Origin of the sequence: Streptomyces sp. NPDC005494 (assembly GCF_042872025.1) — a bacterium.
In the GTDB taxonomy this organism is placed as follows: Bacteria; Actinomycetota; Actinomycetes; order Streptomycetales; family Streptomycetaceae; genus Streptomyces.
Map to the genome: position 1 here is coordinate 1 of NZ_JBIAJR010000021.1, position 44569 is coordinate 44569.

39 protein-coding genes and 1 riboswitch are annotated in these 44569 nt (G+C 70.8%); of the genes, 11 read left to right on the top strand and 28 right to left on the bottom strand.

What is annotated here, in order from left to right; genetic code table 11:
• The 7 genes from ACFYQ6_RS34350 to ACFYQ6_RS34380 form a co-directional block, all read right to left on the bottom strand.
• Positions 1–4538, bottom strand: a 4538-nt coding sequence (locus ACFYQ6_RS34350) for a beta-ketoacyl synthase N-terminal-like domain-containing protein (protein ID WP_388766750.1), incomplete at its 3' end; no start/stop codon positions are given.
• 488 nt (positions 4539–5026) lie between these two features.
• Entirely contained in the window at positions 5027–6334 is a 1308-nt protein-coding gene (locus ACFYQ6_RS34355) for a methylaspartate mutase (protein ID WP_388766752.1), read from the bottom strand.
• 32 nt (positions 6335–6366) lie between these two features.
• Positions 6367–6879 carry a cobalamin-dependent protein gene (locus ACFYQ6_RS34360; protein WP_361586064.1) on the bottom strand — a complete coding sequence of 171 codons (513 nt, stop codon included), beginning with the start codon at positions 6877–6879 and terminating at the stop codon, positions 6367–6369.
• Positions 6872–8125 (bottom strand): type III PLP-dependent enzyme, encoded by a 1254-nt coding sequence (locus ACFYQ6_RS34365; protein ID WP_361586067.1) that lies wholly within the window; start codon positions 8123–8125, stop codon positions 6872–6874. The genes ACFYQ6_RS34360 and ACFYQ6_RS34365 overlap by 8 nt, the downstream gene beginning before the upstream one ends.
• Positions 8122–9681 carry an AMP-binding protein gene (locus ACFYQ6_RS34370; RefSeq protein WP_361586141.1) on the bottom strand — a complete coding sequence of 520 codons (1560 nt, stop codon included), beginning with the start codon at positions 9679–9681 and terminating at the stop codon, positions 8122–8124. The genes ACFYQ6_RS34365 and ACFYQ6_RS34370 overlap by 4 nt, the downstream gene beginning before the upstream one ends.
• Positions 9682–10463: 782 nt before the next feature.
• Positions 10464–10967 carry a DinB family protein gene (locus ACFYQ6_RS34375; RefSeq protein ID WP_361586070.1) on the bottom strand — a complete coding sequence of 168 codons (504 nt, stop codon included), beginning with the start codon at positions 10965–10967 and terminating at the stop codon, positions 10464–10466.
• A 101-nt stretch (positions 10968–11068) separates the two neighbouring features.
• Positions 11069–11323, bottom strand: coding sequence for a DUF6332 family protein (locus tag ACFYQ6_RS34380; RefSeq protein ID WP_361586073.1), 255 nt, complete (start codon positions 11321–11323; stop codon positions 11069–11071).
• 154 nt (positions 11324–11477) lie between these two features.
• Here ACFYQ6_RS34380 and ACFYQ6_RS34385 point away from each other — a divergent pair, with 154 nt between their 5' ends.
• Positions 11478–11852, top strand: a complete 375-nt coding sequence (locus ACFYQ6_RS34385) for a VOC family protein (RefSeq protein ID WP_361586076.1) — start codon at positions 11478–11480, stop codon at positions 11850–11852.
• Between the two features lie 238 nt (positions 11853–12090).
• Here the strand turns inward: ACFYQ6_RS34385 and ACFYQ6_RS34390 are convergent, their stop codons facing one another.
• The 3 genes from ACFYQ6_RS34390 to ACFYQ6_RS34400 all read right to left on the bottom strand — a co-directional run bounded on the left by ACFYQ6_RS34390 (position 12091) and on the right by ACFYQ6_RS34400 (position 14377).
• Positions 12091–13212, bottom strand: coding sequence for an adenylate/guanylate cyclase domain-containing protein (locus ACFYQ6_RS34390; protein WP_388766756.1), 1122 nt, complete (start codon positions 13210–13212; stop codon positions 12091–12093).
• Positions 13209–13658, bottom strand: a complete 450-nt coding sequence (locus ACFYQ6_RS34395; protein ID WP_361586079.1) for a universal stress protein — start codon at positions 13656–13658, stop codon at positions 13209–13211. The genes ACFYQ6_RS34390 and ACFYQ6_RS34395 overlap by 4 nt, the downstream gene beginning before the upstream one ends.
• A gap of 380 nt (positions 13659–14038) precedes the next feature.
• Entirely contained in the window at positions 14039–14377 is a 339-nt protein-coding gene (locus ACFYQ6_RS34400; protein ID WP_361586082.1) for a hypothetical protein, read from the bottom strand.
• Positions 14378–15201: 824 nt separating this feature from the next.
• On the opposite strand from ACFYQ6_RS34400, the gene ACFYQ6_RS34405 reads away from it, so the two are divergent.
• The 4 genes from ACFYQ6_RS34405 (at position 15202) to ACFYQ6_RS34420 (ending at position 19035) form a co-directional block, all read left to right on the top strand.
• Positions 15202–16263, top strand: coding sequence for an ArsR family transcriptional regulator (locus tag ACFYQ6_RS34405; RefSeq protein WP_361586146.1), 1062 nt, complete (start codon positions 15202–15204; stop codon positions 16261–16263).
• 409 nt (positions 16264–16672) lie between these two features.
• Entirely contained in the window at positions 16673–17941 is a 1269-nt protein-coding gene (locus tag ACFYQ6_RS34410) for an SGNH/GDSL hydrolase family protein (RefSeq protein WP_388766759.1), read from the top strand.
• Positions 17942–18003: 62 nt separating this feature from the next.
• Positions 18004–18459: a Rieske (2Fe-2S) protein gene (locus ACFYQ6_RS34415; RefSeq protein WP_361586088.1), complete on the top strand. Its 456-nt coding sequence runs from the start codon at positions 18004–18006 to the stop codon at positions 18457–18459.
• Between the two features lie 87 nt (positions 18460–18546).
• The gene (locus ACFYQ6_RS34420) at positions 18547–19035 is read left to right on the top strand and encodes a pyridoxamine 5'-phosphate oxidase family protein (protein WP_388766761.1); all 489 of its coding nucleotides are present in this window, start codon (positions 18547–18549) and stop codon (positions 19033–19035) included.
• A 9-nt stretch (positions 19036–19044) separates the two neighbouring features.
• On the opposite strand, the gene ACFYQ6_RS34425 is transcribed toward ACFYQ6_RS34420, so the two are convergent.
• Positions 19045–19974, bottom strand: coding sequence for a LysR family transcriptional regulator (locus ACFYQ6_RS34425; RefSeq protein WP_361586093.1), 930 nt, complete (start codon positions 19972–19974; stop codon positions 19045–19047).
• Positions 19975–20047: 73 nt separating this feature from the next.
• Between ACFYQ6_RS34425 and ACFYQ6_RS34430 the strand changes: the two genes are divergently transcribed.
• Positions 20048–21061 (top strand): DMT family transporter, encoded by a 1014-nt coding sequence (locus ACFYQ6_RS34430; protein WP_361586096.1) that lies wholly within the window; start codon positions 20048–20050, stop codon positions 21059–21061.
• Here the strand turns inward: ACFYQ6_RS34430 and ACFYQ6_RS34435 are convergent.
• Positions 21048–22379: an aminotransferase class I/II-fold pyridoxal phosphate-dependent enzyme gene (locus ACFYQ6_RS34435; protein WP_361586098.1), complete on the bottom strand. Its 1332-nt coding sequence runs from the start codon at positions 22377–22379 to the stop codon at positions 21048–21050. The two genes, ACFYQ6_RS34430 and ACFYQ6_RS34435, sit on opposite strands and share 14 nt — an antisense overlap.
• A gap of 35 nt (positions 22380–22414) precedes the next feature.
• Here ACFYQ6_RS34435 and ACFYQ6_RS34440 point away from each other — a divergent pair, with 35 nt between their 5' ends.
• On the top strand, positions 22415–23113 hold the full coding sequence (locus tag ACFYQ6_RS34440; protein WP_388766780.1) for a pyridoxamine 5'-phosphate oxidase family protein: 699 nt from the start codon (positions 22415–22417) through the stop codon (positions 23111–23113).
• A gap of 28 nt (positions 23114–23141) precedes the next feature.
• Here the strand turns inward: ACFYQ6_RS34440 and ACFYQ6_RS34445 are convergent, their stop codons facing one another.
• The 3 genes from ACFYQ6_RS34445 to ACFYQ6_RS34455 all read right to left on the bottom strand — a co-directional run bounded on the left by ACFYQ6_RS34445 (position 23142) and on the right by ACFYQ6_RS34455 (position 25561).
• Positions 23142–24149 carry a DMT family transporter gene (locus ACFYQ6_RS34445; RefSeq protein ID WP_388766764.1) on the bottom strand — a complete coding sequence of 336 codons (1008 nt, stop codon included), beginning with the start codon at positions 24147–24149 and terminating at the stop codon, positions 23142–23144.
• 66 nt (positions 24150–24215) lie between these two features.
• The gene (locus ACFYQ6_RS34450; protein WP_388766766.1) at positions 24216–24758 is read right to left on the bottom strand and encodes a peptidase; all 543 of its coding nucleotides are present in this window, start codon (positions 24756–24758) and stop codon (positions 24216–24218) included.
• A gap of 200 nt (positions 24759–24958) precedes the next feature.
• Positions 24959–25561 (bottom strand): PadR family transcriptional regulator, encoded by a 603-nt coding sequence (locus ACFYQ6_RS34455; protein WP_361586106.1) that lies wholly within the window; start codon positions 25559–25561, stop codon positions 24959–24961.
• 315 nt (positions 25562–25876) lie between these two features.
• Here ACFYQ6_RS34455 and ACFYQ6_RS34460 point away from each other — a divergent pair, with 315 nt between their 5' ends.
• On the top strand, positions 25877–26698 hold the full coding sequence (locus ACFYQ6_RS34460) for a PhzF family phenazine biosynthesis protein (RefSeq protein WP_361586108.1): 822 nt from the start codon (positions 25877–25879) through the stop codon (positions 26696–26698).
• 27 nt (positions 26699–26725) lie between these two features.
• On the opposite strand, the gene ACFYQ6_RS34465 is transcribed toward ACFYQ6_RS34460, so the two are convergent.
• A complete protein-coding gene (locus tag ACFYQ6_RS34465; protein WP_361586111.1) occupies positions 26726–27505 on the bottom strand; it encodes a type II CAAX endopeptidase family protein in 780 nt (259 codons plus the stop codon).
• Positions 27506–27598: 93 nt separating this feature from the next.
• Positions 27599–29104 (bottom strand): glutamate-cysteine ligase family protein, encoded by a 1506-nt coding sequence (locus ACFYQ6_RS34470; RefSeq protein WP_361586113.1) that lies wholly within the window; start codon positions 29102–29104, stop codon positions 27599–27601.
• Positions 29105–29594: 490 nt separating this feature from the next.
• On the opposite strand from ACFYQ6_RS34470, the gene ACFYQ6_RS34475 reads away from it, so the two are divergent.
• Positions 29595–30200: a hypothetical protein gene (locus ACFYQ6_RS34475; protein ID WP_361586116.1), complete on the top strand. Its 606-nt coding sequence runs from the start codon at positions 29595–29597 to the stop codon at positions 30198–30200.
• Between the two features lie 288 nt (positions 30201–30488).
• Positions 30489–30695 carry a DUF5999 family protein gene (locus tag ACFYQ6_RS34480; protein ID WP_104790521.1) on the top strand — a complete coding sequence of 69 codons (207 nt, stop codon included), beginning with the start codon at positions 30489–30491 and terminating at the stop codon, positions 30693–30695.
• Between the two features lie 70 nt (positions 30696–30765).
• On the opposite strand, the gene gcvP is transcribed toward ACFYQ6_RS34480, so the two are convergent.
• Positions 30766–33651 (bottom strand): aminomethyl-transferring glycine dehydrogenase, encoded by a 2886-nt coding sequence (gene gcvP / locus ACFYQ6_RS34485; protein WP_388766769.1) that lies wholly within the window; start codon positions 33649–33651, stop codon positions 30766–30768.
• 193 nt (positions 33652–33844) lie between these two features.
• Positions 33845–33940, bottom strand: a riboswitch (glycine riboswitch).
• Between the two features lie 133 nt (positions 33941–34073).
• On the opposite strand from gcvP, the gene ACFYQ6_RS34490 reads away from it, so the two are divergent.
• Entirely contained in the window at positions 34074–34445 is a 372-nt protein-coding gene (locus tag ACFYQ6_RS34490) for a PRC-barrel domain-containing protein (RefSeq protein WP_361586121.1), read from the top strand.
• Here the strand turns inward: ACFYQ6_RS34490 and ACFYQ6_RS34495 are convergent.
• The 10 genes from ACFYQ6_RS34495 to ACFYQ6_RS34540 all read right to left on the bottom strand — a co-directional run bounded on the left by ACFYQ6_RS34495 (position 34367) and on the right by ACFYQ6_RS34540 (position 44326).
• Positions 34367–35815: a DNA polymerase IV gene (locus tag ACFYQ6_RS34495; protein ID WP_361586123.1), complete on the bottom strand. Its 1449-nt coding sequence runs from the start codon at positions 35813–35815 to the stop codon at positions 34367–34369. The genes ACFYQ6_RS34490 and ACFYQ6_RS34495 overlap by 79 nt on opposite strands.
• Before the next feature lie 75 nt (positions 35816–35890).
• Positions 35891–36508 (bottom strand): MerR family transcriptional regulator, encoded by a 618-nt coding sequence (locus tag ACFYQ6_RS34500; RefSeq protein ID WP_361586150.1) that lies wholly within the window; start codon positions 36506–36508, stop codon positions 35891–35893.
• 168 nt (positions 36509–36676) lie between these two features.
• On the bottom strand, positions 36677–37150 hold the full coding sequence (locus tag ACFYQ6_RS34505; RefSeq protein WP_006123076.1) for a bifunctional nuclease family protein: 474 nt from the start codon (positions 37148–37150) through the stop codon (positions 36677–36679).
• 53 nt (positions 37151–37203) lie between these two features.
• Entirely contained in the window at positions 37204–37950 is a 747-nt protein-coding gene (locus tag ACFYQ6_RS34510; protein WP_361586125.1) for a MerR family transcriptional regulator, read from the bottom strand.
• Between the two features lie 17 nt (positions 37951–37967).
• Positions 37968–38744, bottom strand: coding sequence for an FHA domain-containing protein (locus ACFYQ6_RS34515; RefSeq protein ID WP_388766772.1), 777 nt, complete (start codon positions 38742–38744; stop codon positions 37968–37970).
• A gap of 190 nt (positions 38745–38934) precedes the next feature.
• Entirely contained in the window at positions 38935–39759 is an 825-nt protein-coding gene (locus ACFYQ6_RS34520; RefSeq protein WP_361586130.1) for a DUF881 domain-containing protein, read from the bottom strand.
• Positions 39760–39764: 5 nt separating this feature from the next.
• Positions 39765–40097 (bottom strand): small basic family protein, encoded by a 333-nt coding sequence (locus ACFYQ6_RS34525; RefSeq protein ID WP_003970459.1) that lies wholly within the window; start codon positions 40095–40097, stop codon positions 39765–39767.
• Positions 40094–40954, bottom strand: coding sequence for a DUF881 domain-containing protein (locus ACFYQ6_RS34530; RefSeq protein ID WP_388766776.1), 861 nt, complete (start codon positions 40952–40954; stop codon positions 40094–40096). The genes ACFYQ6_RS34525 and ACFYQ6_RS34530 overlap by 4 nt, the downstream gene beginning before the upstream one ends.
• 158 nt (positions 40955–41112) lie before the next feature.
• Entirely contained in the window at positions 41113–43608 is a 2496-nt protein-coding gene (locus ACFYQ6_RS34535; RefSeq protein ID WP_361586135.1) for a mannose-1-phosphate guanyltransferase, read from the bottom strand.
• A 109-nt stretch (positions 43609–43717) separates the two neighbouring features.
• On the bottom strand, positions 43718–44326 hold the full coding sequence (locus ACFYQ6_RS34540) for a CDP-alcohol phosphatidyltransferase family protein (protein ID WP_361586138.1): 609 nt from the start codon (positions 44324–44326) through the stop codon (positions 43718–43720).
• Between the last annotated feature and the right edge of the window lie 243 nt (positions 44327–44569).

Sequence of the window (44569 nt, forward strand, 5' to 3'; positions counted from 1 at the left end):
GACAGCACAGCAGCCGACGCACCGGCACCGTCCCAGTCCACCAGAACGAACCGGCCAGGGTTCTCCGCCTCCGCAGCCCGCACCAGACCCCACAGGGGTGCGGTGTCGAGGGCGGGCGGGGTGTCGTCGTCCGTGGCGGCGACGGCGCCCTGGGTGAGCAGCATCAGCCGTGATGCGGCGAACCGCTCGTCGGCGAGGAAGCCCTTGACGGTGCCGAGGAGCTGGACGAGGGCCGTACGCGCGGTAGCCAGCGGGTCGGTGTCAGTGGCCGTGGCCTGCGCACCATGAGTGATCAGGATGACGCCCGGCACCGCCGCGCCGCCGTCGGCCGCCGCGCCGAGCTCGTCAAGTCCAGGGTGGACGGGAACGCCGAGGGTGTCGGCCAGCCCCAGCGGGTCCGCTCCGGCGATCGCCCAGTTCTGTACGTCGAGGGGTGAACCGGCGCTCGTCTCGGCCCAGTTGATGCACTTGAGGGTGTCGGTGCGCTTGGCGGCGGCGAGGCGCGCGGTGTCGACGGCACGCACCAGGTAGCCGTCGACCACGGCCACGGGGGCGCCCGTGGTGTCGGCCAGATGCAGCAGGACGGAGTCGGTGCCGGTGGCGGCTATACGGACCCGCACGGCGGACGCACCGGTGGCGTACAGCGTCACGCCGTGCCAGGCGAAGGGCAGACGGGTGACGTCGTCCGCGGTCCCGTCCCCGGTGAAGTCGGTGGCGTGCAGGGCCGCGTCGAGCAGCGCGGGGTGGAGCGCGAACGCGCCGGCGTCGCCGTGGGCGCCCTCGGGAAGGGCGACCTCGGCGTAGACCTCGCCGTTGTGGCGCCAGGCCGCGCGGAGTCCTTGGAAGGTCGGGCCGTAGCCGTACCCCTTCGTGGCCATGTCCTCGTAGAGACCTGTGAGGTCGACGGGCTCGGCGCCGTTCGGGGGCCACTCGGCGAGACCGAAGCCGGCGCGGTCGGCGGCGGGGGCGCCGAGGGGGGCGAGCAGTCCGTCGGCGTGCTGGGACCACGGCTCGTCGTCGGTGGCGTCCTCGGGCCTCGAGAAGAACGTGATGGCGCGGCGTCCGCTGCCGTCGGGGGCGGCGACCTGGATCTGCAGGGCGACGCCGGTGCCGTCAGCGGGGACGGTGAGCGGGGCGGCGAGGGTCAGTTCCTCGATGGCGTCGCAGCCCACCTGATCACCGGCGCGGACCGCCAGTTCGACGAAGGCCGTACCGGGCAGCAGGACCGTGCCCGCGATGGCGTGGTCGGCGAGCCAGGGGTGGGAGCGCAGCGAGACGCGGCCGGTGAGGATGATGCCGTCCTCGCCCGCGCGGCTGATCACGGCGCCGAGCAGGGGGTGGCGGGCGGCCACCTGACCGAGGCCCGTCGGGTCGCCGGAGTCGGTGATGCCACGGGTGAGCCAGTACCGCCGGCGCTGGAAGGCGTACGTGGGCAGCTCGACGCGCGGTGCGCCGTCCGGCGCGCAGGCGGCGCCCCACTCCACGTCGAAGCCGCGGACGTGGACGGCGCCGAGGGCGGTGAGCAGTTCCCGCTGTTCGTCATGGCCGCGGCGCAGCAGGCAGTGGAAGGCGGGCGCGTCGTCGGCGGACGTGGTGTCGCCGGCGTCGGTCAGTGCCTCCTGCGCCATGGCGGTGAGTACGGCGTCGGGGCCGAGCTCCAGGAAGGTGGTGACTCCGGCGGAGGCGAGGGTGTCGATTCCGTCGGCGAAGCGGACGGCCCTGCGGACGTGGCCCACCCAGTACTCGGGGTCGCAGAGTTCGGCGCTGGTGGCGATCTCGCCCGTGACGTTGGAGACGACCGGCACGAGGGGTGCGCGGTACTCCAGCAGTCGGGCGATCCCCCGGAACTCGTCCAGCATCGGTTCCATGAGGGGCGAGTGGAAGGCGTGGGAGACGCGCAGCCGCTTGGTCTTGGCACCGCCCGCGGCGAGGCGTTCGGCCAGGGCGAGGGTGGCCTGCTCGGCGCCGGAGACGACGACGGAGTTCGGGCCGTTGACGGCGGCGAGGGACACCGTGCCGTCGCCGTCCGCCAGGGCCGCGACGACCGCCGCCTCGGTGGCCTGGACCGCGACCATGGCCCCGCCCGCGGGCAGTTCCTGCATCAGGCGGGCGCGCGCGGCGACCAGGGTCGCGGCGTCCTCCAGGGAGAGGACACCGGCGGCGTGCGCGGCGGACAGCTCGCCCAGGGAGTGACCGGCGAGGTAGTCGGGCCGTACGCCCCATGACTCCAGCAGCCGGAACAGCGCGGTCTCCAGCGCGAAGAGGCCGGTCTGGGCGTACTGGGTCCGGTTCAGCAGGGCGGCGTCCTCGGTGCCCTCCTCGGCGAAGAGGACGTCCCAGAGGGAGTACTCCAGCTGGACGTCGAGATGACCGATGGCCTCGTCCAGGGCTTCGGCGAACACCGGGTACCGCTCGTACAGTTCACGTCCCATGGCGGCACGCTGGCTGCCCTGGCCGGTGAAGAGGAACGCGAGCCGGCCGGTGGCGGGTTCGCCACGCACCACGTCGGGGTGGGCGGTGTTGTCGGCGAGGGCGCGCAGCGCGCTGTCGAGCCCGGCGTGGTCGCCGACGGTGACGACGGCCCTGAGGCTGAGCGCGGCACGCGTGGTCGCCAGGGAGTGGCCGAGGTGCGGCAGCGGGATGCCGGGGTGCGCGTCGAGGTGGGAGCGGAGCAGGTCGGCCTGGGCGCGCAGCGCGGGCTCGCTGTGGGCGGAGAGCGACAGCGGCAGCAGCCCGGGGGCGGTCTCGGGCGCGTCGGTGCCGGGGGCAGGCTCCAGCGCGTCGATGTCGGTGGCGTCGTCGCGGTTGCTGTCGGCGCCTGCGCCGGTGGCGTCGTCGCGGTTGCTGTCGGTGCCGGCGCCGGTGGTTTCAGCGGAGCCGGAGTCGAGAGCCGCAGTGGCCTCCTCGTCGGCGGGTTCCTCGAGGATGACGTGGGCGTTGGTGCCACTGATACCGAAGGCGGAGACGCCTGCGCGGCGGGGGCGGTCGCCGGTGCGCCACTCCACCGGTTCGGTGAGCAGCCGGACGTCGCCGGCTTCCCAGCGGATGTGCGGGGACGGCTCGTCGACGTGGAGTGTCTTGGGGAGCACCTCGTGCCGCATCGCGAGGATCATCTTGATGATGCTCGCCACGCCGCCCGCGGCCTGGGTGTGGCCGAGGTTGGACTTGACCGAGCCCAGCCACAGCGGGCTGCCCTCCTGGCGCCCCTGCCCGTACGTGGCGATGATCGCCTGGGCCTCGATCGGGTCTCCGAGCGTGGTGCCGGTGCCGTGCGCGTCGACGGCGTCGACGTCGGCTGCGGTCAGTCCGGCGGTGGCCAGGGCGTCGCGGATCAGCCGCTGCTGCGACAGGCCGTTCGGCGCGGTGAGGCCGTTGCTGGCGCCGTCCTGGTTGACCGCGGTCGCGCGGACGACGGCGAGTACCTGGTGGCCGTGGCGGCGGGCGTCGGAGAGCCGCTCGACGGCCAGCAGGCCGATGCCTTCGGAGAAGCCGGTGCCGTCGGCGGCGGAGGCGAAGGCCTTGACGCGCCCGTCGGGGGCCAGTCCGCGCTGGCGGCTGAACGCGGTGAACATGCCGGGGCTGCCCATCACGGTGACGCCGCCGACGACGGCGAGGGAGCACTCGTCGCGGCGCAGTGCCTGTGCGGCGAGGTGCAGGGAGACGATGGAGCCGGAGCAGGCGGTGTCGACGGTGATCGCCGGACCTTCGAAACCGAAGGTGTAGGCGACGCGCCCGGACGCAAGGCTGGGGGCGTTTCCGGTCATGAGGTAGCCGTCGAGGCCGTCAGGGGCCTCGTGCACACGGACGCCGTACTCGTGGACCTCGGCTCCGACGAAGACGCCGGTGCGCGTACCGCGCAGGCGGTGCGGGTCGATGCCGGAGCGCTCCAGCACCTCCCAGGTGGTCTCCATCATCAGCCGCTGCTGGGGGTCCATGGCCAGCGCCTCGCGAGGGCTGATCCCGAAGAAGTCCGCGTCGAAGTCGGTGGCGTCGGCGAGGAAGCCGCCGTGCTTGACGTAGCTCTTGCCCTGCGCCTGGGGATCGGGGTCGTACAGCCCGTCGACGTCCCAGCCGCGGTTGCGGGGGAACTCGCCGAGTACCTCTCCGCCCTCCTGGAGCAGCTGCCACAGCAGCTCGGGGCTGGTGACCCCGCCGGGGAACCGGCAGGCGACGCCGATGACGACGATGGGGTCGTCATCGTCCACGGGGCGGGCGGCCGGGTGGTCGACGGCAGCGGCGGTGGCGGGCAGCCCGAGTGCCTCGGTACGCAGGTGCTCGGCGAGGAGCGCGGGGGTGGGGTGGTCGAATCCGACCGTGGGCGGCAGGGCGAGTCCTGTCGCGGTGTTGACCCCGGTGTGGAGCGCGACCAGGCCGAGGGAGTCCAGGCCCTGTTCGCGGAAGGGGCGGCGCGCGTCGACAGCCACCCGCTTCTCGTCCGGTCGCAGCCGCCGGAGCACGGCTACGGCTTCGCGGCAGATCAGGTCGGTCAGCTGTCGCGTCTGCTCGGCGACCGGAAGCGGCTCGAGCCGGCGGACCAATTCGGAATGGTCACCCGCTTCGGCGTGTGACGCATTCGCCTTGTCGGAAGAAGAGGAAAAAGAACCGGGCTCGGTCATCAGCGCACTCCACGGTCATCACTGGTTCGCGCGCGGTCGACGGCGCGCGAATATGCCTACACCCGGCCTTGTTACGGTGTGCCGGCCATTACGGAAATCGTGTCTTGGGATTCGTTCTTCGTCATGGCGGATCTGGATCTGCTGTCGGATCAGTTGTCATCGCTGCCGTGAACGACGGTCCGGTCCGGATATTCCGACCGGATATCGCCAACGTAAGGGGGTGGGGTTGCGGCTGACACCCCTAGTGACCCCGGTTGCCGGTGGTGGCGCCCGGTAATGGGCTTCTTCCGGCGGGGCGGCCCATTGTCGGCGCGACGGAGCCCGACGAAAGTCGCGACCGCCGTCATACGCACGGCCGCATTCCCGCCCCGGGGCGTCCCGGCCGCTCAGCCTGCTGCCCTCCTGAACGGTCACGTGCCGTCGAGGAGAACGGAGGGAACGCCAGGTGAGTCGAAGGTGCTGCGCACGTAGGAGAGGTCGCCGAGCAGCCCCGGCGCCGTGACACGCCCCGTACGCAGACCGGTCACCAGATGCCCCAGCGGCAGGGACCCGATGTCCGCCCAGCGCAGCCGGCCTCCGCTGTCCAGGTAGCTGCGCGTGCGACCGCAGTTGTCGGGGTGCACGCAGTAGGGGATGTCGAGGTAGCCGTGCTGGAAGGCACGCATCAGGGCGGTTCCGATGTCGGTGTGGAGGGACAGCACCGCTTCCACCAGGGCCCGTGCCTCTTGGTACGTCTGGGAGTCGGCCTCCGCCGGAGGGCCGGGGCCGGCAGGGGGCCGCGGGGTGCGCTCCGCCACGTCGGCGGCGTACTCGAGTGCCTGGACGTTCTCGAGGATCGTGGGGATGCGCCGGGCCTCCGCCACGGTCTTCACGATGAGGCGTTCGCAGCCCGTGCTGACGGCGAGTTCGGCGGCCTGGCCGAGCAGCCGCAGCGCGCCGCCGTCGGTCTGCGGATAGACCCCCATGTACGCGTACACGACCACGTGCCAGTCGTCGGTGCGCAGATGCTCCCGGCACAGGCGGCGCAGTGCGGCGACCGCTTCCTGGTCCTGGCCGAGATGGGTCTGCTGGGCATAACTGAGGGAGACGCTGCGCACCCCGTGCTGGACGAAGAACATCGCCTCCAGGAGGCTGAGGGCGACCAGTTGGCTGGGTGGGCAGAGCTGGCCCAGCATGCATCCGCCGAACGTCTCGATGTGCGGTTCGGCGCCGCTGCCGCTGAGTTCGGCGAACAGCTCGCTGCACTCGGTCCACTCCCGGACCGCCTCGGCGAGCGGGGTGCGCCCGTAGGGGAGGCAGTAGGAGACGGGGCCGCCCTCGGTGGCGGTCAGGCCGAGAGCGGCGATGGCGGCGAAGATGTCCCGGGGCAGGGCGGAGCCGTGCCGTACCTGGACGGGGAAGTCAGGGCCCCGGATGCCGTCCAGGACGCGTTCGGTCGTCTCGGCCGGGTGGCTGACCACCGGGTAGCCGTTGAGGTCGAAGCCGGCGCGCAGCGCCTCCTCGACGGCCTGCAGATGTCCGACGCGGGTGTGGCTGTCCAGGGTGATGGTGCCCACGGTGTGGGCGTCGGCACGGCGGGTGGCGAGCAGACCGGCCCGCATGCGGGCCGGGTCGCCGAACCCCATGCGGGGCTGCACCACGAGCCGGCCGCGCGCCCCGTGCGCCCGTACGAAGGCACCGAAGTCGGCGGACTGCCGGCCGGGCTGTCCCGTCGGCACGGGGCGGGAGCGCGTAGGCCGCCGGGCTGGCTTCACGCGGTGATCCGGGGCCAGGGAAGGGCCCGGTTCCCGGCGGTCCGGGCGGAGCTCTCCAGGACCTCGACGAAGGAGCGGAAGGCGATCACCGGGTCGGCGTCGTCGGGGAACACGGCGTCGAAACCGGCCTGCGAGAGCTGCTCGGAGAGCGCGTCGGCCTCGTCGGTGATGCCGAGCTTGCCGCCGATGACGGCGGGGGTCGCGGCGAGTTCGGGCTGCTCGCGCAACCGGCGGATCAGCCGCATCCCCTCCTGGTGGCCGTGGCCGTTGACCGAACTGACGACCAGCAGGTCCGGGGCGGTCTCCAGGCACTCACGCACCAGCAGGTCGTCGGGCACGCACGGGCCCAGGTTGATCACCCGGTAGCCGAGTTCCTCGATGAGCAGCTGAAGGTAGACCAGGTTCCAGGTGTGGGAGTCGGAGGCGACCGTGGTGACCACGACGGTGCCCTTGCCTCCCTGCGCGGGCAGTGTGCGTTCGGCGGGGGCCACCGCCGCCCCGTCAGACATCCGTCGGCTCCTCTGCGCGGCTGCGGCGGACATGCTCGATGCGCGACACCGAGACCACCCCGTCCCGGTCGAGCACGACTTCGGTGGGCGCCGGGCGTCCCAGGAACATCAGCAGGCTGGCGGTCGGCCCGTAGGCGCCCGCGTTGGGCACGGTGACGACGTCGCCCTCGGTGAGGAGCGGTACCTCGACCTGCCGGCCGAGAAGATCACCGGGGGTGCACAGAGGCCCTGCCAGGGTGGCGCGTTCGGTCTCGGCGCCGACGGCGACCTGGACCGTGACCGGCAGCAGCCGGCCGAGCCCCGACATCCCACCGAAGCTGTTGATCCCGGTGTCCAGGATGACGAACTTCTGACCGCGGCTGACCTTCACGTTGCTGACGCCCGCGACCAGCGTGCCGCTGTCGCCGACGAGGTAACGGCCGGACTCGACGGCGACCTTGGGACTGTCCTCGCGCCAGGCGGGGAACGCCTCGTCCAGCGCCTCGGCGAGACCGGCGGCCAGGCCCGGGTAGCGGGCGCGTTCGCCGGCCGTGGCGTACGGCACGGAGAAGCCTCCGCCGATGTCCAGCAGCCGCAGGGGGACGCCCAGTTGCTCCTGGATCTGGGCGGCGGTCGTGATGGTGTGCCGGAACTCCCCGAGCAGCGCCTCCTCGTCGGCCGCGTTGCTCTGGGAGAACAGGTGCAGGCCGACGATGTCGGTTCCCGGCACGTCCCGCAGCTGCTCGGCCAGCTCCGGGACGGTCTCGCTGTCGATGCCGAACTGGGTGGGCTTGCCGGTCATCCGGATGCCCGTGCCGGCCGACCCGGTGGCGCTGTTGATGCGCAGCAGGCAGTCGGCGGTCACACCGGTCTCGAGGGCGGCCTCGCCGATGTGCCGCAGGTCGCCGAGCGACTCGGCGGAGAACAGGCGTACGCCGCTCTCCAGGGCGGTACGCAGTTCCTCGTAGGTCTTGCCGGGCCCGGTGTAGAGGACGTCTCTACCCGCGTAGCCCGCTTCGAGAGCTGCGGCGAGTTCGCCGGTGGAGCTGATCTCGGCGCGGCAGGAGGGGCCGTCGCCCTCGCGCAGGGCGCGTACGAGATCGACGTGCGGGTTCGCCTTGAAGGCGTAGTAGACCTCGAAACCCTCCGGCAGTGACTGGAAGAGATCGTGGCGGGCGGCCCGGACCTTCTCCAGGTCGTAGACGTACAGGGGGGTGCCGTAACGTTTGGCCAGATCCTCCGGATCCGGACCGGTGAGGGCGTTCACTTCTCTCTCCCGTCGAGCAGCCTGGCCAGTTCCTGTCGGGCGTTCTTGCCGTGCTGGGTCAGCGGGAACTCGGTCAGCGCACGGCAGATCGCCGGTACCTTGGCCGGCTCCAGGCGGACCGCGAGTTCCTTGATGACGACCCTGGGGTCGAGTTCGGTCTCCACGAAGAGCGCGAGATCGTGCCGTTCGCCGGGCGGGACCGCGGCAGCGGCCCGGATACCGGGGATGTCCATGGCGGCGGCTTCGATCTCCAGGGTGCTCATGCGGAAGCCCTTGCGCTTGAACATGTCGTCGCGCCGGCCACGGAAGTAGAGGTAGCCGTCGGCGTCGAGGCTGCCGTAGTCGCCGGTGTGCAGCCGCAGCCGGCCGGACTCCGCGTCGCGCCGGAAGGTCCGTGCACTCAGTTCCGGGGCGCCCCAGTAGCCGGGCATCACGTGGCCGCCCTCGGCCACGATCTCGCCGGTCTCGCCGACCGGCACCGGTCGGCCCTGTTCGTCCAGGATCAGGACCCGGGTGCCGGGCAGGGGCAGGCCGACCGCGTCGGGTCGCTCCTGGTCCTCCTCGGGCGGCATCACGGTGATCCGCTTGGCCTCGGTCTGGCCGTACTGACGGACCACCCGTGTGCCGGGGAAGAGGTCCCGCAGCTCGGCGATCACCGAGGACGGCAACGCGGCTCCGGTGTTGGTGAACATCCGGACCGGGGGCACCTGCCCGTCGGCCCTGCGCCCCAGCTTGACGATCATGCTGGCGAGGGAGGGCACGGTGGGGACCACGGTCGCGCCGACCTCGCGCATCCGTCGCAGCAGGAGCAGGTCCTCCGCGCGGTCGGCGAGCACGATCTCGCTGCCGACGGCGCAGCTCATCAGGACCTTGTACAGGCCGTAGTCCCAGGACATCGGGAAGCGGCAGAACACCACGTCGTCCGCGCGGTAGCCGAGGGAGCTCACCAGCGCCCGGGTGGCGAAGGTGACTTGGGCGTGCGGGCAGATCACCGCCTTCGGTGCGGCGGTGCTGCCCGAGGTGTAGATGAGGGCCGCCGGGTCCTCGGACCGCAGCGGGACCGGAGCTGCGCGCTCCCCGCTGTCGCACAGGGCGGCGATCTCCGGCCAGATCTCCTCGAACGTGGTGCGGGTGACCGGGCCGGCGGGGGCGTCGCCCTCGGCGGGGAGGGTGAGTTCGCCCGCTCGGGCGTCGCCGTCGTGATCCGTGACGAACAGGGCCGGACGACAGTTCGCCACCACGGACCGCAGGTGGAACGGCTTCATCGCGGGGTTGAGCGGCACGAAGATGACTCCGCGGCGTGAGGCGCCGTAGAACATCGCCGCGAGTTCCCGGCCGGTGGGCAGCTGGACGACGAGCCGGTCCCCCGCACCGAGACCGCGCCGCTCCAGCCATACGGCCACCGCGTGGCTCGCCTCGTCCAGTTCCGCGTAGCTCCACCGCTCGTCCGCGTCCCGGACAGCCGGAGCGTGAGGGGTGGCTGCTACGGCTTTGTCGAGCAGTTCATGGACGAATTCACCACCGGGGAAACCGGCCGCCTCCCCGGCTCCGCCCATTGCTGGTATCTCGTCCGCACCTTCGATATCCGTGGCAGTGCCCGCCGACCGGCTGCCGCCCACGTGCGCATGGCTGTCCATTTCCAGACCCCGTCTCATAGCCCCGAAAACTGGCGACGGGCAAACCGTAGAGATATTCGAGCCGCGCCCCACACCCCTAGCCGCCCTTAATCACCCCTGGGTGACTGCGACACGAAGAAGCGCGGTGAAGCACCGAATACGAGGGGATCACGTCAGTCGAAAAGCACGTATCCGCACGTGGTGGGCCTGCGGTGCGCGGGGAAGTGCATGGGCCCGGCGCTCCGCCGGGGAGACCCCGACCGGCCGGCACCGGACGTGTGCGCCGACAGCGACCCCGGCCCCTTTCCCCTCCGGACCACTCAGAACCCTTACGAGCACCCACGACGGCTTCGCGCCGCAGCCGATGGCCGAAGCTGACCGACGAGACGCAGTCCACCGCGGGACGTTTCGAGCCTCGGCGCCTGCGATCACCTGACTGCTCGCGGCCCGGCCGACGCGATGTGCTGCTACGAGCGACGTGTCCGGCTCAACGCCCGGGGCACGGCCGAGCAGCCGGCCGACGCCGTCGGGCTCAGGGCAGGCCCACCGGGCGGACAACGCAGTCCGTACGGCGCCGCTCCCCGGGACCTGTGGGTGTCGGACAGGCCGTCGAGCCCGGGGAATGACCCGGTCGAGGGCTCGGCGGAATCCGGAGACCCCCGGGCGCGAGAGAACCGGTACCCGCCCGTGGATCACGGGCCTACGAGCCTACGGAACGCGCGTCACCGTCCGGCGGAGCCGTCGATCTGTTCGCGCAGGATGTCCGCATGCCCGGCGTGCCGGGCGGTCTCCTCGATCATGTGGACCAGCACCCAGCGCATCGACGGAGGCGCGGTCTCGCGAAGCGAGCGAGCGCCAGGGCGGTCCAGGTCGGTGCAGGCCAGAGCGACTTCGTCGGCGCGGGCGATCGCCTCGCGATAGGCGTCGGCCAGATCCGACACGGTGTCATCGGCGTGCACCACACCCTCGTCGTCCCAGCGCTCGTGGCCGGCCCCCTCGTAGGCCCAGACGAACCAGTTGAGCTCCACGGCTGTCAGGTGCTTGATCAGTTGGAGCAGGCTGGTCCCCGAAGGGACGCCGGCCGTACGGACCGCCGGCTCCGGGGCGCCGTCCACCTTCGCGAGGACGGCCTCGCGGAGGTAGTCCAGGAAGGTCAGCAGAGTGGTCTTCTCGTCGGCGTCAAGACCGGGGGGCCGGAGGTCTGCGCGGGGCTCCGAAGTCGTCATGGCGGAAACGTAGATGATCGGTTCCTGCCTCACCAGCCGTTTCCGGTCACCCTGGCACGTCGGTGGCTTCTTCCCAGTCGGCGAGGGGGGACGGGCTGTGTTCAGTGGCCCATGCGGCGCTGCTCGTCGAACCGAAGGAGCACCCACACCAGACGCCACACTCCGGCCACCGCTCCGAGCAGTGCGCCCCCTGCCAACACGCCACCCCGCGCCGGGCCGGAGACGTCAAGGGCCAGGACGAGAGTCCAGGCCACGGCAAAGATCACCCCGGCCAGGACGGCGGCAGTCATCAGGGCGAAGACGATCTCCACCGTCATTGCGTCCTTTTCCGACCGCGACTCACGTCCCATGTCCATGCTGCAAGTCTCACATCGCGGTCAAGGCACGGCGCCTGCGCCCGGCCGCTGCCTCGCACGGGCGCTCGCTCCCCACGGGGCAGGGCTTTCCCAAGCCGGTGCCCTGCCACGCCGTGGGACGCATGGCCGCGGAGCGGCAGGGCACAGTGGAGTCATGACGACCTCGCTCGGAGCTTTTGTCCTCGGCACCCCGGATCCGCCCGCGCTCGCCGACTTCTACCGTGCGCTGCTGGGCTGGCAGGAGGTCGAGCGGTCTCCGGAGTGGGTCCGGTTGCGGGCTCCCGAGCACGAGCGGCCGGGGCTCAGTTTCCAGTTGGAGACGGACCACACTCCCCCGGTGTGGCCGCAAGGGCCGGACACCCAGCAGATGCAGGCGCATCTGGATGTGGAAGTCGACGACCTGGAGGCCGAGACCGCACGCGCATGTGCTCTGGGGGCGACGCTGGAGGCCCACCAGCCGCAGGAGGACGTCCGCGTGCTCCGGGACCCCCACGGCCACCCGTTCTGCCTCTTCCTCCCGGGCGCCTGACGGACCGAACGGACCGACTGCTGCACCGGGCGCCTGACGGGCCGACCGGACCGGCTGCTGCACGGCGGCAGGCAGGCACCACGTGGCAGGCCGTAGGCAGGCACCACGTGGCAGGCCGTAGGCAGCAAGCCGCAAGCGCCCAGGGGCAGCGACAGGCGGAGGACAGCACTGCGCGAGCCGAGCCACGAGCAGCGGCCCGACCACGCGCAGGCCCCCTGCCCGCTGGCCGTACCTTCCGCTACGACGCCACCCCACGGCCCCCACCCGACCGCAGAAGCACCGGTCGCAGTCTGCTGTACCCACGCACCGACACAGGGCGGAGCGCTTTGAGTTGGTACCGGGCCAGCCCTGCCAGTTCGCCCGCGAGCGCCGTGTCGACCAACACCGTGCCCGGGCGGGCCACCGCGGTGAGCCTGGCCGCGATGTTGACCGTGGCCCCGTAGACATCGCCGAAGCGGCTCAGCATGGGGCCGTGGGCGACTCCTGTCCGCACCTGGGGCAAGTCAGGTTCCGCCGAGGCCCGGGCAGTGAGTTCCAGGGCCGTGTCAGCCGCTTCGGGAGCGGACTCGCAGACGAAGAGGACCTCGTCCCCGATCGTCTTCACCACCCGGCCCCCGCCTTCGGCGACCACGTCACCCGTCAGGCTCTCGAACCGGTCGATGATCCGCACCAGTTCGGAGCTGTCCAGACCACGTGTCATCCGGGTGTAGCCGACCATGTCGGTGAAGCCCACCGCGCGCTCCCGTACGTCGGCAGCCTCGCGCGGCGCGACGGGCCCTCTGGCCGCCGCGACGTCTTCCGGCCCTCCGGCACCGTGGGCCGTCCTCTGCCCCGGTGCCGGGCGGGCGTCCTCCTCCTCCCCCTCCGCGAGGACGCGTCCCGCGTTCGCGGCGAGATGCCGGCGCCACACATGCCGTTGCAGCAGTTCCAGCTCCGGCAGCAGAGCCGCGGCCTGTTCCACCAGCGCCTCGCCACCGGTGACGGAGCCGGGCTCGCGGTTGAGCCAGGCCCAGAGGGTGTGCACCTGCCATTCGGCGAGCCGGGACAGATGATGCCCGAGGGCCCGCGCCATCGCCGTCTCGTTCTCCTCGGTGATGAGGCCCGCTGCGACAAGCCGTTCCCCCGCACGCAGTGCGTCGACATCGGCGTCGGTGAAGACCCTCGCGTCGTCGTCCACCACCGGGAACCCGAGCGCGCGCCAGATCTGCACCGTGCGCTCAGGGCTCACCCCGGACCGCTCGCCGATGTCCCGCCTCGTCCAGACACGGTCGCCCCCGAGCAGCACGGCCTCGACGGCTCGCCGCAGTTCCTCGGCACCGGGCGGGCCCGCCACCCCGTCCGCCGGTCCCACCGCACTCACGTGGTGTGCACGATCAGCACGTCGAGACCCGCTCTTCTGGCGATGTCCGCGGGTACGGAGCCGAGAATGCGGCCGGCGAGCGAGCGCAGTCCCCTGTTCCCGACCACCACGAGGTCTGCCGAACATTCCCGGGCGAGCGCCACGAGCGCGGGCACCGGCTCGCCCTCCACCGCGGTCGAGCGTATGGTGCCCGCCCCCTGAGCACGGGCGCGCTCCGCAGCCGTACGCAGAGTCGCCTCCGCGGGCGCCGAGCCCACGACCTGAAACGCTTCCGCGCCTAACTCGTCCTGCGCACGTGCGAGTTCCGGCCCGCGCATCGGTACGTACGCGCAGGCGATGACCAGTTCGGCCCCACAGGCGGCGGCGAGCCTCGCAGCCCCTTCGACCGCGGAGTACGACGACTCCGAGCCGTCCGTGCCGACCATGACCGTCCGGTAGGCAGCCACGACAACCTCCTTACCAGAGAGTAAACTTACCGCAGAGTAAGGTAGATCGGGTGGCACACGGAGGGCAAGGGGGCGTACGGGTCGGCGCGCGTGCGCAGCAGTGTCCGCACCCGCCGCCACCGGACAGCGGCGGGTGCGCACGATCCGGGGGACAGCACCCCATCGGCGCGGCCGAGCGGTTCCGGGCAAACACGCCCAGCAGGCGCGGCCGCACGACCGGGGTCGTCACGCCCAACAGGCACGGCCGCACGATCCGGGGTAATCACGCCCAACAGGCACGGCCGCACGACCGGGGTCATCACGCCCAGCAGCGCGCGGCCGCACGATCCGAGCAATCACGCCCAACGGGCGCGACTCGGCCGGCCCGGAGGGCACCCGCCTCAGGCGGTGGGCCCCTCCTCCCGCTCCGCGTGGTCGAGCTGACGCACCCCGCTCTCCCAGCGCCGGCGGCGCTCCTCCGGCGACTGCTCCCACCAGGGGGTACCCCGCTCACCCAGAGCCACCTTCGCCGTGTGGACCTGATTCCGCGCCCGCCCCTCGGCTTCCGAGTCGGCGGCGCGTCGCGCGGCGGCCACCGCACGACGCCCCGACATGAGGTGATGCCGCAGGCGAGAGGCGACGTCTTCGGGAATCTCGGGATCCGTCGCACGCCACCGTCGGTTGTTGATGACCACGTATCGGCCGTCCGGGGTCCGCTCCGGATCCGCAGGGGGGTTCATCCGGTCGATGCTGCCCGGAGAGCCGGACGGACGGCATCAGGACACGCGGCCGTCCACGGGCCGACGACCGCAGCCACATCTGCACGGCCGGCATCCGTTCGTCCGGCGGGTGGCGAATGAGCTTCCTCATCGAGGTACGCATCGCGGTCGGCTGCTCGCCCCGGGTACCCGGCATTTCCTGGATCAGGAAAGCCGCGCTCGGGCCGAGTTCGTGGCCTCCCGCATTGATGAGAGCACCCTGTCGACCTCGCCCCGGTTCGTGACCGCGGCCCTCGTAAATGAGACCGGCGGGCAGGCCAAAAAGGCGTGGAGGATGCACTCGACCTCGCAGCAATGGCCCGGAACATCGAGTCGATCGACTTTCGGCAAACCGTGCACCCAGCCCGAAGGGAATGCTCACCCTTTTCCCCGCGCCAAGAATTCCACGCCGCCCGCCCAGGGGTTCCCATGCCCGGCCGAAGACCTCCGGGGGCTTGCCGCAGCGGGCGATTCACGTCCTGATGTGTGGACTCCGGAATCAGGGAGACGCGCTGAGCGCAGGTGGACCGCTTCTCGTGGGCGACGGGTGAGGACAGCGGCCCCACAGCTCTCTTCGGGGCGGTCGCGCAGGGGGCGGCCGGGGCCCCACAGGCTCGGCCAGGCCGGTCCGGGAGCTCCGCCCCACCGGCAACCTGCCGCATGCGCGAGCCCAGACCGAACGGAATACCGAAATCAGCGACGCGGAGAAAGACCTGATCCGCCCCCTCCACGATTGCCGACACACCGTGGGCTGGGCCATGCTGTTGCGACTGAGAGAAAAAGCTGAGCTCTACGGGGGAGACGCGATGCTCCGCATTCATTTCAGTGACGCCGACCTGGGCAGAACCAGGCTTGCCGCCGCTCCCGATCCACTGTGGGAGATCGCCGCCAGCCTGCACAGACTGCAGTCGAGGAAAGGCCGGTGGGCCTATGCAGGGTGGTATCGCACGGCGCGGCAGCGGCTGCGCGACAAAGGACTGGAACGACCCGTACGGTCCGTTCTCCTGCCCCTGTATCCCAGGGCGGCGTATTTTCCGGACTTTCTGACTCCGGTCCATGCCAGGGACGGGTTCGAGGCCGGGTTGGAGTCGATCCTGGCCACGCCTCCCCAGCGGGTGCTGGAGGAGATGGCCATCCTCGACCGGACGGTCGGAGCTCCGCCGTGGGCCGGGCAGCTGGCCCGGCTGGACGCGCGCAAGGAGTTCGTGGGCATGCTGCGCGCCTACCACGAGGCCGCCGTCGCCCCCTTCGAGGAACAGGTTCAGGCGCGGATCGAGGCCGAGCGGGCCGTGCGCTGCCGCGGGATCCTCGACGGCGGAGTGGAAGGCATGCTCGCGAGTCTCGGCCCCATGATGCACTGGCGGCCTCCCGTGCTGGAGGCCGCCTATCCGACCCAGGCCGCGGACCGGGACCTGCATCTCAACGGTCGCGGGATCACCCTCGTCCCTTCCTACTTCAACTGGAGCGAGCCGGTCGCTTTCGCGGATCCCGAACTGCCGCCCGTGCTCTGGTACTCACTGCTCCACGAGCCCGACCACCGGACCCTCGCGCAGGATGACGCGATCGGCTTCGCCGCTCCCGGCCGGCCGCTGACCAGCCTGCTCGGCCGCGCCCGGGCCGTCGCCCTGTACGCCGCGTCCTCGGGCGCCACGACCGGCGAGATCGCCCGCGCCGCCGGTGTCTCGGCGTCCTCCGCCAGCAGGCACGCCACCGCACTGCGCGACGCCGGCCTCATCACCAGCGTCCGGAACGGGCCGACGGTCCTGCACACGCTCACGCGCGTGGGGGCGGGCGTGCTCCGTGCGGCCATGCGCACGGCCGACGAGCGCGCCACGGACGCGGCCGGGGGTGGCGGCGCGGACCGATGATCACAGGCCTACCGGCACACAAGGGTGACGGGCCTACCGGCACACAAGGGCGACCGGCTCGCCGGCGTAGGCGACCCGGCCCTCCGGCGTACAAGGGCGACGGGCCTGCCGGTGAGGGCGGGTCGGCCGGCCCCTCGGCAAACGAGCGGGTCGACCGGCCGTCCGGCCGTCCGGCCGTCCGGCAGAGGCGAGTTGACCGGTTTCGGCCGTACGCCGCCGGGCCCCCGCGTCGGCAACGGGGGAACCACGTCCGTACCGGCTGACTCGAACGGCACCTTGTGCACCCGCACCGGGTCCGGTCTCATTCATCACAGCAGACGCACGCGGGCGCACTCACACCACGTGACAACGTTGCCAGAACACATCCGAGGCCCCGCCGCGCCCCCGACACCCTCCAAGGAGTCCCGAGATGCGATTACGCACCTCCGCCGCACGGCTCTGCCTGGCGGCCATGAGTGCCCTCGCCCTGATGCTGGTCAGCGTCCCGCAGCCCGCCGCCGCGCACACCTCCGGCGGAAAGTGGGTCGCCGCCTGGGGCGCCAGCCAGGTGGCCGGAAGCGAGATCCCCGGTAACGACTGCCCCGCCGGAAGCGGCCTGCAGAACCGGACGGTCCGCAACGTCCTGTTCGTCAGCGCCGGCGGCGACCGCGTCCGGGTCCGGCTCGCCAACACCTTCGGTACGCGCCCGCTCAGCGTCGGCCACGTCACCGTCGCACTCCAGGAGTCAGGCGCGTCGGCCGTGCCGGGCACCCTGCGCAGCCTGACGTTCGCCGGCCGGGCCGCCACGACGGTCCCGGCCGGCCAAGACCTCTTCAGCGACCCTCTGCCGATGCGCCTGCGGGCCCTGTCCAGCCTGCTGGTCAGCGTGTACGTGGACGAGGCGACAGGCCCGGTCACGAACCACCCGTTCACCGCCCAGGGCAACTACCTCGCCGAGGGGGACGAGGCCCTCGACGTCTCGGGCACCCGTTACGCGGACACCCCCTGCTGGATGCTGGTGAGTGGCGTCGACGTACGCGGGAGCGCCCGGACGGCCGGCACCGTGGTGACGTTCGGCGACTCCATCACCGACACCGCAAGCACCACGGGCAACGCCAACCAGCGTTATCCGGACCACCTCGCGCGCCGGCTCCAGAGCAGGCACGGCCCGTCGCTCGCCGTCGTCAACGCCGGCCTGGGAGGGAACCGGCTGATCGCGGACCGGGACGGCGAACCGTACTACGGCCCGTCAGGTGTGTCGCGGGTGGAACGCGACGCGCTGGGCCAGAGCGGAGTGCGCGCCGTCATCCTGCAGGAGGGCATCAACGACATCGGCTTCGACGCCCCGGCCGAGGACATCATCGCCGGGTACCGGACGTTCATCGAGAAGGTGCACGCCCAGCACGTCCCGGTGTACGGCGGCACCCTGCTGCCCTTCCGGGGTTCGTTCGTCTGGACCCCGGAACGCCAGGCCACCTGGAACAGGGTCAACGAATGGATCCGGCACTCGGGCGCGTTCGACGGCGTGGTCGACTTCGCGGCAGCCACCGCTTCGGCGGAGGACCCGCACCGGATGGACCCGGCCTACGACAGCGGGGACGGGCTGCATCCTGGTGACGCGGGTACCCGCGCGATGGCCGACGCGGTGGACCTCGACATGCTGCTCGGCCGGGGCGACGGGAAGCCCGTCCGCCTCTGAACGCACGGCCCCGCCGGTCCGTATCCCCACCCGAGGTCGTAGTCGACGAAGGGAAAGCACGTATGAGCGCATCGCAGGAGAGCCAGGTCCACATCCGGCGCCGCACCGTCGTCGCGGCGGTCGGCGCGGTGGGCGTGGCCGCCGCTCTCACCGCGTGCGGCGGCTCGCAGGACCAGGAAGGCTCGGACACCGTGCAGCCCGCCGAGGAGGGTGACGGCGCGAACGGCGGTGGAGGGGTTCTCGCGAAGACGGCCGACATCCCCGAGGGCGGTGGTGTGGTCTTCGCCGACCGGGGCGTCGTGGTGACGCAGCCCACGGCCGGGACGTTCAAGGCGTTCTCGTCGAAGTGCACACACCAGGGCTGCGCGGTGAAGGGGATCGCCGACGGCGTCATCAACTGCCCCTGTCACAACAGTACGTTCGACGCGGCGACCGGTGAGGCGACGGGTGGTCCCGCGACCACGCCGTTGCCGGAGAAGCAGATCCGGGTGGAGGGTGATTCCATCACCCTGGTGTGAGAGCGGGCAGGGCCGGGACCGTTGCGTGATCGCTGAGAAGCCTCCATGATTCCGGGAACCGGCCGAACCGCACGAGAGGGGCGTCCCGTGACCGTTGCCCAGCGCCGTGGCCGTCGGATCATGATGACCGACGCGGAACGGGACGCCTATCTCCAGGTGCAGCGCACCTGCCGGGTGGCCACGGTCTCCCCCGAGGGCCGGCCCCATGTCGGCGCGCTCTGGTTCGTCTGGGACGGCACCTCCCTCTGGCTCTACTCCCTCACCCGAAGCCTGCGCTGGTCACAGCTGCGGCGTGATCCTCGGGTCGCCGTGGTGGTGGACGACGGCGTGGAGTACGGCGAACTGCGGGGCGTGGAGCTGTCGGGCGAGGTCTCCTTCGTGGGCGAGGTTCCGCGCACGGGCGAGAACCTCCCGGAACTCGAAGCGCCGGAGCGTTTGTTCGCGTCGAAGTACTTCGGCCTGGACTCGTTGCCGCACGACGCGCGGCACGGCTGGCTCCGGCTCACCCCCGAGACCGTCACGTCCTGGGACTTCCGCAAGCTGGCCGCACCGAACGGCACGACGCAGCCGGGCTGACAGCCCCGGTCAGCCGGAGGACTCCGGAACGACCGGCTCGTGCAGGGACCTCCCGGCGGCGCGCAGGGCGGCCACGGCCGCCCTGATCGAGGGCCGTCTGTCCGCGTCCGTCCGCCACACCGCGTGCACATGACGCCGCATCCGCTGGCGCACGGGCACCAGCCGGACCCCGTCGGGCACCGGTCCGCGCCCCAGCCGCGGCGCCACGCAGACGCCGAAGCCCGCTGCGATCAGGGCGAGCTGGGTGTGATGCTCGCCGGCGAGGTGCGCGATGCGGGGTTCGATGCCCTTGGACCGCAGAGTGAACATCAGCCAGTCGTAACAGAACTCGCCCTCCGGCCAGGACACCCAGTCGTCGTCGGCGAAGTCCTCCAGGTCCACCTCGGCCCGGCCGGCCAGGGGATGACCGGCAGGCATGGCGATGTCCGGTGCGTCTTCGAGGAGTTCGGCCTTGGCGAGGCCGCCGGGGGTCGGAAGACGTTTGTTGCTCCACTCCAGCACGACGGCGAGGTCGGTGTCGCCGCGCAGCACCGCGCGGATGCCCATCTCCGGCTCCAGCTCCGTGGAGCGCACCTTGAGCTCGGGATGCTCCGCGCGGAGCGTGGTGAGTGCGGCGGGGAACAGCCCTCGGGCGGCCGTCGGAAAGGCCGCGAGCCTGACCTCGCCCACCACCTGGCCCCGCTGCGCCTCGATGTCGGACTGCGCGATCTGCACCTGGGAGAGGATCTTCGCGGCGTGGTCCGCGAGGAGCCGCCCGGCATCGGTGAGGCGGATCCCCCGGCCGTTCCTGGCCAGCAGCTGCTGACCGACCTCGCGTTCCAGTTTGGACATCTGCTGGGAGACGGCCGAGGTCGTGACGTGGAGCCCGTCGGCAGCCGCGCTCACGGAACCGTGCCGGGCCAGGGCATCCAGCGTGCGCAGGCGCTCCAGATTCAACATGTAAGCGATGCTACGCGAATACGTCCATGAATTCTCACTTGTCCTACGCAATGCGAGTCGGCATGGTTGGCTCATGAGCGCCCCCTCCGCACCGGACGTCCTGCGGTCCTCCGACACCTCTCCCCGCCCCCCGGCTCCGCGACGCGCCCTGGACTGGCGCCTGCGCTTCGTCGCGCTGTCACTCATCTGGGGGTTCAGCTTCCTGCTGATCAAGGTGGGCACCCACGGCTACGCCCCCTTCCAGGTGACCTTCGGCCGGCTGCTGTTCGGCACGGCCGTGCTCGCGGTCGCCATGGCGGTGCGCCGCGAGCGGCTGCCGCGCTCCGCCCGGACCTGGGGCCACCTCTTCGTAGCCGCGTTCTTCCTCAACGCCCTGCCGTTCTCGCTCTTCGCGTACGCCGAGCTGACCATCCCGTCCACCCTCGCCGGGATCTGCAACGCGACCTCCCCCTTGTGGGGCATGGCGCTGTCCCTCGTCGCCCTGTCCGAGGACCGGCCCACCCGCCGCCGCGTCGCCGGACTGGGCCTGGGTTTCATCGGCGTACTGACGGTGCTGGGCGCCTGGCAAGGCTTCTCGGGGCTGGACGCGACCGGTACGGCCATGGCGCTGCTCGCCTCACTCAGCTACCCCGTCGGCTGGATCTACGTCCGCCGCACCCTGGCGGGCACCGGCGCCTCCACGCTCGCCCTGACCGGCAGCCAGCTGTTCCTGGGTACGGTCCAACTGGCTCTGGTGCTCCCGGTCTTCACCACCGTGCCGGAGTACCTCCCGCTGCTGCCCACCCTCGCCGTGGTCGCCCTGGGGGCGCTGGGGACCGGGCTGGCCGTCCTTCTCCAGTACGGCCTCGTCGAGGAGGTCGGCCCGACGACCGCGCAGATGGTCACCTACTTCATCCCCGTGATCGCGACAGCTGCCGGGGTGACGCTCCTCGGCGAGCAGCTGAGCTGGAACACCCCGGTCGGCGCCCTGGTGGTCCTCGCGGGCGCCGCGCTCACCCAGAGCCGGTCCGCGCCGACGCCGAAACCGGTCCGCGCCGGGGCCGAAAGCCTCCCGCGTCGGGGCGGCCGGCCCCTCAGCCGTAACTGACCGGCCGGGCGGGCCGCGCCGCCTCCGCCGCCGCGTCCGCCAGGGGACCGATGTCGGCGGCCGACAGCGATGACACGGTCATGCGTACGCCCTGCGGGGATGTCAGCCGGAAGCGCGCCCCCGGGGCCACGGCCCACCCGGCGTGCAGCAGCCTGGCCACCGCCCCGGTCTCGTCGCTCACAGGCACCCACACGTTCATCCCGGTGCGCCCGTACGCCTCGATCCCCCGCTCCGCCAGAGCCCGCACGAGCGCGTCCCGGCGCTCGCCGTAGGACCGGGCCACCGCCTCCGTGTCCACCGCCCCCGACTCCCACAGATGCGCCACGGTCCTCTGCAGCAGCCCACTGACCCAGCCGGGCCCGAGGCGCTGGCGCCCCGTCACCCGGTCCACGGTCAGCGCGTCACCCGTGAGCACGGCCAGCCGCAGATCGGGGCCGTACGCCTTGGAGACGGAGCGCACGAAGGCCCAGTGCTCCGTGACCCCCGCCAGCGGGTGCACCGGGAGGTCGACGATCGCGTGGCCGTGGTCGTCCTCGATCAGCAGCACTCCGGGGTGCGCGGCGAGCACCGAGCGCAACTCCCGCGCCCTGCCGCTCCCCACCGTCGCTCCCGTGGGATTCTGCGCCCGGTCGGTGACCACCAGCGCCCTGGCCCCCGCACCCAGAGCACGCTCCACCGCGTCCGGCAGCGGACCGTCCTCGTCCAGTGCCACCGGAACGGCATGCATCCCGAGCGCCGGCACGAGGTCGAGCAGCGCACCCCATCCCGGGTCCTCGACGGCGACCGCGTCCCCCGGTCGCAGGTGCGCCGTCAGCACGCGTTCGATCGCGTCGAGGGAACCGGAAGTGATCGCGACGCGTCCCGCCGGCACCCCGTCGGCGTCCAGCCCGGCGCGCGCGAGCTCCGCGAGGCGGGGAACCACCGCGGCGTCCCCGTAGAGCCCCGGCGTCCGGGCGTAGCCCTCGGCCGCGACGGCGAGAGCCTCGCCGAGCGCGGGCAGCAGGGAGGGGTCGGGGTTGCCGTCACCGAGATCACGGACACCCGGCGGAGCCTCTACCCGGAGCGAGCCGCGCGACGTACTCGCCGGGCGCGGGCGGACCCTGCTCCCCCGCCGCCCCGCCGTCTCGATGACCCCGCGCTCCCGCAGCGTGCGATATGCGGCGGCCACCGTGTTCGGATTGACTCCGAGGCTCGTCGCCAACTCCCGCATGGGAGGCAGCAGATGCCCCGGGGGGAGGTCGCCCGAGGCGACCCCGCGCTCCACACTCGCGGCAATGTCCGATGCACGCCGCCCGCCGATCCGATACTCTCCTAGCACAAACCACAGTATGCACTAGTGCAATGGAGAACGCAATGCCGGACACCGCCGCCCCCGACAGCGCCGCCCCTTCCGGATCCGCCGCCGCCTACGTACCTACCGAGCGCACGGTTCTGACCCGCTCCAAGGCGCGCGCCTCCTACGACAGGGAGACGGTGCACTCGATACTCGACGAGGCCTACCTCTGCCACCTGGGTTTCATCCGCGACGGCGCGCCCGTCGTCCTGCCCACGCTCTTCGGCAGGGTCGGCGAGAGCCTGTACATCCACGGCTCCACGGGGTCGCGCCCCCTGCGCGCCACCGGCGCCGGGGATCCTGGTCTCGCCGTATGCCTCACGGTGACGCACGTCGACGGCCTGGTACTGGCCAGGTCCGCCTTTCACCACTCGATGAACTACCGCTCCGTGGTGGTCCACGGGACCGCCCGCACGGTGACGGACCCGGCGGAGCGCCGCGTCGCGCTCGACGCCATCGTCGACCAGGTGGTGGCGGGCCGGTCGAAGGACTCGCGTCCGGCCGACGCCAAGGAACTCGCGGCGACGGCAGTGATCCGGCTGGACCTCGACGAGGTCTCCGCCAAGATCCGCACGGGCGGCCCGAACGACGAGCCCGAGGACCTCGCCCTGCCGTACTGGGCGGGCGTCGTCCCCCTGGCTCCCGGGTACGCGGCGCCGGTGCCGTCCGACGACCTGGACCCCGCCGTCGAGGTGCCGGACTACCTCAGCGCGCTCTGACCCGCGGGCGCGGGGCGGCGGTCCCGGGCTACCGGCCGCCGCCCGCCGGCTCGTGTGCCTCCGGCGCCCCGGCCACGGTCACCCCGGGACCGGATGCCACCGGTCCCGATGGCGGCTTGGGCGTGGAGGACTGCGCGATGAAGGCGCCGATCAGCACGAGGCCACCGCCCAGGAGCTGCGGCGCCGACAGGTGCTCACCGAGCAGGACCCAGGCGAGCACGGTCGCGATGACCGCCTCCAGGCAGGCGACGACGCCCGCGACCTGTGGCGACAGCAGACGGACCGAGACCACACCGGTGACGTAGGCGAGCACGGTCGCCAGCAGCACGATCCAGACGAGCAGCATCCACGCGGGGACGCCGTGCCCGTCCATGTCCGCGCGCCCTCCGAGCAGCGCCCAGTCCATGCCCCAGGGCCTGGCGACGACGGTGAGCACTGCGGCACCGACGAGCAGCCCGTACGCGATCACGCCGACGGGATGCGGAGGTTCGCCGCCGGCCGCGCCTCCGTCCCCGGCTCCCTGGTCCGACAGGACGAAGTAGCCCACCTGGCAGCAGGCCGCCCCGAGGGCGAGCAGCAGCCCGAAGGCGTCGAAGCTCAGGCCGGCCCACACCTCGACGACGCACGCGAGGCCACCGACCGCGAGCACCACTCCCACCGCGGCGGCACGAGTGACGGGCCGCCGCTGTACGAAACGGACCCAGCCGAGGACGAGAGCGGGAGCGAGGTACTCGATGAGGAGCGCCACACCCACGGGAATGCGGGAGAGCGAGGCGAAGTAGAAGGCCTGGACGCCTGCCACGGCGAACAGCCCGAAGCCGGCCAGCAGAACGGGCCGTTCCCGCACGAGGCGCCGGTGCCGCCAGGCCACGGGCAACATGACGAGGGCGGCTCCCGCCACACGCAGCCACACCACGTGCAGAGGGGCGAGCCCCGCCTCGATCAGCGGCTTGGCCGCAACTCCTGAACCACCGAATGCGAAGGCCGAGACAAGGGCCAAACCCAGTCCGGCACTTCTCCCCTGAGACGCGTGCATCGGCACATCATGGCAGCAGCCGTCAGCAGCGTCACCCCCGTCACACCTGACCCGGCGTATCCATGATCACCCTCGTGCGTCCGCGACCTCCTGCCGGTGCGTCGCGCGGGCGGCCAGCCGTGCGGTGACGACGCCGGCCCGCTCCAGCACTTCCACGGCCCGGCAGCGCGGATCAGCGACCAGCTCGGCCAGCAGATCGAGGCCGTCGGCACAAGGCTCCCCGCGCCGCACAGCGGCCCGGGCCGCGCACTCCAGAGCCACGGCCGCCGTCGGGGACAGGCCCTCGGCGCCCGGTCCCCGTCCAGCCGGGAGCGCTCCCGCTCCTTCCTGCGTGCCCTGCCAGCGCAGCCCGTATCCGATGCTGCGCTGCACGAGATAGCCGAGCACCCTGGCCAGTTGCGGCCCGCCGTCGAAGGCTTCCCGGGCCTGCGGGTCCGACTCGACCAGGGAGTGGAGGAGATGGGCCGTGTCGACATGACGGTCTCCGTCACGCACCGCACGCCGTCGCGCACCGCTCACCACGGCGGCCATGGCGTCACTCAGCGCCGCACCGGCCCACGGCGGGTGCGGCGAGGCCTGCCCCGTGATTGCTGACGTCCGGATGTGCACATCTCCACCCCATCAGCCCCGGGGAGCGAAAACATCCCCGGTACGGCGCATCCGCCCTCCCGCGAAAGGCGGGCTCGGTGGAGCATCCCCTCATCCTTGCGGATGAGACGCCACCCCCGCGAGGAGCACGGCGTCCACACCGACGAAAGAAGGGCCCCGTGGTTCGGGGCCCTTCTTCGGTACGTCGCGAGCCACACGGCTCACTGCTCGTCGGCGAGGATCAGGTACAGCTTCTTGCGGGCGTCGTTGATGACCGCGAGCGCCTTCTGCCGCTGGTCGGCGGACCCGGTCTTCCACACCTGGCCGTACGCCTCCATCAGGCCGAAGCCGGCCTGCCGGATCTCGTTCACACCTTCCCAGTCGACACCGCGACCGGCTTCCTCCCAGGGAGCCTCGGAGCCGGACTCGGCTTCCGTGCGCCCCGCCTCGGTCAGCGTGAACAGCTTCTTGCCGCCCTCGCTCGCGCTGACGATCAGACCCTCGTCCTCCAGCAGCTGGAGCGTGGGGTACACCGAGCCGGGGCTGGGCCGCCAGGCCCCTCCACTGCGCTCGCCGATCTCCTGGATCATCTCGTACCCGTGCATCGAGCGGTCCTTCAGCAGAGCCAGGATCGACGCGCGCACGTCACCGCGCCGGGCCCTCCCCCTGCCGCCGCCCCGCCCCCGACCGCCTCCGCCGCCGAAGGGCCCACCCCCGAAGGGCGGCCCGAACGGCCCGAAGGCGGCCCTGCCTTCTTCGAATCCGCCCCTGCCGGCACCCCGGCGTCCGGGGCCGTACCCGTGATCGTTTCCATGTGAACGCATGACTGCGCTCCTCTCTTCGTCATCCTGTCGCAACACTTGTCTTTGATCTGTCGCGATGCTTCAACGATATATCGGAAACTATCGCGCAGCAAGCCTCGACCACTCGCCACCAGAAATGGGCGCGCACCGACCAGCACCCGTCCCGGACCTCGTACCGGTGGACTCCGAGGGCGCCCGCATCGACGCCGACACCACCCACGTGCGCGAGACCTCCGGCTGAGGTGCGAACAGCCCACGGCCGGGCCGGAGAAGCCAGGGCCGCCTGTGCGCAATTGGCCTTGGACCCGCGCGGAGCCGTCGGCCTACGGTCGGGCCATGAAGATCCGTATCGTCGACGCGTTCACCGGCCGCCCCTTCACAGGCAACCCCGCCGGAGTCGTGATCCTGGACTCCGGGCCCTTTCCCGAGGCGGACCGCCTCCAGCTGCTCGCCGCCGAGCTGAACCTCTCCGAGACCGCCTACGCCCACCCTCTGCCGCCGGGCGGTGACGCCGACTGGGCGCTGCGCTGGTTCACCCCGGCCACCGAGGTCGACCTCTGCGGGCACGCGACGCTCGCCACCGCCCACGTCCTGCACACCACCGGGGCCACGGGCGCGACGGTGCGCTTCGCCAGCCGCTCCGGCGTCCTGCGCACCACCGTCCACGAGGACGGCAGCCTGACTCTGGACTTCCCGACGGCGCCGCTGACGCCGGTGGCCGCTCCCGCCGGGCTGGCTGAAGCGCTGGGTGCGTCGCCCCTCTCCGTCCACGACACGGGTGAGCAGGTCGGCGACCTGTTGGTGGAGCTGGCCGACGAAGCGGCCGTACGCGCCCTGCGCCCGGACTTCCGCGCTCTCACCGCCTGCTCCCGGCGGGGCGTCATCGCCACGGCGGCGGCCGAGGACCCCGCACGCGGCTACGACTTCGTCTCGCGCGGCTTCTTCCCCGCGGTCGGCATCGACGAGGACCCCGTGACCGGCAGCGCCCACACCGCCCTGGCACCGTTCTGGTCGGCGAGGTTCGGCCGCGACGATCTCACAGGACTTCAGGCATCCGCCCGCTCGGGCCTGGTGCGCACCTCGCTGCGGGGCGGGCGCACGCTGCTGACCGGCAGCGCGGTGACAGTGCTCGACGGTGAACTGCTGACCGGACTCTGAACACGGCGGGCCCGGGCCGCCCCGGACTCAGGGGGTGGGCAGCCAGTCCACCTTCCCCGCCAGCAGCGCGTAACCGACGAAGGCTCCGATGTCGAGCAGGGCGTGCGCGACGACCAGCGGCCCGACCCGCCCCCAGCGCCGGTACAGCAGCACGAAGACGACGCCCATCACCATGTTCCCGATGAAGCCGCCGATCCCCTGGTAGAGGTGGTACGAGCCCCGCAGCACCGAACTCGCGACCAGTGCGGCCATCGGCGTCCACCCCAACTGACCCAGCCGCCGCAGCAGATAGCCGACGACGATGACCTCCTCCACCAGGGAGTTCTGCACCGCCGAGAGGATCAGCACGGGGAACTTCCACCAGACGTCGGGCAACGACTCCGGCACCACCGTCAGGTTGAATCCCCAGGCCCGCGCCACCAGGTAGAACGCCAGCCCCGCGCTGCCGATCCCCGCCGCGACCAGAGTGCCCCGGCCGAGGTCCGGCCAGGGCCTGGTGCGGTCCAGGCCCAGGGTGCGCAGACCGGCCCCTTCCCGGATGAGCAGGTGGGCCACGAGGGCGACCGGCACCAGCGCGGACGCGATGCCGAACATCTGCCAGGCCAGGTCCAGCCACGGCCTCCCGGGAGCGTACGACCCGTTCAGCGTCGCGGCCTGGTCCTTGAGGCCCCCTGGCTTCGTCAGCGACCCGATGAAGCTGATCAGCGCGGACACTCCACTGGCCCCGAGTGAGAGAGCCAGCACGAGCAGCGTCTCGGAGCGGAGAGTCCGCCGGGACACCACCTCGTGAGGAATGGATTCAGCCACGCGCCCCGCCTCCACCTGTACACCTGTCGTCAGCTACGTGTCATAGCTTGCCCGACGGCGTACGGGTGGCGGCACACCGGGCGGCTCCACCTCTCAGGGGGCGGGGAAGCCGACCGGCCAGGTGTGCACCGGTTCGCCCGCCTGCATCAACTCCCCGTACCGCCGGGTGGTGGCCGCCAGGGCCCCCTCCCGTTCCAGACCGGCCTCCAGGGCGCGGTGGTAGGTGTCGACCTGCCAGGAGGCTCCGTTCGTCCTGAGTCGGCAGCGTTCCTCGATGACTCCGAGATAGCGGTCGCGGTCGGACGGCTCGATGTTCCAGGCATCGAGCCCTGCCGACGCGAGCGGCAGCAGTTCGTCCCGTACGAGCTTGACGGCGGGCACCCGCGCCACACCGCCGGCGCGGCCGGGCCGTGGCCAGAGGAGCTCGGCGTCGATTCCGTGCCGGCACGCGGTGTCGAAGTTCTCGGCGGCGGCCTCGAAGGGCAGTTTGCTCCACACCGGCCGCGACTCGTCGGCGAGCGCGCGCACCAGCCCGTAGTAGAAGGCGGCGTTGGCGATCACGTCGACGACCGTGGGCCCGGCAGGCAGGACCCGGTTCTCGACGCGCAGATGGGGCACGCCGTCGGCCAGGCCGTACACCGGCCTGTTCCACCGGTAGACCGTGCCGTTGTGCAGGACGAGCTCGGCCAGGGTGGGCACCCCGCCTTCGTCGAGAACCCGCAGCGGCTCCTCGTCGTCACAGATCGGCAGCAGGGGCGGGTAGTAGCGCAGGTTCTCCTCGAACAGCTCGTACGCCGAGCTGATCCAGCGCTCCCCGAACCAGGTCCTCGGGCGTACCCCCTGGTTCGCGAGTTCGGGCGGACGCACATCCGTGGCCTGCTGGAACAGCGGCGGCCTCGACTCCCGCCAGAGCTCCTTGCCGAACAGGAAGGGCGAGTTGGCGCCGAGGGCGATCTGCACGGACGCGATGGCCTGAGCGGCGTTCCAGACGTCCGAGAACCGGTCCGGGGTCACCTGCAGATGCAACTGCACGGACGTGCAGGCGGATTCAGGGGCAATGGAGGAAGAGGTGGAGACCAATCGCTCCACGCCTTCGATATCGAGGAGGAATTCCTCGCCCCGGGCCGCCGCCATTTGATCGTTGAGGAGGGTGTAGCGATCCACGTCCGACAGGTTCGCCGTCACCAGATCGTCACGCCCCAGGGTCGGCAGGATGCCGATCATCACGATCCCGGAGTCGACCTCCGCGGCCTTGCGGTGGGCATATGCGAGGCCGGTCCGCAACTCCTCGGCGAGCTGATCGAATACTCTGCCGCTCAGCCGGTGGGGAAGAATGTTTACTTCCAGATTGAACATCCCGAGTTCCGTCTGGAAATCCCGGCTGGCGATGCGCTGGAGCACCTCAGCATTCCGCATCCTCGGCATGCCGTCCGAACCCGCGAGATTCAGCTCGATCTCCAGCCCCATGAGATTCCGGGGACGATCGAACCTCCGCTCCGACAGGAGCCTCTCCAGCCCGGTCAGGCACTGGGTGAGCTTCTCGCGGTACGCCTGCCGATCGGACGGGGCAAAGGCACCCGCCACGACCTTCTCGCCCATCGAAGGGTCCCTCCTCGCGTGGGCGGCCCGCGGCCCAGGCCGCTCGTATCACGATCGATAATGCCCCGTCGAGATGATCCGTAACGCCCACACGGGCCCCGGACAGCAAGTAGTCTGGTGTCTGACGCCGGAGGCACATTCCGAAGGCATGGGCATATGCGCTTGCCGCGGTGGGGTTGCGTGGTAGAAACACCGACGGGTTTCAGCCTACCGCCGCAAAGGGAAAATACCTGACGGCAGGGCCACAGGATGGCCCGAAGCCCCAGAAATGCCGCAATTCAAGGGCCCGAATCAGCCTTGCGCGCAATATGCGGGTCGGCTAGCCGAAACATCGTGTGAACATTTGTCGTATAAACTCTGCGAACGAGGCAGAGAGTTGACGCACCGGCCCGTCCGCCCGTCACCGGCCTTCCTCTGGCCCCGCACGCCGACAGCGCCGTCTGCACCCGCCCACGCACCACCGTGTCTCCGAAGTGAGAGGCGACCCACTATGCCGCTGCATGTTTCCCCGGCCCCCGCGCCCGCACTGCGCAGCGTTCTCGCGGCACTCGGTTCTCCCACCGCAGTCCGCGAGGCCCATACGCCCGCACTCAGGTCCGTCCAGGGATCCCTGAGCCCAGAACTCCCGCTTCCCGTCCACGTGCTGGACCGGATCGTGCCCGACGAGGCCGCTCCGCGCACCCGCCTCGCCGGCTGGCGCTTCCTGATCCGCAACGGCGAGCGCGCCGTCGCCGCGGCGGACACCATGCTGACCGCCGACGGGTGGACGTTCTCGCACTTCTTCGAGGGCCCCTACCTCGCCTCCACCGAACTGGCCGTCCGTCAGGCGGAGTCGGCGGCCGTCGACTACCAGCCGCGCCTGCTGTCCATTCCTGAGCTGTACATGCTCACACTGTGGCTGCACCACGACACGGGCGCGGACGCCGGAGGCGGCACGCTCGCGCCGACCGACGTACTGGTGCCTCTGGCTCCCGCCCCGCCGGGCATCACGGCTCACCGCCCGCACCACGTCGCGGATCTGCTCCCCGTCATGACACTGCGTGTCACTCCGGCTCCTCTTCCGGATCTCCCGGGCCTCCTCGGGTCGCCGGCCTGAGAGTCGCCCTTCAGACGCCCCCGCCGAGCTGTACGGCGGGGGCGCCCGTCTGCCCCGTGCGGACTAGTCCGGTCAGGCCACCCCGAACCATCCGAACGGACAGTCCAGTTGGATCGAACCGCCCGGCCGGGTGATGCGTCATGGGAGGAGAACAGCAGCTGCTGCGAAATCCCTGCGGATCGACGCCCGTGGGGCAACACTGGAACGGACCGACTTGATACGGGGGCGGCCATGAACACCTCGTCCAGCCGCAGGACACTCGAATCGACGCAGCGAAAGAACCCACCCATGTGCCAGCACCAGCCACCCTGCCCGACCGCCGACTCCAACGACCGGGAGGCCGCACGCCTGACGGCCCACCACCCGGAACAGGGCTGGAGTCTGCTGTGCAACGGCGTCCTGCTCTTCGAGGACACCGGTGAGCTGCTCCCGGACGGGCAGATCATCGCTCCTCACCGGCCACTGAGGAGCGGTCAGGTGATGAAGGCCGCCTGAGCGCGGCCGACGGAACGAGGGGGCCGGCCCGGAGAGTTCTCCGCACCGGCCCCGACGCGTATCCGTGCCCCTACTGGTCGTACTCCTCCAGCGGCGGGCAGGAACAGACCAGGTTGCGGTCACCGAACGCGCCGTCGATCCGGCGCACCGGCGGCCAGTACTTGTCCGAAGGCGTGACGCCGGCCGGGAAGACCGCCTCCTCGCGGGTGTAGGCGTGGGCCCACTCGCCACCGAGCGCGGCCGCCGTGTGCGGGGCGTTGCGCAGCGGGTTGTCGTCCGCGCTCCAGGTTCCGGCGGCGACCTTGTCGATCTCGCCGCGAATGGCGATCATCGTGTCGCAGAACCGGTCGAGCTCCGCGAGGTCCTCGCTCTCCGTCGGCTCGATCATCAGCGTCCCGGCCACCGGGAACGACATGGTCGGCGAGTGGAAGCCGTAGTCGATCAGCCGCTTGGCGATGTCGTCGATGCTGACACCCGTCGCCTTGGAGATCGGGCGCAGGTCCACGATGCACTCGTGCGCGACCAGACCGGCCGGGCCGTTGTACAGGATCGGGAAGTGCGGTTCCAGGCGCTTGGCGATGTAGTTGGCCGCGAGCACGGCGACCTGCGTCGCACGCTTGAGACCTTCGCCCCCCATCAGGCGTACGTACGCCCACGAGATGGGCAGGATGCCGGCCGAGCCCCACGGCGCGGCCGAGATCGGGCCGACACCGGTCTCCGGTCCCGCGGCGGGCTGGAGCGGGTGGTTGGGAAGGTAGGGCGCCAGGTGCGCGCGCACGCCGACCGGGCCCACACCCGGGCCACCGCCGCCGTGCGGGATGCAGAAGGTCTTGTGCAGGTTGAGGTGGGAGACGTCGCCGCCGAAGTGACCCGGCTTCGCGAGGCCGACGAGGGCGTTGAGGTTGGCGCCGTCCACGTACACCTGGCCGCCCGCGTCGTGCACCTCACCGCAGATGTCGGCGACGTGCTCCTCGAAGACACCGTGCGTGGAGGGGTAGGTGATCATCAGGACGGCGAGCTCGTCGCGGTGCTGCGCGATCTTGGCCCGGAGGTCCTCTATGTCGACCTCCCCGTCCTCGGCGGTCTTCACGACGACGACCTTCATGCCGGCCATCACGGCGCTCGCCGCGTTGGTGCCGTGCGCGGAGGACGGGATCAGGCAGACCGTACGGGCGTGGTCCCCGTTGGCCCGGTGGTAGGCGCGCACGGCCAGAAGACCGGCGAACTCACCCTGCGAGCCCGCGTTGGGCTGGATCGAGACGGCGTCGTAGCCGGTGACCTCGGCGAGGCGCTCCTCCAGCTCCCGGATGAGGGTGAGGAAGCCCTGCGCCTGCTCGGCGGGGGCGAAGGGGTGCAGCGCGCCGAACTCGGGCCAGGTGATCGACTCCATCTCGGCGGTGGCGTTGAGCTTCATGGTGCAGGAGCCGAGCGGGATCATGCCGCGGTCCAGCGCGTAGTCACGGTCGGCGAGCCGGCGCAGGTAGCGCAGCATCGCCGTCTCGGAGCGGTGCTGGTGGAAGACCGGGTGGGTGAGGACGGCGTCGGTCCGCAGCAGCCCGTCGGGCAGCGCGTCGGCCGTCCCGGCGTCCAGCGCCTCGATGTCACCGTCGGCGCCGAAAGCGGCCCAGACGGCGGCGACACACGCGCGGGTCGTGGTCTCGTCGCAGGCCACGGAGACGTGGTCGGCGTCGACCAGCCGGAGGTTGACCCCGCGCTCCCGCGCCCCGGCGACCACGTCGGCCGCGCCGCCCGGCACGCGGACGGTGAGGGTGTCGAAGTAGGCGCCGTGCACGACGTCGAGACCCGAGGAGCGCAGCCCTTCGGCCAGGATGGCGGCGAAGCGGTGCGTGCGCCGTGCGATGGTCCGCAGCCCGTCCGGCCCGTGGTAGACGGCGTACATCCCGGCCATGACGGCGAGCAGCACCTGGGCGGTGCAGATGTTGCTGGTGGCCTTCTCGCGCCGGATGTGCTGCTCGCGGGTCTGCAGTGCCAGGCGGTAGGCCTTGTTGCCGTCCGCGTCGACGGAGACGCCGACGAGGCGGCCGGGCAGGCTGCGGGCGAACTTCTCGCGCACCGCCATGAAACCGGCGTGCGGTCCGCCGAAGCCCATCGGGACGCCGAAGCGCTGCGTGGTGCCCACGGCGATGTCCGCGCCCAGCTCGCCGGGCGAGGTGAGCAGCGTCAGGGCCAGGAGGTCGGCGGCGACGGACACGATCGCGCCCAGTTCGTGCGCCTGCTCGATGACGGGCTTGATGTCGCGGACCGCGCCCGAGGCGCCGGGGTACTGGAGCAGCACGCCGAAGACTCCGCGCTCGGCGACCTCGGCCGGGATGCCGTCGGTGAGATCGGCGACGACGACCTCGACCCCGGTCGGCTCGGCGCGGGTCTCGATCACGGCTACGGTCTGCGGCAGCGTGTCGGCGTCGACCAGGAAGACACCGTTCTTCACCTTGCCGACACGCCGTGCCAGGGCCATGGCCTCGGCCGCTGCCGTGCCCTCGTCGAGAAGCGAGGCTCCCGAGGTCGGCAGACCGGTGAGGTCGGCGACCATGGTCTGGAAGTTCAGGAGTGCCTCGAGCCGCCCCTGGGAGATCTCGGGCTGGTACGGGGTGTAGGCCGTGTACCAGGCGGGGTTCTCCATGACGTTGCGCAGGATCACCGGCGGCGTGAACGTGCCGTAGTAGCCGAGCCCGATCATCGGGGTCAGCACCTGGTTACGGTCGGCGAGGCTGCGCAGCTCGGCCAGGACCTCCGCCTCGGTCCGCGCCTCCGGGAGGTTCAGCGCCTCGGCGCTCCTGATCACGTCGGGCACGGCGGCGGCGGTCAGCTCGTCGAGGGAGCCGTAACCGACCTGGGCGAGCATCTTCGCCTGAGCCTCGGCATCGGGCCCGATGTGGCGCTGCTCGAAGGGGATGCCCTGCTCCAGCTGGGAGAGCGGAGTGCGACGGGGGGTCATGATGGAGGCCTCCTGGTCTGCCACGACCTGCGAGGGGCGCCACGGCGTGGCTGCCCGTACGGCCTCCCCATCTGTCATCTCGACCTGAGAGCTTCACCGGCGCGCCCTGGGGCGTGCCGGCTTTCACCGTCGGTGAGGGCGGCGCCCGCCACGGCGCGTGCCGCACGGATTCCGCCCTGCTTTCCAGAGTGACCTCGTCCGTGCGGTACGGGGGCCTGAGAGATTCCGGGGAGGAGTTGCTCCTTCGGCGCCTCCGGATCGCTCCGGAGGACTCTCCCGCACGGGGTCAGCAGCCGGTTCCAGACTACCAGCGGGGCAGGAGAGGGCCGTCTCGAGTGGCCGATGCCCCGGATCTGGCCTTTCGTAGAGCCTGTGGAGCGCTTGCGACCACCCTGATGCAGTTGTGACCAGTGGGAGGCACCGTGCAGACCGACATCGATCCGCGCAGCCTGATCGGCCGCAAGGCCTTCGACCGTCAAGGTGCCAAGATCGGGACGGTGGACGAGGTGTATCTCGACGACGCCACCGGAGTACCGGAGTGGGCCGCCGTGCGCACCGGTCTCTTCACCAGGGACGCGTTCGTCCCGCTGGAGCCGAGCGAGTTCGTCGACGGCGCGCTGCTGATTCCCTTCGACCGGGCCCTGATCAAGGACGCGCCCGACTTCGGGGTCGGCCGCCACCTCTCGCCCGAACAGGAACTGCAGCTCTACCGCCATTACGGGCTGGACTCCGCCCCGTCGGCCGGGCCGGTCCCGGACCGGGACTTCGGCAGGCTGGCCGGCCAGGAGGAGTAGTCCGGCGCCTCCCGCACCAGGGGCAGGGGATCCACCGGCTCCAGCTGCGGATCGTCGATGCGGAACGTCCGCACGCGGCCGGGCGGCGACCACGGTTCCTCGAACCGCACCGTCACCCGTCCCACGCCGCTGCCCTGGACCCATCCGTGGCCGTGGATCTCGTGCCGGACGTCGTGTCCGGCGGACCAGCGCCGGACAGCAGGCTCTTCGGCGCTCTCCTTGACCGTCTCCGCCGCCGGGACGGGCCGCGCGTCGGGGGTGGCATCGGCCGCTGCTTCCTCGGCGATGTGCTCCGCCTCCGCGGCCTGGGCGAAGAGGTCCTCCTGCGTGAAGTCCGCCAGTCCCGTGACGCCGACCCCGAGCAGCCGCACTCCCCCGGTGGTGTCGACGCCCTCCAGAAGCCTCGCGGCGGCCTCCTTGACGACCGTGGGGTCGTCCGTGGGGCCTCGCAGGGTCTCGGACCGTGTGAGCGTGGAGAAGTCGTAGCGGCGCACCTTGAGGACGACGGTGCGCCCCGAGCGCCCCGCGCCCCTCAGTCGTCCCACGCACCGCTCCGCCAGCCGCTCCACCTCGTTCCTGACGCGCACACGGTCGTGCAGGTCCACGTCGAAGGTGTCCTCGACCGAGACGGACTTGGCGTCCCGTTCCGCGACGACGGGCCGGTCGTCGTGGCCCTGAGCCATCCGGTGCAAGGCCACGCCGTGCGCCTTGCCCAGCAGGCGCACGAGCTCCGCCTCGCCCGCCTGTGCGAGGTCGTCGACCACGGTCATGCCGGCGCGGCGGAGGTGGTCGCCGGTGGCGGGCCCTACCCCGGGGAGCGTGCGCACGGACATGGGTGCGAGGAGCTCCCGCTCGGTTCCCGGTTCGATGAGCAGCAGGCCGTCCGGCTTCGCCTCCTCCGAGGCGATCTTGGCCAGCATCTTGGACCCGGCGAGCCCGACGGAGCCGCTGAGCCCGGTGACGGCCCTGATCACGGTGCGCAGTTGCTGGCCGATGGCACGGGCGGACGCGGAGTCGTCCGCCACCCCGCCTGCCTCCAGGTCCACGAACGCCTCGTCCAGGCTGAGGGGCTCGACGAGCGGTGACAGCCTCCCGAGCAGCTCCATCACCTGGTCGCTGACCGACCGGTAGAGGGCGAACCGCGGGACGAGGTAGGCAGCGTTGGGCGCGAGCCGCCGCGCCTGCGCCATCGGCATCGCCGAGTGGACGCCGAGACGGCGGGCCTCGTACGAGGCGGTGGCGACGACCCCGCGCATCCCCAGGCCGCCGACCACCACCGGCTTACCGCGCAGGCTGGGCTTCGCCGCCTGCTCGGCAGAGGCGTAGAAGGCATCCATGTCCAGATGCAGAATCGTGGGCGCGGCTCTCACACGGACAGATGCTGCCCTACGCCACTGACAACCGCTCCGCCCGACGCGTGCGCCGGGCCGGAGGGGCTGGGCCGCTCAGCCCGCGCGGTTGCGGCGCCGTGCCAGTTCGTCGGCGGGATTGTGCCCGACGAGCGTCTCGCCGGTGTCGATCCGCTCTCCGTGGAGCTGTGAGAGCGCGGCATCCACGTCCCGCCAGACGACGCCCACGGCGATACCGAAGACGCCTTGGCCCCCCTGGAGAAGACTCACGACCTCGTCGGGCGAGGAGCACTCGTAGACCGTGGCTCCGTCACTCATCAGGGTCATGCGCTCGAGATCGGTGAATCCGCGGGCCCTGAGGTGCTGGACTGTGGTGCGGATGTTCTGAAGAGCGACCCCCGTGTCGAGGAACCGCTTCACGATCTTGAGGAGGACCACGTCCCGGAAACTGTAGAGACGTTGCGTCCCCGACCCGTACGCCGGGCGCACGCTCGGCTCGACCAGCCCCGTCCGCGCCCAGTAGTCGAGCTGCCGGTAGGTGATACCGGCCGCAGCGCATGCTGTCGGCCCCCGATAGCCGATGTCAGCCGCCGCTGCCGTACCGTCCGCTGCCACCACCGCCGGCTGAACCGGCTGTCTGATGGTGTGGTCGGCCGCACTGCCATGCTGCCGGTAAGGCCCACCCGCAGCCGTACCGTCGCCGCTGCTTCTCACGCCGACCTCCGTCCTTGACCTGCCACCTCGAAGGTAGGCAGTCACCAGGGGTGCGTCAACGATCGCCACACTCGGCACGCCGAGTGATAATCACCCTGAGGGTGGTTTCCCGTGACCGGTTTACGGGAACGGCTTGCCGGATGCGCTGACGCCACCCCTGCGGGGCGGTCACTGGCTATTGGTACCGAAGTCCTCCGGCGAGATCTGGTCGAGGAATTCGCGGAACTTCTCCACCTCGTCCTCCTGCTCGTCCGGAATGGCGATGCCTGCGTCGTCGAGCACCCCGTCACTGCCGTAGATCGGCGTGCCGGTGCGCAGGGCGAGCGCTATGGCGTCGGACGGACGCGCGCTCACCTCGACCCCGCTGGCAAAGACCAGCTCCGCGTAGAAGACCCCTTCTCTGAGGTCCGTGATGCGGACCTCGGTGAGCTCCTGGCCGACGGCCTCGAGCACATCCTTGAAGAGATCATGGGTCAGCGGCCTGGCCGGAGCCATGCCCTGCTGGGCGAAGGCGATCGCGGTCGCTTCCCCAGGGCCGATCCAGATAGGGAGGTACCGGTCGCCTCCCACTTCACGCAGGAGCACGATCGGTTGGTTGGAGGGCATTTCCACCCGGACACCCACAACGTCGAGCTCGTTCACACAGCAACCCTAGGACGTGCCCACCATGTTTGGATAGTCGGGCACCCCCGAGGTCAGTGGAAGGTCACCTTCAGAGCACTCTGCACGAGCGCCGCGTGCAGGCGCACGGAGAGCTCGGCAAGCTCCCTGGCCGTGGCCTCCGCATGGGCTCTGGTCTGCGGATTCCTGTGCCGGCGCAGGGGCGCGACCACCTGCTCGACCAGCCCCGCCTCGCGCTCGGCAGCGGCTTTGACGGCCCGCAGATGCCTGGGTTCCAGTCCGAAACGGCCGAGGTCCGCGACCAGCCGCGCCACGGTCACCGCCTCGGCGTCGTAGCTCCCGCCCGAAGCGGGCACGAGGAGCCCGTACGACTCCCACTCCTCGAGCTGCTCCTCCGTGACGTCGGCGGCGGCGAGGAGCTCCTGGCGGCCGATACGGGCCGCTGTGGCGCCCCCGCCCTGCGCCTGGTCCCAGCGGCCGTCGGCGAGCTCGCCCTGCGCACCGTCGGACGGCAGCGCGGCCTGCTCGCCTCGGGCCAGGGCCTCGAGGTGCTCACGGATGACCTTGAGGGGCAGGTAGTGGTCCCGCTGCATGCGCAGGACCTGCGCCAGCCGCTCGACGTCGGCCGTACTGAACTTCCGGTAGCCCGAAGGCGTGCGCTGGGGCTCGATGAGCCCCTCCGTCTCCAGGAAGCGGATCTTGGAGATGGTGACTTCGGGAAACTCGTCGCGCAGCTGGATGAGCACCGTGCCGATGCTCATCGGGCGTTCGCCCGCGGCGGCGGTGCCGTGGCCGGCACCGCCTGTCGGTGTTCGCAGCATGGACCTTCCCTGAGGGGTCACACGCCCCGCTGGCTCGCGTAGAAGACCAGTCGGTACTTGCCGATCTGGACTTCGTCGCCGTTGGACAGCGCGACGGAATCGATGCGCTCGCGGTTGACGTAGGTGCCGTTGAGGCTGCCGACGTCGCCCACGGTGAAACTACCGTCCGGACTCCTGCGGAACTCCACATGACGCCGCGACACGGTCACGTCGTCGAGGAAGATGTCGCTCTGCGGGTGGCGTCCGGCCGTCGTGAGGTCACCGTCCAGCAGGAACCGGCTGCCGGAGTTCGGGCCCCGGCGCACGACCAGCAGCGCCGAACCGGCGGGCAGGGCGTCGACCGCGGCCTGGGCCTCCGGGGAGAGCGAGGGGAGGACGTTCTGCCCTGTCACCTCGGCCTCGTAGGCCTCGATGCCGGAGATGGAGATGGTCGAGGTGGTCTCCGAGGCACGCTCGGGAATTCCGCCCCTCAGCGGCGCACCGCAGTTGGAACAGAAACGACTGGCCTCGGCATTGTGATGCCCGCACCTGCTGCAGACCGGCATGGACGAGCCCTCCGGAGCGGGGGCGAACCCTCCACCCGTACTTGAGGTTGATGGTTCCCCGAAACCTATGCGTCCGGCACCGGCAGGGTCAACAGACGACGCGCCGGACCCCGGCACCTCATCGCGGAAGAGCGGGCGCTCCGTGCCCTGCTCCTCTGCGCCCTGACCCTGACGCGGGGCTCGGTGGCGGGCAGCGCTGTTGCTGTCCTCGCGAGCACTCTTTCCGAACAACTTCGCAAACAACTTCACGGGCGTTTCCCCTTGACCGAAATAGACCCGCCCGTGGGGCAGGACGAACCCTGAATGAACACACCTGCCGACCCGGACATCTTCACAACGTCCGTATCCACCCGACAGTTTCCACCACGCGTCACCGATCCGTTGCGCCGACCCCCCGCAAGCTCGAACCGGTGTCCTCCGAGCGCTGCGCGCTCCTGCCTCACTGGGTCGACGACCGAGCGTAGTCAGGCTGCTCCGCCGGTCGCAAGGCGTCCACGACGATGTCCTCGGCACGCGTCACCTCCGCCGTGGCCTGCTCCTTCTCCAGCGTCTGCACCACGCCGCCGGGGATGTTCAGAGCCGGCTCGAGGTCCTGCGGCTTGCCGATGACCTCGAACTCGTACGGAGCCTGGATCTTCTTGCCGTCCACCCTCAACTCTCCCCCGTCTCCGGAGAAGTACGTGTCGGCCACGACCCGCACCCCGTTGATCTGGATCGCCTCGGCACCGGCGGCCCGCAGCTCCTGGATGGTGTCGAGGAGCATGTCCGCCTCGACGGCACCGGTCGGGTCGCTGATGGTCAGCGTGATCCCCGGGCCGTGCGCCGCGACGGTACCGGCCAGGATACCGAGCTGGCGTTCCTTCTCGAGCGTCTGCTTCCGGGCCTCCTCCGCCTGGTCCGAGCTGTTCTCCAGCTCCGTGCGCTGGTCGTCGAGGCGCTGCTTCTCGTCCTCGAGGCGCTCGGTGCGGTTGTCGAGCTCGTCGAGGATGCGGACGAGGTCCTCCTGGCGGGCGCCGCGCAGGGCACTGTTGTCGCTGTTCGACCTGACCTGGATGGCCAGCCCGAGGCCCAGGACGAACAGCAGGAGCGCCACGATGAGTTGGGCTCTGCTCACCCTCGGCGGCCAGAGCCCCGCCCGCAGCCGCTGCCTGCCCGTGACTCCCGCGGAAGGGGGCGGAGCAGGGGCAGGCGGAGGCGGGGTGGGTGCCTCGGCCGGGAGCGCGCCGGCCGGTCCTTCCTTGCGCGGGTTCTGTTCGTTGTTCATCGGCCTCAAGCCCGGAAGACGTGCCGGCGGATCGCCGCGGCGTTGGAGAAGATCCGGATGCCGAGCACGACCACCACGCCGGTGGAGAGCTGGGCACCGACCCCGAGTTTGTCGCCGAGGAAGACGATCAGTGCCGCCACGACGACGTTGGAGAGGAAGGACACCACGAAGACCTTGTCCACGAAGATCCCGTCGAGCATGGCCCGGAGGCCACCGAAGACGGCGTCGAGCGCGGCGACGACGGCGATCGGCAGGTAGGGCTCGACCACCGCCGGCACTTCGGGCCGGACCAACAGTCCGACCACGACTCCCACGACGAGGCCCAGTACGGCGATCACGATGTGCCCTTCCCTGTGTCTGCCGCACCACTGTCCGTGTCCGCGGCCTGAGGCTCTGCTGTACGTACGATCAGGCTGGGGGCGGCCGGCAGGCGCACCTTCTCCTGTTCGGAGATGCTGGTGCGGATGTCGAAGCTCTCATGCAGCGCCTGGAGATACTGACCGTCCGCGCTGTCCCGGAACGCGGCGGCGAGCTGCTTCCCGTCCCCCACCGCGAGCACCGTGTATGGCGGCACGAGCGGCCTGTTGTCGACCAGTATGGCGTCGCCCGCCGCGCGGATGGCCGAGAGGGCCGTCAGCCGCTGCCCGTTGATGGCGATCGCCTCGGCACCGGACTGCCAGAGGCCGTTGACCACGCGCTGCATGTCCCGGTCCCGTACCCGCCCGGTGTCCGCGAAGCCGGTGGACTCACGGGGGCCTCCGCCGCCCTGGTCGGTGTTCTCGGCGTCGTCCACGACCAGCTTGATGCCGGGCCCCTCCACGGGAGTTGCGCCGGACAGCAGCGCCACCAGCCCGCCCTGATCGCCTCCGTGCCGTTCGAGGGCCTTGCGCTGGCGTTCGTTCACGTCCTTGCGCAGTTTTTCGACATCCGCTTCGAGCGTGTCCGCCGTGGCGGTCTCGGCGTTCACCCGATCGATGAGCTCTTCGCGTTCCTTGGCCACGACCGGCGCGGCGACCTGTGCCTCGGCGGCGCCGAGGGTCACCACGAACGCGGCCAGCACGAGACCCGCGGCCAGACCGAGCTTGGCCCTGAGCGTGCGTGGCATGCCCGCACTGCCCTCGGACCTGCGACGGGCCGAGGCCTCGGCGTACCCCTCGTCGAGGCTGTGTTCCATCACGGTGGTCAGCAGCGACATGGACGCGTCGGGGCGAGGACGCGGCGGGGCGCTACTCCGATCGGGGGGCGGCTGCGACATGCCGCACATCGTCGCACGTCATGCCTGCTGCCGCCGAATGGCCCCACCGCCGGACCGGGAGCGGCGAGATCCCCGCTCCCGGTCCGGCGGTTCCGGGGTCAGTCGCCCGCGCTGTCGACGACCGCCGCCCACTCGTCGAGGAGTGCCTGGGCGGAGGCGTCGTCGGGTCCTTCCGCCCACAGGTGGGTGACCGCTTCCGAGGGGTCGGGCAGGACCATCACCCAGCGGCCGTCCGTCTCGACCACCCGCACTCCGTCGGTGGTGTCCACGCTGCGTTCTCCCGCGGCCTCCACGACCCTGCGCATGACGAGTCCCTTGACCGCCCACGGGGTCGCGAGATCGCGCCGCAGCACGTGGGCACGCGGGATACGGGCATCGATCTGGCTCAGGGTGAGCTGTGTCCTGGCCACCAGGCCGATGAGCCTGACGAAGGCGGCCGCACCGTCGAAGACGCTGCTGAACTCCGGCACGATGAAGCCGCCGCGGCCGTCGCCGCCGAAGATCGTCGTGTCCTCCCGGCCCACCCGGGTCAGGTCGTCGGGTGACGTGGTCGTCCACTCCACCTGCGTACCGTGGTACGCCGCGACCTGTTCCGCGACGCGGGTCGTCGTGACCGGCAGGGCCACCCGCCCGCTCCTGCGCTCGGCGGCGACGAGGTCGAGCATGACCAGCAGGGCCCGGTCGTCCTCGATGATGCGGCCCCGCTCGTCCACGAGCGAGAGACGCTCACCGACAGGGTCGAACCGTACGCCGAAGGCCGCCTGTGCGGACGACACGATCTCGCCGAGCCGGACCAGCCCCGCACGCCGGGATTCGGCGGACTCCGTCGGCCGCGACTCGTCGAGCCCCGGGTTGATCGTCAGGGCATCCACCCCGAGACGTCCGAGCAGGCTGGGCAGGACGAGCCCGGCGCTGCCGTTGGACGCGTCGACGACGACCTTGAGGCCCGCGTCGGCGATACCCGCCGTGTCGACGTTGCGGAGCAGGGAGCCCGTGTAGGAGTCGAAGACGCTGGACGGGAAGTGGAGGTCGCCGATCTCGCCGGGGAAGGCCCTGCGGTACTCCTGCCGGGCGTAGACGCGGTCCAGCTTCCGCTGGCGGGCCTGCGAGAGGTCGGCTCCCCGCTCGTCGAAGAACATGATGTCGACCGAGTCCGGGACTCCGGGCGACGTCCGGATCATGATGCCTCCGGCGCTCCCCCGCGCGGTCTGCTGACGGGCCACCGGCAGCGGCACGTTCTCCAGGTCACGGACGTCGATGGCGCTGGCCTGCAGGGCCGAGATGACCGCTCTCTTCAGTGCGCGCGCACCGCGGGAGTGGTCTCGGGCGGTCGTGACCGTGGCGCCCTTCTTCAGGGTCGTCGCGTACGCGCCGGCGAGCCTGACGGCGAGTTCCGGCGTGATCTCGACGTTCAGGATCCCGGAGACTCCGCGGGCCCCGAAGAGGTGCGCCTGTCCGCGCGACTCCCAGATGACCGAGGTGTTGACGAAGGCGCCGGCCTCGATGGTCTTGAAGGGGTAGACCCGGACATTGCCCTGAATGATCGATTCCTCACCGACCAGACATTCGTCGCCGATGACAGCGCCGTCCTCGATCCGCGAAGCCCGCATGATGTCGGTGTTCTTACCGATCACACAGCCACGCAGATTGCTGTGCTGGCCGATGTAGACGTTGTCGTGGACGACCGCGCGGTGCAGGAAGGCACCGGATTTCACGACCACGTTGGAGCCGACGACCGTGTGTTCCCGGATCTCGGCGCCGGCTTCGATCTTGGCGTAGTCCCCGATGTAGAGGGGCCCTCGCAGTACGGCGTCGGGATGGACGTCCGCGCCCTCCGCCACCCAGACACCGGGCGAGATCTCGAACCCGTCGAGCTCGACGTCGACCTTGCGCTCCAGCACGTCGGCCTGGGCCTTCACGTAGCTCTCGTGCGTGCCGACGTCCTCCCAGTAGCCTTCCGCGATGTAGCCGCAGATCAGCTTGCCGTCCTTCATGAGCTGCGGGAAGACGTCGCCGGACCAGTCCACCGAGGTGTCGGCCTGGACGTAGTCGAAGACCTCGGGCTCCATGACGTAGATGCCCGTGTTCACCGTGTCCGAGAAGACCTGCCCCCAGGTCGGCTTCTCCAGGAAACGCTCGACCTTTCCGTCTTCGTCCACGATGGTGATCCCGAACTCCAGCGGATTCGGGACCCGGGTGAGGCACACCGTGACCAGCGCGCCCTTTTCCTTGTGGAAAGCGATGAGGTCCGTCAGGTCGAAGTCCGTGAGCGCGTCGCCGGAAATGACCAGGAAGGTGTCGTCCTTCAGGGCGTCTTCGGCGTTCTTCACGCTTCCCGCGGTGCCTAGTGGCTTTTCCTCGTTGGCATAGCTGAGCTCCATACCGAGTTCTTCGCCGTCACCGAAGTAATTCTTGACGAGAGAGGCAAGGAACTGAACGGTGACAACGGTCTCGTTGAGCCCATGCCGTTTGAGCAGCCTCAGCACATGCTCCATGATCGGCCTGTTGGCCACGGGCAGGAGCGGCTTGGGCATGCTTGAGGTCATGGGGCGAAGGCGGGTGCCTTCACCGCCTGCCATCACGACGGCCTTCATGTCGGAAACGTCCTCCTCGAAGAGACGGTCCAGCCGACTTCGCCCGTCGGGGCAACACCACAACTATCCGGTGCGGGCCGGCGACATTGCACGGCGCCACGTCAACGAGCTAATCGGCTGCTTCATCCGCCTTGACCAGACGGCGGACCTGGACCACGTAGAGGATCCCTGCCCACCAATAGAGGGTTGTACCCCATCCAGCGAACGCCCATCCGAAAACGGTGCCCAGCGAAGCCAGCCAACCACTTCCGTCGCTGAGCAGCAACAGAGGGAAGGCGTACATCAAGTTGAAGGTTGCAGCTTTCCCGAGGAAGTTGACCTGGGGCGGCGGATAGCCGTGGCGGCGCAGGATCGCCACCATGACGAGAAGCATCAGCTCACGGGCCAGGAGCGCTGCGGTCAGCCACAGCGGCAGGATCTCGCGCCAGGTCAGTCCGACGAGGGTCGACAGGATGTAGAGGCGGTCGGCAGCCGGGTCCAGGAGCCGGCCGAGACTGCTGATCTGGTTCCACTTACGGGCCAGCTTGCCGTCGAGGTAGTCACTGACACCGCTCAGCATCAGAACCAGCAGGGCCCAGCCATCGCTGTTGGGCCCACCGAACACGGGGCGAAGGATCAGCCACAGGAAGAGCGGTACGCCGACGAGGCGAGCCATGCTGAGGATGTTGGGGATGGTGAGTACTCGGTCCGTCTGAACTCGAGTCTCCTGGACCTCCACCCGGGGGCCTCCTGTGAAGAACGTGCCAATGATGCCCCCTGACCTTACCCTCAGCTTCCGAGGGACGGTGCACAGGGGTACGGAGGAGGGGTTGAGACCTGGAACGCCTTGAAACGCCCTGGAAAGCAGGAAAGCCCCGTGCCACAAAGGCACGGGGCTTTCCCGGAATAATTGTTCGGCGGCGTCCTACTCTCCCACAGGGTCCCCCCTGCAGTACCATCGGCGCTGAAAGGCTTAGCTTCC

Excerpts from the sequence above, each read along its gene's own strand:
- ACFYQ6_RS34360 (WP_361586064.1), bottom strand. The coding sequence starts at position 6,879 with ATGTCTGACGGGGCGGCGGTGGCCCCCGCCGAACGCACACTGCCCGCG.
- ACFYQ6_RS34370 (WP_361586141.1), bottom strand. The coding sequence starts at position 9,681 with ATGGGCGGAGCCGGGGAGGCGGCCGGTTTCCCCGGTGGTGAATTCGTC.
- ACFYQ6_RS34375 (WP_361586070.1), bottom strand. The coding sequence starts at position 10,967 with ATGACGACTTCGGAGCCCCGCGCAGACCTCCGGCCCCCCGGTCTTGAC.
- ACFYQ6_RS34380 (WP_361586073.1), bottom strand. The coding sequence starts at position 11,323 with ATGGACATGGGACGTGAGTCGCGGTCGGAAAAGGACGCAATGACGGTG.
- ACFYQ6_RS34385 (WP_361586076.1), top strand. The coding sequence starts at position 11,478 with ATGACGACCTCGCTCGGAGCTTTTGTCCTCGGCACCCCGGATCCGCCC.
- ACFYQ6_RS34400 (WP_361586082.1), bottom strand. The coding sequence starts at position 14,377 with ATGAACCCCCCTGCGGATCCGGAGCGGACCCCGGACGGCCGATACGTG.
- ACFYQ6_RS34405 (WP_361586146.1), top strand. The coding sequence starts at position 15,202 with ATGCTCCGCATTCATTTCAGTGACGCCGACCTGGGCAGAACCAGGCTT.
- ACFYQ6_RS34410 (WP_388766759.1), top strand. The coding sequence starts at position 16,673 with ATGCGATTACGCACCTCCGCCGCACGGCTCTGCCTGGCGGCCATGAGT.
- ACFYQ6_RS34415 (WP_361586088.1), top strand. The coding sequence starts at position 18,004 with ATGAGCGCATCGCAGGAGAGCCAGGTCCACATCCGGCGCCGCACCGTC.
- ACFYQ6_RS34425 (WP_361586093.1), bottom strand. The coding sequence starts at position 19,974 with ATGTTGAATCTGGAGCGCCTGCGCACGCTGGATGCCCTGGCCCGGCAC.
- ACFYQ6_RS34430 (WP_361586096.1), top strand. The coding sequence starts at position 20,048 with ATGAGCGCCCCCTCCGCACCGGACGTCCTGCGGTCCTCCGACACCTCT.
- ACFYQ6_RS34440 (WP_388766780.1), top strand. The coding sequence starts at position 22,415 with ATGCCGGACACCGCCGCCCCCGACAGCGCCGCCCCTTCCGGATCCGCC.
- ACFYQ6_RS34445 (WP_388766764.1), bottom strand. The coding sequence starts at position 24,149 with ATGCACGCGTCTCAGGGGAGAAGTGCCGGACTGGGTTTGGCCCTTGTC.
- ACFYQ6_RS34455 (WP_361586106.1), bottom strand. The coding sequence starts at position 25,561 with ATGCGTTCACATGGAAACGATCACGGGTACGGCCCCGGACGCCGGGGT.
- ACFYQ6_RS34460 (WP_361586108.1), top strand. The coding sequence starts at position 25,877 with ATGAAGATCCGTATCGTCGACGCGTTCACCGGCCGCCCCTTCACAGGC.
- ACFYQ6_RS34470 (WP_361586113.1), bottom strand. The coding sequence starts at position 29,104 with ATGGGCGAGAAGGTCGTGGCGGGTGCCTTTGCCCCGTCCGATCGGCAG.
- ACFYQ6_RS34475 (WP_361586116.1), top strand. The coding sequence starts at position 29,595 with ATGCCGCTGCATGTTTCCCCGGCCCCCGCGCCCGCACTGCGCAGCGTT.
- ACFYQ6_RS34480 (WP_104790521.1), top strand. The coding sequence starts at position 30,489 with ATGTGCCAGCACCAGCCACCCTGCCCGACCGCCGACTCCAACGACCGG.
- gcvP (WP_388766769.1), bottom strand. The coding sequence starts at position 33,651 with ATGACCCCCCGTCGCACTCCGCTCTCCCAGCTGGAGCAGGGCATCCCC.
- ACFYQ6_RS34510 (WP_361586125.1), bottom strand. The coding sequence starts at position 37,950 with ATGCTGCGAACACCGACAGGCGGTGCCGGCCACGGCACCGCCGCCGCG.
- ACFYQ6_RS34520 (WP_361586130.1), bottom strand. The coding sequence starts at position 39,759 with ATGAACAACGAACAGAACCCGCGCAAGGAAGGACCGGCCGGCGCGCTC.
- ACFYQ6_RS34530 (WP_388766776.1), bottom strand. The coding sequence starts at position 40,954 with ATGTCGCTGCTGACCACCGTGATGGAACACAGCCTCGACGAGGGGTAC.
- ACFYQ6_RS34535 (WP_361586135.1), bottom strand. The coding sequence starts at position 43,608 with ATGAAGGCCGTCGTGATGGCAGGCGGTGAAGGCACCCGCCTTCGCCCC.